Source organism: Aquibacillus albus, from assembly GCF_016908325.1.
Classification (GTDB): Bacteria; Bacillota; Bacilli; order Bacillales; family Amphibacillaceae; genus Aquibacillus_A; species Aquibacillus_A albus.
The window spans coordinates 173,015-230,685 of the sequence record NZ_JAFBDR010000001.1; the positions used below are offsets into that span (position 1 = coordinate 173,015).

A 57,671-nucleotide genomic window follows, 5' to 3' on the forward strand; every position below is an offset into this window, starting at 1 on the left:
TCTGTGGTGGCTACTAAGCCTAGTAGCTGCCATGGAATGGGGTATGAACCTGCGAAGGTAGGGAATGGTATCTCTATCCGCAGCGTAGCCTGCCTTGAGTGGTACTGAGGGGATTACGGTCATAAATGTGAAGGTAGATGGCCACTATCTTACACATTTTTCTTCCGTATGAAATCAGTGCTGCAAAAGAGGCTAAGAATCGGTTAAAGGCTGTCGAGGAAACCTCCTAGACTGTTCTGTTCAGGACATTTATCAGGAATTATAGTGCGGACTAAGTGGTAATCCAGTCCAGCATTCGGAGACGGTGCTGAGTCGGGTTTAAAGGGAAACCGCCAGAATGGTGACATTCGGTACCCGATTGGGAAAACCTACTGGACCTAAGCCGCAATTTTTACCTGGTTAATGACCATTCCTTCTTTATACATATTTTAACTTTTAAATTTTGTTGCAGAGGGAATAATGAATGAAAAGCCATTTAAAAAAATCACTTAAATTTAGTATAAGTATTGCCGTTATCACGTTAGTGTTAGCGGCTATTTTTTCAATTGTGTCGTCCTCTATATTAAGTGGCGTCATGTGGATTATTGGTTTAATTATTGTATTTATCATTGTATTCATTGGTGTTTTGTTTGATACGGTTGGGACTGCGTCTGCTGCAGCCCAAGAGCCACCATTTCATGCAATGGCGGCAGAAAAAGTTGTTGGCGCAAAACAATCCATTTTTATTGTACGAAATGCGGAACGAGTTGCCAGTTTTTGTAATGATGTGATTGGGGATATATCTGGAATAATAAGTGGAACTGCATCTGCTATTGTAGTTATACAAATTAGTAATTTATTGGGACATTCAGATGGCTCAACAGTCCATATTACAATTTCCGTCTTATTAACTAGTGTTGTTGCAGCATTAACTGTTGGTGGTAAAGCTCTTGGGAAATATTTTGCAATTCATTCATCAACTAGTATTGTACTATTTGCTGGTAAAATTATTTATTTTGCAGAAGAGAAATTAAAATTAAAGTTGTTACCAACTGATAAGAAATAAAATTAACTGAAGGTGAGGACTCCCGAAATGGATCTAACAAAGATTAAAGATCCTTCGTTTTTAAAAGAACTCTCAAACGAAGAATTAGAATCGTTAGCCTTTCATATTAGAACTTTTTTGATTGAAAAATTGTCTGTTACCGGTGGACATCTGGGGGCTAATCTTGGCGTTGTCGAGTTGACTTTGGCATTGCATAGACAATTCAATAGTCCACAAGATAAGCTTATTTTTGATGTAGGTCATCAATCGTACATTCATAAGATACTCACGGGCAGAACCGGACAGTTTGATACACTACGTCAATATAAGGGTTTATGTGGATTTCCAAAAATGAGTGAAAGTGAACATGATGTTTGGGAAGCAGGCCATAGTTCGACTTCATTATCTGCTGCAATGGGGATGACCATTGCAAGAGATTTAAAAGGTGATAGTAACTTTGTTGTCCCTATTATTGGTGATGGAGCACTAACTGGTGGGATGGCACTTGAGGCTTTAAACCATATTGGCCATGAAAACAAAAATATAATTGTCATTTTAAATGATAATGAAATGTCAATAGCTAACAATGTTGGCGCTCTCCATAATGCTTTAGGAAGAATGAGAAGTGCCGGAAAGTATAATCGAGTAAAAGATGAAATGGAATGGTTAATGAAAAAAATTCCTGCTGTAGGTGGTAAAATAGCACAAACTGCTGAACGAATTAAAGACAGTATGAAGTATTTTATAGTACCTGGAATGCTGTTTGAAGAGTTTGGTTTTACTTATTATGGTCCGGTAGATGGCCATGATTTCAATGATTTGCAGGAAAATATCCAGTACGCAAAGAAAACAGATGGACCAGTTTTAGTCCATGTCATTACTCAAAAAGGAAAAGGTTATCATCCAGCAGAATCAGATAAGAAAGATAAGTGGCACGGAGTAGGACCATATAAAATTGAATCGGGAGAAAAAATAAAGCCGGTTAACCAAGCTCCGGCTTGGAGTGAAGTTGTCAGTAATACACTGCAAAAAATCGCAAGACAAGACAATCGATTAACAGTGATTACCCCGGCGATGATTTTAGGCTCAAAATTGGACAAGTTTCAAAAGGAGTTTCCAGATCGCTTATATGATGTAGGTATAGCAGAACAACATGCAACTACTTTATCCGCTGGACTAGCAACCCAAGGGATGAAGCCGTTTTTAGCGATTTATTCTACATTTCTTCAACGGGCCTATGACCAATTGTTACATGATGTCTGTCGCCAAAATTTGAATGTTGCTTTTGGAATTGACAGGTCTGGTTTAGTTGGTGCAGATGGTGAGACGCATCAAGGTGTATTTGATATTTCATTTTTAAGGCATATGCCAAACATGACTATTATGATGCCAAAGGATGAAAATGAGTGTCAACACATGGTGAATACCGCAATTAAGTATAATGATGGTCCAATTGCTGTTAGGTTTGCAAGAGGAAATGCACTTGGTGTACCAATGGATACAGAATTGAAAACAATTCCAATCGGTACATGGGAAATATTGAAAGATGGAACAGACGCAGCAATCCTAACCTTTGGTACAACAATAGAAATGGCGATGAAGGCTCATGAGAAATATAAAGCTCAAGGTATTTCGATAAAAGTAGTCAATGCCAGATTTATTAAACCATTGGATGAATCAATGCTTCATGAAATAATGTCTTCTGATTTACCAATCCTGACATTAGAAGAATCTGTTCTTCAGGGTGGATTTGGAAGTGCCGTTTTGGAATTTGCGGAGGAAAATAATTATGCGCTTAATCATATAGAACGAATGGGTATTCCTAATCGTTTTATTGAACATGGTAATGTTAAAGAGCTATTAAATGAAGTTGGGTTAACAGAAGATTCTGTATCTAATAAGTTAAAACAAATTTTACCTAGTAAAAAACAAAGGGCATGAAATCTATGGGCAAAAAAATAAGGCTAGATGTCTTACTGGTAGATAGAGGATTGATTGAAACAAGAGAAAAAGCAAAACGAACAATAATGGCTGGTTTAGTTTTCAGTGGTCAAACAAGGTTGGACAAACCAGGACTAAAGGTTGAAGAGGATATTCCGTTACAAGTAAAAGGAAAGGCTATTCCTTATGTTGGTAGGGGCGGTCTAAAACTAGAAAAAGCTCTGAATGCATTTAACTTGGATGTAACTGGTAATATTATGGTTGATATTGGCTCATCTACTGGTGGATTCACAGATTGTGCATTACAACACGGGGTAATACGAAGCTATGCTATTGACGTTGGCTATAATCAATTGGATTGGAAACTTAGAAATGATTCAAGAGTAGTAGTAATGGAGCGAACGAATTTTCGCTATGTAACTCCTGACATGTTTCAACATGGATTGCCCAATTTTGCTACAATAGATGTTTCGTTTATTTCGTTAAAATTGATTTTACCAGTATTATCTAAATTACTTGTTCAAGGAAGTAATATAGTGGCTCTGATAAAGCCCCAATTTGAGGCAGGAAAAGAGCAGGTAGGTAAAAAAGGGGTTGTACGTGACCCTGATGTACATAAGAAAGTATTAGAAGGTATGCTAACACATGCTCAACAAGAAGGCTATAAAATAATGAATATTACTTATTCTCCAATAACAGGCGGGGACGGAAATATTGAGTTTTTAGCTTATTTAAAATGGGATTCAGATGAAAAAGAAGGAAATTTCGTGATTGATGTCGAAATTGACAAAGTAGTCAAAGAAGCACACCTTGAATTACAAAATAACAACAAGTAATTGGGCTACAAATGTAGCCTTTTTTACTTGTGAATAACGCATTAAAAAAATAATATGGGGTAGAATTGTCAATTTGAAAGAGAGGGGGATAAGATGAATAAGGGACAACGTCACATTAAGATTAGAGAACTAATAACGAATGATGATATAGAAACTCAGGATGATTTGGTCGAGCGATTGAGAAACCTTGGGTATAATGTTACACAAGCTACAGTTTCTAGAGATATTAAAGAATTACATTTAGTAAAAGTTCCAATGGTAGATGGACGATATAAATATAGTTTACCTGCTGATCAGCGCTTTAATCCCCTTGAAAAATTACGAAGGTTGATTATGGATGCCTTTGTAAGTATTGATACTGCTGGATACTTTATTGTATTAAAAACTTTACCAGGAAATGCGAATGCAGTTGGAGCTTTGATTGATAATTTAGATTGGACCGAAATCTTAGGTACTATCTGTGGTGATGATACAATATTGATCATTTGTAGATCAGAAAACGATACGGACACAATAAAAGAACGTTTGTTAAGTATGTTGTAAAATCTCCCAGAAAAAGTATGGGGTGACTAATATGTTAACGGAGCTTTCTATAAAGGATTTTGCCATTATTGATGAGCTTACTATTACATTTAATGAAGGCTTAACAGTATTAACCGGTGAAACAGGGGCTGGAAAATCAATAATTATTGATGCATTAGAGCTACTAACAGGTGGTAGAGGTTCGGTGGAATTTGTTCGATATGGAGCTGATAAGGCTGCACTTGAGGGCTTATTTATTATTGATAATAAAAATCATTCAATCTTTTCCAAAGGAGAAGAGTTTGGAATAGAGATTGATGATGGCATGATTGTACTTCAACGGACGATTACATCTGGTGGAAAAAGCATATGTAGAGTGAATGGTAAGTTAGTTACATTAGCCATTCTTAAGGAGTTTGGTAAGGTTCTAATTGATATCCATAGTCAGCACGAAACACAATCTCTGATGGATGTTGAACGTCATATTGAATTACTGGATTTATATAATATAAAAGAAATTGAACATGTGAAAGCTGATTTTTTAAAATATTATCATAAGCTGAACGCTATTAGAAAGCGTTATAGAAAATTAAGTGAAGATGAACAGGAAATGGCTCAAAGGCTTGATTTATTGGAATTTCAGCTTAATGAACTACAAGAAGCTAACCTGATCCCCAATGAAGATGTACAATTAATGGAAGAACGGGAGAAATTGGTTAATTTTGAAAAAATTTTTCATGGTTTACAAGATGCCTACGATGCTTTATACGGTGAACAAAAAGGGTTAGATTGGCTTTCCCTTGCTTTAAATGGATTAGAAACGGCAAGTGAATATGATGAGCAATTGAAGGAAAGAAAAGAAGCGTTCTCAAACCATTATTATCTTATTGAAGAACAAATGTTTGAATTGCGCAATTATCTTGATAATTTAGAGTTCGATTCTGAGCGATTAAACTTAATTGAAGCAAGATTAAATGAAATAAATCGTTTGAAAAAGAAGTATGGCTCTACAGTAGAAGAAATGATGGAATATTCTTCACATATTGAAGAAGAAATAGATCAAATTAAAAACCGAGACACACACCTACAAAAGCTAAAAAACGAAATAGAAGACATAGGGAAGGATGTATTGTTAGAAGCTAAACATTTACATGACCTTCGTAAGAAAGCTGCATTATCTCTTATTGATGATATTCATGAGGAATTGAACAGTCTTTACCTCGAAAAAGCAGCATTTGATGTTTCTATTGAAATAAACAAAAGTAGCAAAAGTGACCTTGAATTTGATGGTAAGCAAGTACAATTGTCGTCAAATGGATTCGATACTGTTAAATTTTTAATAAGTACTAACCCTGGTGAGCCATTAAAGGAAATGAACAAAGTGGCTTCTGGTGGAGAACTCTCGAGAATTATGTTAGCACTCAAGAAAATTTTTGCCAAACATCAAGGTGTAACAAGTGTAATATTTGATGAAGTTGATACTGGGGTAAGCGGAAGAGTTGCACAAGCTATTGCGGAAAAGATATATGGAATTTCTTTTGGTTCTCAAGTGTTATGTATTACTCACTTGCCTCAAGTAGCTTCCATTGCAGATACTCATCTTTTAATTGAAAAACAAGTGTCAAATAAACGTACGAAAACAACAGTCCAACCATTATCAAAAGAAGATAGAGCTGTTGAATTGGGAAGAATGATTACTGGAACCGAGCTAACTGAAACATCTAAGGAGCATGCAAGAGAGTTAATAAAACTTGCTGATAAGATAAAGAATAATAAGTAATCAAAAAACTTTACCTATATGGTAAGGTTTTTTTGTTTTTCGTATTCGTTGTTTTATATTACACAGTTGACACATAATGCGACATAACCTTTGCGTGGAATTGCTTTAATACACTTTTTTTGAATCGGGTGCAATGACCGCTTCGGCAGAATACTTCGCTTTCCGCAGCGATATTCGAAGCTATCACTCTGGCGCATTAATCTGTTGATGTGCATGTTAGCTTTTGCCAATTAGGCTTATTATAAAAACCAACAACCTTTTAAAAAACATCCTTTTATTTGAATTAGTTATTATACATGCAAAAAAAGAGACAATACAGGAAATCATACCCGTAATTTCAGAACTTTACAGGGTTTAAAAATCACCTTCTAAGGTCAAATTAGAAATACAGAAAAAAATATGGGTTAGGAACGAGGAGAGTGAAAAAATGAGTGTAAAGAGTTTGCGTAATGGAATAGGAATAATGCTCCTTGTTGCTTTCCTGTGTATTCCATTTATAACACCTATACAGACTTACCTTTCAATACCGAATCAAATAACTGCGTTTAACAATCAAGACTCGATAAGCGTTCCTACTTTAAGTAATAATTTTGAAATTAGAAATAAAAATACAGAAGAAGTTATTGAAGCAATAAATGCTTCGGAATTTAAAACTTTGGCTGAAGGTAATAGCGATATCGTTTATGAAATGGCTGGATTACCTATAAAAAAAATAAACGTTGATGTGATAAAGGATTTTAAAGTTATTCCTGGAGGACAATCAATCGGTGTTAATTTACAAACTTTAGGAGTATTAGTAGTTGGCCATCACTTAGTAAGTACTAGTGAAGGAGAAGTATCTCCTGGAGAAGAAGCGGATATACAAGTTGGAGATACATTGCTAAGTATAAATAATCAACAAATAAAAAACATGAAAGAAGTAGCACCATTAGTGAAAAAAGCTGGTGAAGCCGGAAAACCATTAACAGTAGAGGTGAAACGAGGAGACCAAACGTTTACGACAAAGCTTAAACCATATTTGGATAAGAAGGATGAAAAATACAGAATTGGTTTGTATATTAGAGACTCAGCAGCAGGTATCGGAACCATGACGTTTTATGATCCAAAATCAAAAAAATATGGAGCTTTAGGACATGTTATTTCTGATATGGACACTAGAAAGCCAATTGAAATTAATAAAGGGACAATCGTACGTTCAAATATCAGGTCAATTGAGAAAGGAAAAAACGGGACTCCTGGTGAAAAGCAAGCAGAATTTTCAGCTGATGATGCACAAATCGGAAATATAACAAAAAATAGTCCGTTTGGCGTTTTTGGCAAATTAAACAAAAAAATATCAAATGGCAAATGGGATGAGCCAATGCCAATTGCATTATCTCATCAAGTTAAAGAAGGACCAGCGAAAATTTTAACTGTCGTTGAAGGAGAGAAAGTGGAAGCATTTGATGTCGAGATTGTAAATAGTGTCCCACAAGAATATCCTGCAACCAAAGGGATGATTGTTAAAATAACGGACAAAGAGCTTTTAAACAAAACTGGAGGAATAGTTCAGGGAATGAGTGGAAGCCCAATTCTTCAAGATGGAAAAGTTATTGGGGCTGTCACACATGTTTTCGTCAATGACCCCACGTCTGGATATGGTGTTCACATCGAATGGATGTTAGATGAAGCAGGAATCGACATTTATGAAGGACAACAAGAAGCAAGTTAATAGATGGAAAAAACTCTTATCGAAAAGATAAGAGTTTTTTTAAAGTTATAGTAATTCTAATGCAATTCTAATACTGGCCTTTAGACACCAGCAATGAAGAAGGGATTATAATGTTTTTTACAGGTATATTACCAATTGTATCAAATTATGGTACAATTTAATAAAGATTTTTCGACAAAACCGATTTTGTTTTGTCGTAATTACTCGAAAAAATGCGTAAATAAGAGTAAATTAAAGCATTTGCCAAAAAAATTAAAGTTTTTTAACAAAAAGAAGGAATTTTCGAACTTGTGTCGAAAATGTTACGTGTTACAGAGGAGGATTACTTTAAGGAGGAACGAATGTGGAAAAAATCAAAATTTGTTTAGTCGATGATAATCGTGAGTTGATTAATTTGATGGAGGATTATTTTGAAGATCAGTCAGACTTGGAGGTAGTCGGTACAGCTTACAACGGAAAAGAGTGTTTAGAATTATTAGAGGATATTGAGCCAGATGTACTGATACTGGATATTATTATGCCGCATGTGGATGGATTGGCTGTTTTAGGTAAAATAAAAGAACTTGAAAGAGCCAAGTATCCAAATGTGATTATGTTAACTGCATTTGGACAAGAAGAAGTAACAAAAAAAGCTGTTGATTTAGGTGCATCTTATTTTATACTAAAACCATTCGATTTAGAAAATCTTGCAGATCAAATTAGGCAAGTACATGGGGTAACTTCCGCAGTTGGAAACAAAGTTGTTAAACAAAAAACTACTGCAGAAAATAAAAAATTTGATCTGGAAGCCAGCATTACTAACATTATTCATGAAATTGGAGTTCCAGCTCATATTAAAGGGTATATGTACTTAAGAGAAGCAATCACAATGGTTTACAATGACATTGAATTGCTAGGTTCTATAACAAAGGTTTTATACCCAGATATTGCAAAAAAATATAATACCACTGCATCACGAGTAGAACGTGCAATCAGACACGCAATTGAGGTTGCATGGAGCAGAGGAAACATGGATTCGATTTCGTCATTATTTGGTTATACAGTTAGTATTTCAAAAGCAAAACCAACAAATTCTGAGTTTATCGCAATGGTTGCCGATAGACTTCGATTAGAACATCGTGCAAGTTAAATCTCAACTTACATAAAGAGCCTGCTTTTTTAAAATAGCAGGCTCTTTTTTTTTTATGATAATAAGTAAACGCTAAAATTTTGAATAATTGCAGTTTTAAAGAGGCATTTTAACAGTAAAGGAGGCGTAAGCATTGAAAAAAATAGTATACTTAATGTTATTCTTGTTTTTGCTCATACCGTACACAGTAGTATCTGCTCAAAACACCTATACGGTACAACCTGGTGACAGTATGTGGAAAATTGCTTTGAAGTATAGAATAGGGGTAACTGAAATTATTGAAGCAAACCCACAGGTGGAAAATCCAGACTTAATCTACCCACAACAAAAACTTACGATTCCGAATATTGATGAAATCAAGCATACGGAACACCAAGTTATTCAATTAACAAATCAAGAAAGAGCAAAAAATGGTTTGCCAGCCTTAAAACCGGATTGGGAGCTTTCTCGTGTTGCGAGATACAAATCACAAGATATGCATGATAAAAGGTATTTTTCCCATACAAGTCCAACGTACGGTTCTCCATTCACAATGATGCAGGATTTTGGCATTCAATATACGAGTGCAGCTGAAAACATAGCTAGGGGACAACGGACCCCTCGTGAAGTAGTGAAGGCATGGATGAACAGTCCAGGACATCGTAGAAATATACTGAATAAAAACTATACACATATCGGTGTAGGTTATGTGAAAGATGGAAAGTATTGGACTCAGATGTTTATAAAAAAATAAAATAGAAACTCGACACTCAATATAACGAGTGTCGAGTTTTTTACATGTAACAAAGACTTTGAGTACAATCAAGGTCTTTTTATTTTGATTGTAAGTGAAATTATCCGGTCTTTTAACAAAATGAAAAGGAAAACCATCGAAATCACCAATATACGTTATTATATTATTTATTTAGGGAAGATTTCCGATAACAATTATTTAAGAAATATGTTAATATTTAGAATTGTACAGAAAACTAAAAATGGAGAGGTTAAAAAAATGAAAGTAGCAAAATTCGGAGGAAGTTCAGTAGCTAGTGCTGAACAGTTAAGAAAAGTTGCTAATATTATAACGGATGATTCAGATCGAAAGGCAATTGTAGTTTCAGCACCGGGAAAAAGAAATGAACAAGATACGAAAGTAACAGATTTATTAATTGCTTTGGGGGAGGCATATCAAAGAGGAGAATCATACGAGGAGCAATTAGAGCAAGTGGTTGCTCGTTTTAGAGATATTACAAATGAGCTTGGACTTGATGATAATGTTCTTTCAGAAATAAAAGAGGATGTAAAAGAAGTATTTGCTTCTGATTACAGTGATGCATTTAAGATTGATGCAATTAAATCAATCGGAGAAGACTCATTAGCAAAAGTACTTAGTAATTACTTAAAATCACTTGGCTTACAAGCAACCTATTTGAATCCTAAGGATGCGGGTATTTATGTAAGCGATGAACCGGGAAGTGCACAAATTCTTGAAGAAAGTTATCAATATTTGTACAAGTTAAGAGATAGAGAAGAAATTGTTGTTATTCCTGGGTTCTTTGGTTATACAAAAGATGGTAAACTTGTGACTTTCTCTCGTGGAGGTTCCGATATCACTGGTTCGATTGTAGCGGCTGGTGTACAAGCAGATTTATACGAAAACTTCACAGATGTTGATTCTGTATATTGTGTCAATCCGAATATTGTTAAAAACCCTAAAGAGATTACATCTTTAACTTATAAAGAGATGAGAGAATTGTCTTACGCTGGTTTTTCTGTTTTTCATGATGAAGCACTTATTCCAGCTTTTAAGGCCAGTATTCCTGTTTGTATTAAGAATACAAACAACCCTAATGGCTTAGGTACTATCATTGTTGCTCAAAAAGAAACAAGTGAGAATCCTGTCGTTGGAATCGCAAGTGATACTGGTTTTCTTAGTTTATATGTAAGTAAATATTTAATGAACCGTGAGCTAGGTTTTGGGCGTCGTTTGTTAAATATTTTAGAAGATGAGTGTATCTCGTTTGAACATACACCATCAGGAATTGATGACTTATCTGTTATCATTAGAGAAAGTCAGTTGACGAAGGAAAAAGAACAAATAGTGATCAACCGAATTAAGAATGAATTAGATCCGGATACAGTTTACATTGAACGAGATCTTGCTCTTATAATGATTGTTGGTGAGGGAATGGATAGTACAATTGGAATTGCTGAAAAAGCTACTTCTGCTTTTGCAAAAGCCAACGTGAACCTAGAAATGATTAACCAAGGATCTTCTGAGGTTTCTATGATGTTTGGAGTGAAAGCTTCAGGAGTTGAAGCAGCAGTGAAATCTTTATACAAAGAATTTTTTGAATAATAAAAAAGAGACTGATCGTAGGTAGTCCCGATATTCCGCAAAAAGTGTAATAAAAGTATTGATATTAACCGAAGAAAAACAGACCAATCACTATACGATTTGGTCTGTTTTTTCGTTATTTCTTCCGTATAACCGAACTACTTGGTTAATCAGTCACTTTTTGATTCCTTCATTTTCTCATCTTGATTGTTTTTAAATCGTCCCTTTGTAAGGTTTCTTTTTCGGTCCCTATGTAAAATGAAACCGCCAATAAAGCCTAACCCACCTAAAAAAAGCAGTAATCCTACTATAAATTGAATACTTAAATGGAAAAAGTAAGGATAAAATTCTGCAAATGCTGCATCTCGCATTAATTTTATTCCTAAGGTAGCCAATATTCCTGGCAAAACTAATAATAGTAAAGCAATTATTCTCATATTTATCCCTCTATTTCTTACTCAAGTCATTAACAATACGGTATTTAAATTATTTGAGAACGCATTAGTAGTATAGCAAAGCATATGATAATTGAAAACCGCTCGGACCTTGCCAAAATTTGCAGTAAAGTATAAGATGGAACTATGCAAAATAGTGCAAGGATGGTAACGTATGATACGAGTCCTAATAATTGGCGCAGAAAAAAAGTGTATTCCGATTTTGAATTTATTAATTGAAGCTGAATTATTTGAAATTGTGGCAGTTGTAGACAAGCACCAGGATGCTCCGGGGCTTGTTGTTGCGAAGCAATTTCAGTTAAAAACAGGTTGCAATTGGGAATATTGGTTAAAAGAACCTATTGATATCATCATTGATGCTACAGGGTCTGGTGATACTTACGATGCTATTTGTAAGATAAAAGAAAAAGACACAGAAATAATTACATTAAAAACAGCTATATTACTATCTGAATTAATGAAGGAACAGTTAACACGTCTTCATACACTAGAAACAGATAAATTTTACTTGAATGCAATTTTTAGTAAGACAAATGATGGTATCGTCATGGTGGACGCTCATGAAATGGTAACCTTTATGAACAGTAAGGCAGAAGAAATCATAGGTGTAAATAGAGAAGAAGCTCTTTCTAAACCAATACGGGTTATTATTGATCATTCGAGACTACCTAACGTCTTACGAACACGAAGAAAAGAAATCGATCAACAAATGACTTTAAAAAATGGCAAATCAATTTTAACTACACGGATACCAATTATTGATTCAAATAATATTCTGCTTGGAGCCGTTGCTATAATCAGAGAATTTGAAGATCTGATAAAATTAACAGAAAAAATAATGGATGTTCATTTTAGTGGAATAAAACATGTTGTTCGTGCTATTTTTAACTCTACTGATGAGGTCATTAATATTGTTGATAATGAAAATAAAGAAATAATTTCAACTCCAGCTTTAAAGAAAATTATGAAAGCTGACGAACACGTAGAAAATTCTCTGGACTTGTTTCATCGTAGAGTTTTGCAAACTAATAGAACAGAACAAGACCAAGTATTGATATCTGAAGCTTTAAACAAAGAATTCACTCTTACTGTTAATCCAATCAAGCATTTTGGAGAGGTAAAGGGTAGTATGGCCATATTACATGATGTTACTGACAGAAAAGAATTAGCTGATGAATTAAAGAAGACTAGGCAATTAATTAGGAATATTGAGGGTATGCCTACATTTGAGGATGTTGCTGGTTCCTCAAGTGTCATGACTGTAGCAATAGAACAAGCTAAAGCAGCGGCAAAGACCTCTGGTACTATTTTGTTACGAGGTGAATCAGGTACGGGGAAAGAGCTATTTGCTAAAGCTATTCATAACGAATCGAACCGAAGGCATAATAAATTTATTCGAGTCGATTGTTCGATGAAAGATGAGGCAAAGCTGGAACAATTATTGTTTGGTAAGGATAATCCGTACAATGAAGTTACAGGGTTATTAGAGCAGGCTAAACGTGGAACTATCTTTCTGGATGAGGTCAGTGAATTATCAATAAGAATGCAAAAAAGATTATTACAATTACTGGATGAAAATAAATTTGTTCGTGGCTCAACTATGGTTTCTCTTGATACTCGGATTATTACTGCTACAAAGAAAAATCTTGAAAAGGCTATTGTAGATGGAACATTAATGGAAAATTTATATTATCGTTTAAACAGGTTATCTATCTACATACCTTCACTAAGCGAAAGAATGGAGGATTTACCAGAAATTGCTCTTTTTTTAATAAATAAGTTAAATCAGTTTTATGGTAGAAATATTTCAGGAATTGATAAAGAAGCACTCACTTTTTTGAAACAACACCATTGGCCAGGAAATGTTAGTGAGTTAAACATCATTCTGAGTCATGCAATGCTATTTATTGAACCTTATGAAGATACTATAAAACGTGACCACCTTCCTAGTCTTGAAAGAAAACCGTTGACCAGAACTATAGAATGCACTCATTTATCAAATCGGACGTTACAACAATCAATGGAGTTATATGAGAAGGATATAATTCATATGGCTTTAAAGGAAAATAATTACAACAAAACAAAAACAGCAGAAGCTTTAGGGATTTCTATCCGTAATCTTTATTATAAAATGGACAAATATGGATTTTAACATGTCATATTAAATATTGTGTCATCAAAAAATAAAATAGATAACTTCTTAATAAATAGGAGGCCTCTACATGGAACTTTTCAGCTATATGGAAACCTATGATTACGAAGAGCTAGTATTTTGTCAAGATAAGCAATCAGGGTTAAAAGCGATTATAGCCATACATGATACCACTCTAGGACCTGCACTTGGAGGTACACGAATGTGGACCTATCAAACAGAAGAAGAAGCGATTACTGATGCTTTAAGACTAGCTAGAGGAATGACTTATAAAAATGCTGCTGCTGGCCTGAATTTAGGTGGGGGAAAAACAGTAATTATAGGGAATCCAAATAAAGATAAAAACGAGGCAATGTTTCGTGCATTTGGAAGGTTTATTCAAGGTTTAAATGGACGTTATATTACAGCTGAGGATGTTGGTACAACGGTTGAGGATATGGATATTATTCATGAGGAGACAGATTTTGTAACTGGTATTTCTCCTGCTTTTGGATCCTCTGGAAACCCGTCTCCAGTAACCGCATTTGGAGTTTATAAAGGAATGAAAGCCTGTGCTAAACACGTTTATGGAACGGATATTTTAGAAGGTAAAAAAATTGCTGTTCAAGGAATAGGAAGTGTTGCTTTTGCGCTTTGTGATTATCTACATAAAGAAGGCGCTAATTTAATTGTCACGGATATAAACAAAGAGGCTGTTAAACATGCGGTTGACGCCTATAATGCAAAAGCAGTTGATCCTGACGATATTTATTCCGTTGATTGTGATATCTTTTCACCATGTGCACTAGGAGCAACGATTAATAACCAAACGATTCCTCAATTAAAAGCAAAAATTATAGCAGGGGCAGCTAATAATCAATTGAAGGAATCAAAACACGGAGATGAACTTCATGAAAAAGGAATTGCATATGCACCGGATTTTGTGATTAATGCCGGTGGTGTTATAAATATTGCTGACGAGCTCAATGGATATAATAAAGACAGGGCACTAAAGCGTGTAGAAACTATTTATGATAAAATATTAAAAGTTTTTCAAATTTCAAATCAAGAGAATATACCTACCTATCAAGCTGCAGAAAAAATGGCAGAAGAACGAATTCAGATACTTAAACAGTCTAGAAGACAATTTTTACTAAGTGATAAACACATTTTGTGTAAAGAGAGAAAAAAGTGAGGTTTAACGTTTGAGTAACAATAAACGAATAGTAGTGATTAATCCAGGATTATCCTATACTAAGATTGGAATTTTTAGTGACGAATTTTGTATAATGGAACAGTCTATAGATCATAACATGGCTGAACTAACATCTGTTATGAGAGTAATGGATCAATATGAGATAAGAAAGAAAGATATTTTACATGCACTTTTTGAAATAGGTATCAATCATTCCAAAGTCGATGCGGTGTGTGGCCGAGGAGGGTTGCTCCGCCCGATTCAAGGAGGAACTTACCGAGTCAATGAATTGATGCTTCAGGATTTAAGGATGGGATATAATGGTGAACACGTTTCAAACCTCGGAGGAATTCTTGCTTATGAGATAGCAAGTGAATGGAACGTTCCTGCTTTTATCGTCGATCCTGTTGTTGTGGATGAATTAGGTGAACTTGCTCGCTTTTCTGGTCTTCCTGAAGTTCCAAGAAGAAGTATCTTTCATGCATTAAACCAAAAAGCTGTTGCAAGAAAAGCTGCAGAAAAATTAGGTAAAGCGTATAAGGATATCCGTTTAATTGTTGCCCATATTGGTGGAGGAATAACTGTTGGAGCACACGAAAAAGGTCGGGTAATTGATGTGAATAATGGTTTATATGGGGATGGTCCTTTATCACCAGAAAGAGCTGGAACTGTACCTGCTGGGGATTTAATTTCTATGTGTTTTTCAGGAGAATTTAGTCAAGATCAAATGATGAAAAAAGTTATCACCAATGGAGGTTTGAAAGCTTATTTACAAACCGATAATTTAAAAGAAGTGGAAGAAAGGATTCAACAAGGAGATGACCAAGCAAAGCTCGTTTATGAGGTGATGGCATATCAGGTATCTAAAGAGATTGGTGCCCTAAGTGCTGTGTTAGAAGGGGAAATTGATGCGATCGTTCTTACAGGAAATATAGAAACAGGGAATACGTTCGTATCAATGGTGATGAACAAAATAAAATGGATTACAGATGTTTTGATCTTTCCAGGACAAAATGATCTTGAAGCACTTGCACAAGGAACATTACGTGTACTTAGAAACGAAGAAGAACAAAAAGAATACGTAGTGGAAGAAGGAAAGGAGGAGCATGAAAAATGGCCAAGGAATATGATTTAGTTATTCTAGGTGGTGGAACTGGTGGCTATGTAGCAGCAATTAGAGCATCTCAACAGGGATTAAAGACAGCAATTGTTGAACGTGATAAGCTTGGAGGAACGTGTTTACATCGTGGTTGTATTCCGTCGAAAGCGTTACTAAGAAGTGCTGAAGTATATCAGCAATCTAAAAACGCGCAACAATTTGGCGTAACATTTCCTGATGTATCTGTGGATTTTACTAAGGTACAAAATCGTAAAAACACCATCGTAAATCAATTACATAATGGTATCAAACACTTAATAAAACAAGGAAAAATAGATGTTTATCAAGGCTATGGAAGAATTCTTGGTCCGTCCATATTCTCACCAACAGCTGGTACGGTTTCTGTTGAATTGCCTGGCGGTGAAGAAAATGAAATGATTGTACCAAAGTATGTACTCCTTGCAACAGGTTCTAAACCAAAAGCATTAAATGGAGTAGAGGTTGACGGCAACTATGTTTTAAGTTCAGATGAGGCTTTAGAAATGAACGAATTACCCAAATCGATGTTAATTGTTGGTGGGGGAGTTATCGGAATTGAGTGGGCTTCGATGCTGGCAGATTTTGATGTTGATGTTACAATAGTTGAATCGGACGAAAAAATTTTACCTTTAGAAGATGAAGAAATCTCGAAAGAAATGACAAAAATGTTAACAAAAAAAGGGGTAACCATTTATACAGGTACAAAGCTATTAACTGATTCATTGGACAAATCAACTGGTATTCAAATCGATATAGAAAATAAACAAGAAAAGCGAACATTAACTGCTGATAAGTTATTGCTTTCGATTGGAAGAAGTCCTAACACTGTGGGTATTGGATTAGAAAATACGGACATTGTTTTAAATGAACATGGATTTGTTGAGACGAACAAATACTATCAAACAAAAGAGTCTAACATATATGCAATAGGAGATATGATTGGTGGTATGCAATTAGCACATGTTGCATCAAAAGAAGGACTGGTTGCAGTTGATCATATCTTAGGTAAACATACATATCCACTTGATGCAAATATGATACCTACATGTATTTATTCAAAACCCGAAGTAGCAAGTATTGGTCTTACTGAAAAACAGGCACAACAACAAGGGTACCAATTAAAAACAAGTAAATTTTCATTTAGTGCAATTGGAAAAGCACTCATACGTGGTGAAACAGATGGATTTGTAAAGATTGTCGCAGATAAAGCTACAAACGACTTGTTAGGAGTTCATATGATAGGTCCTCAAGTAACCGAGTTAATTTCAGAAGCAGCTTTAGCCAAACTATTAGATGCTACGCCATGGGAGTGGACAGAAACGATTCATCCACACCCATCACTTTCAGAAATTTTTGGAGAGGCTGCATTAGGAATAGAGGGGAGGAAAATTCATGGTTAACGTAAATAGGAGGGAAACCGTGACTGAAAATAGACATAAGAAACTAGGTTTATCGGACGAGCAGGTATTAGAAATGTATCGAACCATGTTACTTGCTAGAAGAATTGATGAGCGAATGTGGTTGTTGAACCGGGCAGGAAAAATGGCATTCGTTGTATCAGGACAGGGACAAGAGGCTGCACAAGTTGGAGCAGCTTTCGCTTTGGACAGAGAGATGGATTATGTTGCTCCTTATTATCGCGATATGGGTGTAGTTTTAGCTTTTGGAATGTCTGCAAGAGATTTGATGCTTCAAGGGTTTGGGAAAGCAGATGATCCAAATTCAGGTGGTAGGCAAATGCCTGGTCATTTTGGACAGAAAAAAAATCGGATTATAACTGGGTCTTCCCCTGTAACCACACAAGTACCTCATGCAGTTGGCTTTGCATTGGCTGCAAAGATGGAGAAAAAGGATTTTGTTAGCTTCGTAACCTTTGGTGAAGGATCTTCGAATCAGGGTGATTTTCATGAAGGTGCAAACTTTGCAAGTGTACACAAGTTACCAGTTATATTTATGTGTGAAAATAATCATTATGCAATTTCGGTTCCATTAAGTAAACAAGTAGCTTGCGAAAAAATATCAGATCGTGCAATCGGCTATGGAATGCCTGGTGTAACCATTGACGGAAATGATCCACTTGCTGTATATGAAGCAGTAAAAGAAGCTGCTGATCGTGCTCGTCGTGGAGAAGGACCAAGCTTGATCGAAACAATATCTTATCGTTTAACTCCTCATTCAAGTGATGATGATGATCGAATATATCGGGGTAAAGAAGAAGTAGATAGTGCAAAGGAAAAAGACGGATTATATACATTTGCAAGTTATTTAAGAGAGATTAATTTATTAACGAAAGAGTTAGAAAGCAAATGGGATGAGGAAATGAAGGAAATTATTGATGATGCAACTGATTTTGCAGAAAGTGCTCCGTATGCTAGTCCAGAAACCATTTATCGTCATGTATATGCGGAGTAAGGAGGGGAATTAAATGCCAGTTATCAATTATATACAAGCCGTCACACAGGCTTTGAAAGAAGAAATGCAGAGGGATGAGAAAGTATTCGTGCTTGGAGAAGATGTAGGTGTAAAAGGTGGAGTTTTTCGAGCAACAGACGGTCTGTATGAACAATTTGGAGAAGAGAGAGTGTTAGATACACCGCTAGCGGAATCTGCTATTGCTGGAGTTGGGATTGGTGCTGCTATGTACGGAATGCGACCTGTAGCAGAAATGCAGTTTGCTGATTTTATTATGCCTGCGGTCAATCAAATCATTTCAGAAGCAGCTAAAATAAGGTATCGCTCAAACAATGATTGGTTTTGTCCAATTACGATCCGGGCACCATATGGCGGGGGAGTTCATGGAGCACTTTATCATTCACAATCAATCGAAGCAATTTTTGCAAATCAACCTGGATTAAAAATAGTAATGCCATCTACTCCATATGATGTGAAAGGATTGCTAAAATCTTCTATTCGTGATGACGACCCTGTTCTATTTCTTGAACACAAGCGTGCGTATCGTCTTATTAAAGGGGAAGTACCAGAAGAAGAATATACATTGCCTTTAGGTAAGGCTGATATAAAGAAAGAAGGTACGGATATCACGGTAATTACATATGGTTTATGCGTTCACTTTGCGCTACAAGCCGCTGAAAAATTAGAAGCTGAAGGAGTTAGTACACATATCTTAGACTTGAGAACTGTTTATCCATTAGATGAACAGGCTATCATCGAGGCTGCATCTAAAACAGGAAAGGTATTGTTAATCACGGAAGATAACAAAGAAGGCAGCATTATTGGTGAAGTAGCTGCAATAATTAGTGAAAATTGTTTATTTGAATTAGATGCTCCAATTAAGCGATTGGCGGGTCCAGATGTGCCAGCAATGTCTTATGCACCGCCGTTAGAAAAGGAATTTATGATGAATCCAGAAAAAGTAGAGCACGCCATGCGTGATCTTGCCGAATTTTAATTACAAGGAGGGGACATGCCTTGGCTGTTGAAAAGATTACAATGCCCCAATTAGGAGAAAGTGTAACCGAAGGAACGATAAGTAATTGGTTAATTAATGAAGGTGATTTCGTAAATAAATACGATCCAATAGCAGAAGTACTTACTGATAAAGTAAATGCAGAAGTACCTTGTTCATTTTCTGGTACAATAAAAGAAATTGTTGCGAATGAAGGTGAAACCATTGCTGTTGGTGATTTAATGTGTTATATCGAAGTCGAAGGTAGTCAATCGACATTATTAGAAAATGAATTAGAAAAACAAGTAGCAAATAATGCAGAGGAAGTACCAAACGATAAATCTATGAAAACAAGATATTCTCCTGCAGTTTTAAAACTTGCTCAGGAGAATGATATTAATTTAAAGCAAGTGGAAGGATCGGGTAGAGGTGGTAGAATTACTCGCAAGGATATTGAAAAAATAATTGCGAATGGTCACAAACCGAAGGAAAAGCCGATGGAACAACCAAAGACGCTTACCAACCAGATTACTTCAAATGTACCAATTGAGCAGCCAATTGCAACGAACACAGGAGACAAGGAGATTCCTGTAACTGGGATTAGAAAGTCAATTGCTCAAAATATGGTTCGCTCAAAAACAGAAATCCCTCATGCATGGATGATGATTGAAGTTGATGTAACGAATTTAGTAAAATATCGCAATGCACACAAGGATGAGTTTAAAGAGAATGAAGGCTACAATTTATCTTATTTTGCCTTTTTCTTAAACGCTGCAGCAAAAGCTTTAAAGCAATTCCCTGAATTGAATAGTTCTTGGGCTGGCGATAAAATTATTCAACGTAAAGAAATTAATTTATCCATTGCAGTTGCAAGAGGAAAAGAATTATTTGTTCCTGTTATTAAAAATGTAGATGAGAAAAGTATAAAGGGAATTTCAAAAGATATTCATAATCTGGCAATGAAAGCTAGAAATGGTGCATTAACATCTAAAGATATGGAAGGTGGAACATTTACCGTAAATAATACTGGTTCGTTTGGGTCGGTACAGTCGATGGGTGTCATTAATTATCCGCAGGCTGCCATTTTACAAGTAGAATCTATTGTGAAACGCCCAGTTATTATCGACGATATGTTTGCCGCTAGAGACATGGTTAACTTATGTTTATCACTTGACCATCGAGTATTGGATGGAGTGATTTGTGGACAGTTCATGTCACATATAAAGGAAATATTAGAAAATATATCAATAGATACTACGCCAATATATTAAAAGGTTTGGATAAGGGTTCTAAGAAAGTAGTTGCTTTCTAGAACCCTTTTTCATCATCGTTTCATATTATCGACATCGGTAGTCCATACTAAAAACGGTGATGAAAATGCCATGTCAATCAAATCAAGAATTAGATGTATTAATAAGAAAAGTAAGTCCATATACAAAGCACGGTAAAGTTGCAGATTATATACCGGCGCTTGGAAAAGCAAACCCCAGTGATTTATCAATAGCTATACATTATCCTGATGGAATGTGCATATCCGCAGGAAATATCGAAAAAAAGATTACACTTCAAAGTATTTCAAAAGTTATTAGTTTAGCACTTGTATTATTGGATAGAGGCCCGGATTACGTTTTTGACAGTGTAGGAATGGAACCAACAGGAGATCCGTTCAATTCGATTGCAAAATTGGAGTCTGTATCACCTAATAGGCCATTGAATCCGATGATTAACGCAGGTGCACTTGTTGTTACACATATGATAAAAGGTAACTCAGTTGAACAAAGACTTCAGCGGTTATTATCGTTTGTTCAAAAGTTAGCAGGAGATTCAACAATTAGCTATTGTGAAGAAGTAGCACGTTCGGAATTTGAAACAGCATATTTAAATCGTTCTTTATGTTATTTTTTAAAACAACACCAAGTCATTGATGAGAATGTTGAACAGCTGATGGATTTATATACAAAACAGTGTGCGATTCAAATGAATTGTCTGAACTTGGCTAGAATTGGACAGGTGTTTGCAATGGATGGAATCGATCTAAAATTGGGAAAACGAGTAATCCCTCATGACATCGCTCGTATTTGCAAGACATTTATGGTTACCTGTGGTATGTACAATGCTTCAGGGGAATTTGCGATTAAAATTGGGATACCAGCAAAAAGTGGAGTATCTGGAGGAATTATGGGTGCAGTTCCAGGAAAGTTTGGTATTGGAATTTTCGGGCCTTCTTTAGATGAAAAGGGGAATAGTATTGCTGGGATAAAGTTATTAGAGATGTTATCAAAAGAATACAATTTAAGCATGTTTTAAATCCATATTGTTTGATACAACTAGAAGCGGAGTGGTGTTCGACGGTGTCCAAGAGACAACTTACGATTATGAAGAAATCAAGTATAAAAGAAAGGTGAGGCTGACATATTATGCCAGCCTCACCTCGTTTTCATAGAGAAGTAGAAAAGAAAGTCCCTGAAAATGATTCTCAAATTCATTGACAATGATTCTCATTTAAAATAAACTAGAATAGAACTTTATAAAATTTTAATGCACAGATTATATGACATATTATTATTAAGGATACAAGAATTACCGTATTTTAATTATCCGTACCACTTTTGCTCCACTAGAAGTTCCTACGAGTGTTAACATCAGCAATAGGAGCTAGGTATTTATTATATCGAAGTAGCAATAAATAGTTGTGTTTGCAAGCTAAAGGAAGGAGAGATAATGGATGGATGCATTATCAACAAAATCTTTAACGTTAGGATATGGTGAGGAGAACATCATTAGTCAATTGGATTTGTCTATTCCAAAAGGTGAAATTACCGTATTCATTGGTAGTAATGGATGTGGTAAATCAACATTACTTCGTTCACTAGCGCGGCTTTTAAAGCCACAAGAAGGATCAATTGTGCTAGACGGAAATGATATCTCAAGTATGTCTACGAAAAAAGTTGCTAGAAAGCTTGCAATTTTACCACAGGCACCGGTTTCTCCGGAAGGATTAACGGTATTACAATTGGTGAAACAAGGTAGATATCCATATCAAAATTGGTTCAAGCAATGGTCTGAACAAGATGAGTCGGCCATTCATTCAGCTTTAGAAGCTACGGGTATGTTAGAATATGCAGATCGTAAAGTAGATTCGTTGTCAGGTGGTCAAAGGCAACGAGCATGGATTGCAATGACATTAGCTCAGGATACGGATATTATTCTACTTGATGAGCCAACAACTTATCTTGATATGACTCATCAAATTGATATTTTGGATTTGTTATACGACCTTAATGAAAAGGACAACCGCACGATTGTAATGGTGTTACATGATCTTAATTTAGCTTGCAGGTATGCCGACCATATTGTCGCTATTCATGATAAAAAGATATATAAACAAGGTGATCCCGACACGATTATTACTCCTGATTTAGTTAATGCGGTTTTCGGGTTGAGATGTCAGGTAACTTGTGATCCAATTTGCGGAACACCATTATGTGTCCCGTTTAGTAAAGGCCGCCATGTGAAAGGTGTTAATAATCATGTCAAAACAGTTAATATCTAGAGAGATTGATTATTTAGTGGAGCACTTTCGGATTTTAACAGAGTCTAAAGACGAGGAAACAAAATTTCCTTTAGCAAAATTGAAAGATGAATCTTTTCTAAAGGAGTATTTATGTCAATTAACGCAAGAGTTTAATACGGATAAAATTTTTGTATCAGCCTCTCAATTTATGAAGAGAATTGGCTATGTATTAGTTGTCCCTACTTTATATACGATGACTGTTCATAATAAAAACATAAACATAAAAGAAACCAATTCCTACTTAATTCCAAGGCGCCAAAACGAAATTTGGATGCCACATTTATTAGTGGATCCAAACTATATAGAAACCTGCACGATGAGTGAACGAAGAAAATGGCGAGACCAAGTGGTTAATGATTTGTTCAGACTAATTGCACAGATTATTGCAAACGTTTCAAGCGTTTCTAACGTACCAAATCCAATCTTGTGGGAAAATGTCGCTGTTTATATCTTTTGGTTGTACGAAAAAAGGTTGCAATTAGAATCAACTGTTAACGATAATGTCATTTCAGGTGATTTTGATTATATTATTCATCATGTTCCGGTTGATGTATTCGACCAATCCTACCACCCTTTATTACGTTTTTATCAATCAAAACACGTTTTATCTGATACTGGCGATCAATTAAGAATGCGTAGAACTTGTTGTTTTTATTACGAGACAAATTCGAACGGGGGTTTCTGTAAAAACTGCCCGAAGAGTAATCGGAATTGTAAAGAAATTTTATTAGAGGATAACGATTAGTTTTAAATCCTACTTTTTTGTAGGATTTTTTTATATGTAAAATCTCAGGTTAATTGGACAAGCAATTTTGCATCGTTTATGATTTATAAATAATTGTTTAATGGAAAGGAATAAATATGTATCTAACAATTAAGGAGACTTCTAAATATTTAGGGTTGAATGAACAAACGGTACAAAAATTAATCAATGATAATCGAATACGTGCTGTTGATGATGGTGAACAGTTTCTCATTAATAAGGACCAATTTACGACCCATCTAGATCAATTGGAAAAATATAAAGAGCGGATACAGGAGATTTTAAACGAACCAATTCCTGAGGACATTGATATAAAGGATGAAGACTAAACAATGATAACTAATAATAAATATGCATATACCGTTAAGAATCCAACTGAGTTACTTCCATTTTTATTAGATAAATTAAATAAAGGACGTAATGCTACAAAGTCTGTTCTAGCTCGCGGACAAGTCTCTGTAAATGGACAGACTGTAACTGCTTATAATTATCCGCTTCAACCAGGTCATACCGTTACAGTTTTAAAAAATAAAGTAGCAAAACAGCGGACATTTAACGGGCTTACCATTGTCTATGAAGATAAAGAGATTCTAGTTATTGACAAGGAATCTGGACTTTTATCAATTGCTGATGACAAGGAGAAACAATTGACAGCGTATCGTCAATTAACAGCTTACGTTCGGGAAGTAAATAAAAATCGTAATAGTCGAATATTTGTCGTTCATCGTCTTGACCGAGACACTTCAGGATTAATGATGTTTGCAAAAACAGAAAAAACAAAACGAACCCTTCAAAATGATTGGAAGCATATGGTAACGAAACGTACTTATGTGGCTTTAGTTGAGGGAAAGGTAACGAGTCCTTCTGGTAAGGTTTCTTCTTGGCTAAAAGAGAGCAGTACAAACATCATGTACTCTAGTCCAAAACCAAATGGCGGTCAGCATGCGGTTACACACTATAATAGAAAAAAATTCAATCAATCCTTTTCATTAATGGAGCTTCAGTTAGAGACTGGGAGAAAAAATCAGATTCGTGTTCATATGGCGGATATTGGTCACCCTGTTGTTGGCGATAAGAAATATGGTTCAACCATGAACCCAGTTGGTAGACTTTGTTTACATGCAAAGGTTTTAGCGTTTAAACATCCTGTTACCGGAAAAGTTTTGCGGTTTGAATCAAGTACTCCAAAGGAATTCTCCTTTAAGTTTAATTAATCGGAGACATCCTCTATACAGATAAATTGTTACGGAAGATCTTCTTAGGAAGGTCTTTTTTTATTTTTTGAAAGGCTGTTTTTAAACAATTGTTAATTAAACTTGCAAAAATGTAACAATTTGTTCAAAATCCAACTACCTACGTAAAACCGCATGATAACAGTATTTCTGCGGATTTTTGTTTTTTGAATTTATTTTACAAATTTTTCCTTACTTTTTCCGTAACAACTTTTACAAGCAGTATGTGATACCATCAACATCTGAAAAGAAGAAAATAACATTAGAGAATGGTTTAACTGTTGTCATGTTAACTACGCTTGTGAAGGTTTATACAAACCTTTTGGTTAAAGGAGATGAAAAAGTTGAAGAGCACCCGCTTTGTTGTTTTGATTATTGCCTTAATCCCAATGATATTCCTTACTGGTTGTGAGACAAACATGGTTGTCTTTGAACCGCAAGGACCAGTTGCAAGAACGATTACGGATTTAATAAATTGGTCCCTTGCATGGATGTTACTCGTCGTTGTCGTTGTTTTTTCCTTATTCGGCTACATCGTTTGGAAATACCGAGAAAGGCCTGACAATATGGACTATGAGCCACCCGAAGAACATGGTAGTACGGTTTTAGAAATTATTTGGACAGCTATTCCAATTTTAATTGTTATAGCTTTAACAATTCCAACTGTTCAAGCGCTATATGATTTAGAAGAAGTACCCGAAGGCTATGAAGACAAAGAACCTATCACGATTCATGTAACAGCAGCTGATTGGAAATGGATTTTTAGCTACCCAGAACAAGGAATCGAAACAGTTAACTATGCAAATATTCCTGAAGATACCCCAATCCATTTTAAATTGACTTCAGCTAGTACGATGCAATCATTTTGGATCCCTGCTTTGGGAGGACAGAAATATGCAATGGCTAAAATGGAAACAGAAATGTATTTAGTTGCTGATAATCCTGGATCTTATGTTGGAAAAAATTCAAACTTCAATGGCCGAGGTTATGCAGGAATGGAATTTGAAGTGCTTGCTCAAACACATGAAGATTTTAATCAGTGGATTACTGATGTAAAAGAGACAGCACCTGAATTAACTGAGGAAGAGTATGAGGAATTATTAAAACCAACACATTTGGGACGTTTAACATATGCAAATACGCATTTAGAATGGGTTGACCATGCAAATATGCACTCGAAAACATATACGAATCCAGAGTTGTACAGATATCACGGATATCAAGGAAAAACCTTTGAAGAAGAGGATAATTATAGAAATAAGGAAACCAACTTAGAACATAATGGTCATCATAGCGATGAAGATGATGAACATGAAGGACATGGAGGTGAACACGATGGGCATTAAATGGGATGAGTTTTTTATTACTGGTGATCCGTTAATTCTTGGCGCCCAAATATCTATTGCTCTAACAATGATTGGTATTGTTTTTGGACTAACATACTTAAAAAAATGGAACTGGCTTTGGACAGAATGGATTACCACCGTTGATCACAAGAGAATCGGTATAATGTATATCATTTCAGCTGTTTTAATGTTTTTCCGTGGTGGTGTAGATGGTCTGCTAATGAAGGCACAAACCTCCAGACCGGAAATGGAATTTTTAAGTTCACAACATTATAATGAAATTTTTACTACACATGGCGTCATTATGATTTTATTCATGGCAATGCCATTTCTGATTGGACTAATGAACGTTGTCGTACCACTTCAAATTGGAGCAAGGGATGTTGCCTTCCCGCAGCTAAATGCGTTAAGTTTTTGGTTATTCTTTAGTGGAGCAATGTTATTTAATATTTCATTTGTCATTGGAGGATCACCAGATGCAGGCTGGACATCTTATTTCCCTCTAGCGGGGAAAGAGTTCAGTCCTAGCATTGCCAATAACTACTATGCCATTGCTCTGCAAATTGCTGGTATTGGTACATTGATGACCGGGATTAACTTTATCGTAACGATTTTAAAAATGAGAACAAAAGGCATGACGTTGATGAGAATGCCGATGTTCACTTGGACGACTTTGATTACATCCGTTATCATTATTGCAGCATTCCCTATTTTTACAGTAGCACTTGCACTAATGACTTTTGATCGCTTGTTCGGGACACACTTTTTCACCGTCTCTGGTGGTGGAATGGATATGCTTTGGGCAAACCTATTTTGGTTATGGGGACATCCTGAAGTATACATTGTTGCACTTCCTGCATTCGGAATTTTCTCAGAAGTGATTGCAACATTCTCACGAAAATCGTTATTCGGCTATAAATCGATGGTATATGCCATTGTTGGTATCGCACTTTTAAGTATGCTTGTTTGGGTTCACCACTTTTATACAATGGGTTCAGGCCCAGCGGTTAACTCGTTCTTCTCGATTACAACGATGCTTATTGCTGTTCCGACTGGTATCAAAATGTTTAACTGGTTATTCACGATGAGAAAAGGTCGAATTAAAATGACGACAGCCATGCTATGGTCATTAGCATTTGTACCATGTTTTACGATCGGTGGGGTTACTGGTGTCATGCTTGCCATGGGGGCAGCAGACTACCAATATCACAATACGCTTTTTCTTGTAGCACACTTTCACTACGTGCTTATACCAGGGGTAGTGTTTGCTGTTTTTGCTGGTCTTTATTACTGGTGGCCAAAAATGTTTGGTCATTTGTTAAATGAAAAACTTGGTAAATGGCATTTCTGGTTGTTTGTTATCGGCTTTAACGTAACATTTATGCCAATGTTTTTTCTTGGCTTAAGTGGTGCGGCAAGACGTACCTACACATTCTCAGCAGAGTCTGGATTTGCACCTTTATTCCTATTATCTGCAATGGGTTCTATTGTTTTAGCTGCAGGCTTTGCTGTGTTCTGCTATAACATTTACTGGAGTTTACGTTATGCTGATCGCAACATATCTAGTGATCCGTGGGATGCAAGAACATTAGAATGGGCAACAGCGACACCAGTACAACATTATAACTTTGCTAAACTGCCTGAAGTAAAATCATTAGATGCGTTTTGGTTTATGAAGAAAAATAACGAAGGTTTGACATTAAAAGATAGTGAAATTGAAGAGATTCATATGCCGAGTAACTCAGGTCAACCTTTTATTATGTGTGTGTTATTTGGTATCTCTGGATTTTTCCTAGTATTTGAATGGTCCATTGCAGCTGCAGTTGCTGCTTTAGGCATTTTTGCAGGATTGATTTATCGTTCCTTTGATTATAATGATGGCTATCATATACCTGTAGATGAGGTTAGAGAGACAGAATTATCTTGGAGAAACAAGAAAGGGGAGGCGCATAAACATGTCAGCTAATGTGAATACATCTTTACCATTAGAATATCAGTCAGGGCAAAGTCGGATGAATATCCTGGGCTTCTGGATATTCCTTGGCGCAGAGATAGCATTATTCGCTACACTGTTTGGTGTTTATGCGGTGCTTTCTGGTCGTTATGCGGGTGGGCCAACACATCAAGATATTATTATGATTCGAGAAGTTATGATACAAACTATTTTGCTTTTGACTAGTAGTTTTACTTGTGGACTTGCGATTTTTGAAATGCGTCGTGGCAACAAAAATGAATTGATTATGTGGTTAGTTATAACGTTACTATTAGGAGCAGGATTTTTATATATGGAGATAAATGAGTTCATTCATTATGTCCACATAGGTGCGTCAATGCAAACAAGTGCCTTTTTATCTAGTTTATTTGTTTTACTTGGAACGCATGGTGCTCACGTTACATTTGGAATCGGTTGGGCTATCCTCGTAATTATTCAATTAATAAAAAGAGGATTAACATCAGTAACTGCACGTAAAGTATTTATTATTGGACTATATTGGCATTTTCTTGATGTGGTTTGGATCTTTATCTTCACTTTCGTGTATTTGAAAGGGTTGGTGTTATAAATGGAAAAGAGTGCAAAAGGATTTCCGACTAGTCATGTAATAGGATTTCTATTTTCATTGATATTAACTTTTGTAGCTGCTGGTGTAGCATTAAAAACTTCTTTATCATTTACAGTCATTATGTGGATTATTGGTTCATTAGCAGTTATTCAGGCAGGACTTCAGTTGTTTATGTTTATGCATATGACTGAAGGAGAAGATGGAAAGACAAATATTATTAATATTGCTTATGCTGTGTTCGTAGCAGTTGTAATTGTTTTAGGAACCATTTGGGTGTTGACTTCAGGGCACGCAGCACACTAAAAAGGGAAAGAGGCTATCCCATAAGGGTTTGACTTCCTCGTTATACTACAACAATTAGTGTATATAATTAAAATATCACTAGATGTTGTAGTTGAGGGGTCTATACCCTTTGCTTTTGGGACAGCCTCTTTTTTTATGGTTGGTAGGAATGTATACTATCTTTTGTTGTTTGACGATTTGTTTTTTCGGTTAAGCTTTGCATTAGACTCATAAATAAACTACAACCAAAAATCATAATGGATGCTGCAAATGTACCGATACCAGCCGAAAGTAGTAAGTTAGGATTGATACCGTTTGCAAAAAAGCTAGATAAAAATAATAAAAGACCAGTTAGTATTCCGATACTTGTTATTCTTTTAATATGTAACATAAATTTTACTTCTCTACTCAATTTATCCATCCCCTTTAATTAGATTTTTACACTTGTTCACAAATTTGTCAATTGTTTTTGTGACAAATTTGTGTATAAAAATCAAAGTCGGGTAGCTATAAATATGTAGAATAAAAAGAATTAGTAATTAGTAGGAGGATAAGACATGACATATTTGTTGCTTATAATTGGATTTGTATTATTAATAAAAGGGGCTGATTATTTTGTAGAAGGCTCCTCAAAAATAGCTGGTTTGCTACGTGTACCCCCTTTATTAATAGGGTTAACGATTGTAGCATTTGGCACCAGTTCTCCCGAAGCAACTGTAAGTATATTGGCAGCTGTTGAAGGTACAGCAGACCTTGCTTTAGGAAATGTTGTCGGCAGTAACATTTTTAACATTTCTTTAGTTGTTGGGATTACCGCTATGATCAATCCTTTAAAAGTAGAAAATAATACGATAAGAAAAGAAATTCCTTTTACATTATTATCCAGTGTTGCATTATTAATTCTTATTAGTGATGTATATTTACAATTTGTAAATGAAAATTTAATTTCTCGGAGCGATGGATTTATTTTTCTCCTTTTTCTTGCAGTATTTATCTTTTATATCTTTGAAGTAGCTAGGAATAGTCGAGAGGTAGAAGTTGCTGAGGAAGTAAAACTCGAAAGTGTAGGGTGGCTTAAAAATATACTCTATACAATTGGTGGTCTGCTAGCGATTATATTTGGTGGTGATCTAGTTGTAAATAGCAGTACGACTATCGCTTATAAAGTAGGAATGAGTGAAACATTAGTTGGATTGACTATTGTAGCAGTCGGTACTTCGCTGCCGGAACTCATTACATCTATTACTGCTGCCATAAAGAAACATACAGACATTGCAATAGGAAATATAGTTGGTAGCAATATATTTAATATTTTGTTTGTGCTAGGTACCTCATCAGTAATATCTCCGTTACCAGTAAATGGTAAAATATTTGTTGATATTTATTTAATGGTCCTGTTAACAGTTGTTTTATTCATTTTCTCTAGATCAAAAACAAGAATTACAAGACTTGAGGGATGTGTACTTGCCGTCGTTTATGTAGGATATTTAGTTTACATTTTTATGAGAAATTAATGAAAAAAAGCGCGTATGAAACAGAACATAACACGCTTTTTTAATTGGAAATTGTAAAATGGCTGGCTTAGGATAAATGGTGTAGGTTAGCGACGCCAGCTCCAGCTCCTAGCGACTAGTGATATTATTTTATGTCTCCATCTAGCCACTCCTTCATTCAATTCTTTATCTTTAATATGGATTACCTTTGCCTGAATTAAACTAACTTCATTGGAATTTAATTGAACGTATCTTTTCAACTCAAAGGTAATAATAAAAGAGAAAGGGTTGATAATGAATGGGTGCTATTCAGAGAAATGAATACCGATTTGAACCAGAATATAGTGTTACGTATCAAAAAGGAGCAATCCATGTTTATAAAGGAAGTGAGTTTTTAGAAGAGGTCACATTTTCCTTTGACGGTAAGTATTCGGAATTAGAAAAAATTGAAAATATTGTCGATAAATATTGTCAAAAGCACAATATTCAATAAGAGGAAGCCTACAATTTTTTACCGTGACTGATTGTAGAAATTTTTCACAAACTATATGTACAACTAAGAAAAGGAGTGTCATCATGCGTAAAAGAAGAGGACAGAAACATGCAGCACTAACTAATAATAAGACGCCAAAAGAAAGTCTGCCTGAAGGTGGAGAATTGTTTAATCGGAGTGATCATAACCGACCGAAACAAGAGCCCGGCTCAAAAGAATAAATGAAAGGAGTTCAAGTGAATGATACAAAAGAAAAAGATTAAAGATCATATGATTAATAGCCTTGGAGACGTTGATATTCGTGAACTTGAACACCAAATAACATATCCAGGACAACAAGAATTTAACCTTCGAAATGTTAGCTTTACTCCTGGTGAGAATGAATATTTAAATGGAAATGGAGAAGAAAAATTCGATGGGTAAAAACAAGAGTAATACGCAGAAAGCAAAAAAAGATTTTGATTATAAAAGGGATGATCATGGATTTTCTGAGGAGTTATCTGATGGGGGAGAGCGAGATAAAATAATAAAACAGCAATCATCAAAAAGCTGTGGAGGACTATAAAACAGATGGAGCTAGCTCCATCTGTTTTCTAATAAAATGGACATAGGAAATTATGTAGAATTAAGACGTTTCTTGCGGTTGCCCGGGAAATATAAAAAGGAGTTTGGTTTTGAGGTTAAAAAATTGAAACAATCACGTATAGTTGATACTATAAATTTACATATTGGTAAGGAATAGTATGAATAGGAGTGGATAGGAAATGGACTTTAATTTATTTATGGGTGATGTAGTAAATGCCGCACGGAAGGATATAACAGAGTCAGGCTATGAAGAATTAAAAACACCGGAAGAAGTAGATGAAGCATTAGCTCGTGAAGGAACGACGTTAGTTATGATAAATTCCACATGTGGATGTGCAGGAGGTGTGGCTCGTCCAGCAGCAGCGAGTGCCATTCACTATGATAAGCGGCCAGATCACTTGGTTACTGTTTTTGCTGGGCAAGATCGAGAAGCAACAGAAAGAGCAAGAGAATATTTTGAAGGATTTCCCCCTTCATCTCCTTCGTTTGCTTTATTAAAAGACGGGAAAATAGTAACGATGGTGGAAAGACATGATATTGAAGGATTTGGACCTGTCGATGTTGTGAATCGTTTACAAAACATATTCGACCAATATTGCGAAGAGATATAATATACATTCAATCAAAAAATCCCTTGTCTTAATTATGAGTGGCAGGGGATTTTTTCAACTTGAGATGCATTAGAAAAACTTCGTCACTAGTTAAGGAAGTTTTTCTTGAACTACAAACGTGATAAGGAGCTACCTTAACGTGAAAATAGGATACCGGACAATCAAAACAGCTATCGGAACACCTGTTGCTATTTGGATTGCACAATTAATACAATTAGATAATTTTGTTTCAGCAGGAATTATAACATTACTTTGTATCCAGCCTACTAGAAAAAGGTCCTTTTTAAGCTCTTGGCATCGATTTGGAGCTTGTTTATTAGCCATTTTGTTTTCAGTAATTATATTTGAATCAATAGGTTTTCATCCAATAGCCATCGGGATTTTACTTATTTTATTTATTCCTAGTACAGTAAAGCTTCGTCTATCACCTGGGATTGTAACTAGCTCAGTTATATTATTGCACTTATATAGTGCAGGTAACATTACGTTATCCTTAGTCATTAACGAAGTAATTCTTATTAGTATAGGAATTGGTATTGCTTTACTTTTAAATTTATATATGCCTAGCTTGGATAAAAATTTAATAGAGATGCAAAAAAAAGTCGAAAGGAATTTCAGTATTATATTAAAAGAAATTTCAATATATTTGAAAGAGGGGAGGCAGACGTGGACGGGAAAAGAAATTATTGAAACAGATCAACTGTTAAACAAAGCTGAACGGGTTGTTTTACGAGATCAAGAAAATCATGTGTTAAGGGATAGACATTCTTTTTATGACTATTTTATGATGCGAAAAAAACAATTTGAAATTGTAAGAAGAATGCTGCCATTAGTTAGTCAAATGGACGAGCTTTATGAGCAGTCATTCCGTATGGCGGATTTCTTTGATGAGCTTGCTGATTCGGTAAATCCCGGAAATACTGCAATTATTCATTTGCAAACAATTCGTGAGTTGAAGCAACAGTTCAGTAATGATGAGCTACCAAAAACTAGAAAGGAATTTGAAACAAGAGCAAATTTATTTCGTTTGTTACATGAGATTGAACAATACTTGTTGATAAAGAAAAAAATGATCCAATAATTCAGTTTTTAACCTCGATACAAGCCCTGATGAACTGGATTTGACATAAGGGAAGACAGATGGAAGAATTTACGGCTTCAATGTACCGCTATAAAAAAACAGACTGCTTGTAGTACTAAGCAGTCTGCTTTTTAATATGTTTTAAATAAACATTGCTAATCCGTAAGTGAAAGTAGATAAAATCATTAAGATTACCATTATATAAATAATTATTTTCATACGTCGTTCTCTTTTTGAAGGTTTTCTTTCAAAGGGTTGATTATTTTTAGCCGCCATTTTATACTCCTCCTTCACTTCCCTCGTTATATTGTATTTTACCTTGAATATGCTTGAAGGACAACCCTAGAAATGTCTAATTTAACGAGTTGTATATGAGAATATAAACAGTAAATAACGCAGAGGCTTTATAATAATTGACAATCGATTAACCATTCGCTAACGTACTAAATAACCGTTACTCAAGGAGGTAAAAAAGTTGGTAAATGAAGACCGGTTAGTTAAAGAATTTTTAGAACTAGTGCAAATAGATTCTGAAACAAAATTTGAAAATGAAATAGCAAAAGTATTAAAAGGAAAATTTGAAAACTTAGGGATAGAAGTAGTAGAAGATGATAGTAAGGAGAAGACTGGACATGGTTCAGGAAATTTAATTTGTACATTCAAGGGAAATAAACAAAATGCAGACCCTATTTATTTTACTTCCCATATGGACACTGTTGTACCGGGTCAAAATGTGAAGCCATCAATCAAAGACGGTTATATTGTATCAGATGGGAGCACAATACTAGGTGCAGATGATAAAGCAGGTTTAGCTGCAATGTTTGAAGCAGTACGAGTAATCAAAGAAAATGATATGGAACATGGGGATATACAATTTGTTATTACTGCTGGTGAAGAGTCAGGACTTGTAGGCGCTAAGGCGTTAGATATGGAGTTAATTAAAGCGAAGTTCGGTTATGCGATAGATAGTGATGGACAAGTTGGTGATATTATTGTTGCCGCACCTACACAAGCTAAATTACATGCAATTGTAAAAGGAAAGACAGCCCATGCAGGTGTAGCTCCAGAGAAGGGAGTATCAGCTATAACAATTGCTGCAAAGTCCATAGCTAAAATGCCATTGGGGAGAATAGATGAAGAAACTACAGCTAATATCGGTCGATTTGAAGGTGGTACACAAACAAATGTCGTTTGTGACTCTGTGGAAATCTTGGCTGAGGCAAGATCACTTGAACCAGAAAAAATGGAAAAACAAGTAATGAAAATGAAAAAAGCATTTGAAGAAGTAGCTGACCAAATGGGTGGAAGTGTAGAAATTGAAATTAAAGTCATGTATCCAGGTTACAAACAACAAGCAGATGATTATTTGGTGCAGGTTGCTCAACGTGCTGCCCAATCGATTGGAAGAACAAGCAAGCTACGTAAAAGTGGTGGAGGTAGTGACGCCAATGTAATTTCAGGACACGGCATTCCAACCGTAAATTTAGCAGTAGGGTACGAGGATATACATACGAAGAATGAGCGTATGCCGATAAATGAATTAATTAAAATGACAGAGTTGATTACAGCAATTGTTCGAGAGGTTGCCAATTAGATGTTAAAGTAATTTAATATTTCCGTCCATGGATTCATCCTTTTTCGTTCTTCATGACAGCTGTTAGATTGTGGTATAATGGTATTGGAACAAATGTTCTGAAAAGGGAGATAATGATGTCAAAGTGGTATCCAAAGAAAGGTCGTGTCATATTTCACGTTGATATGAATAGCTTCTATGCATCGGTGGAAATGGCCTATAATCCAGAACTAAAAGGAAAGCCCTTAGCGATTGCTGGTAATCCTGAAGAAAGAAGAGGGATTGTTGTCACAAGCAGTTATGAAGCAAGAGCTAAAGGTGTAAAAACTACGATGCCTTTGTGGGAAGCAAGACGGTTATGCCCTGATTTAATTGTGATGCGTCCAAACTTTAATCGTTATCGGAAAGCCTCAAAAGAAATGTTTAAAATTCTATCAGAAGTAACACCATATATTCAGCCTGTTTCTATTGATGAAGGATACATGGATATCACAGAATGTCAACAACAAGGGACACCACCAGAAATTGCTGAAAAAATACAGCAAAGAATATTGAATGAATTAGATTTGCCTTGCAGCATCGGAATAGCACCAAACAAATTTTTAGCCAAAATGGCCTCAGATATGAAAAAACCTTTAGGTATTACCATATTAAGAAAGCGTGATTTACCACAAAAGTTGTGGCCTTTGACTGTTGAATCAATGTATGGAGTTGGATCTAAAACGGCAACTAAATTAAATCAGGTCAATATTCAAACAATTGAAGATTTGGTAAGAGCCGATTTGTATACATTAAAAAGACTATTAGGTATTAATGGAGAACGATTGCAAAATCGTGCTAAAGGAATAGATCCTAGCCCGGTAGATCCGGATGCCATTTACGAATTTAAAAGTATAGGTAGTTCGGAAACTTTACCTCATGACACAACCAATGAGAGTGAAATAAAAAGACTATTGAGACAACTGGCGAGAAATGTGGCAAGACGAGTAAAACGAAAACAGGCAGTTGGTCAAACGGTTCAACTGACTATACGTTATTATAATCGTAAAACAATCACGAGAAGTTTAAAGTTGTCAGAATATATAGAGACTGAAGATGATATTTTTGCTATCAGTGTTGACTTATTTGAACAAAATTGGAACGGAGAACCAATTCGTTTATTAGGGACTACTTTACAGGATGTTATGGAGAAAAAAGATGTTGCACAACAATTAGATTTGTTTACGTATGAAAATGAAGCAAATAAGGAAAAGTTGTATATGGCAATCGATCAACTAACAGAGAAGTATGGAAAAAATCCTTTTACTAACATATCAAGCAGTGAAGAAAATGACCAGCCAAGAACAAGCTTTCAAAAGGACTTTTTAGATGATTACTTTAGATAAATGGATAAATGTTTCCTGCGGGAAAAGGAATAGCTTATTATATTTAGAAAAAGGATGTCCGACAAGTTCGGAACATCCTTCTTATGATTTTGAAGGTATTTCTTTTTCATAAAAGTCAAATGCAATATCGGTGTTAATAAATAACTGACGAGCTTCAGCAAGTAAATGTTCGTCTTGTTGATAACGGGATGAAATATGTGTTAAAATCAATTGCTTTACATCACTATGTTTTGCTAATGTTGCAGCTTGTTTGGTGGTTGAATGATAGTATTGATCTGCTAGTTGTTCTTCTTCACTGCCAAAAGTGGCTTCATGAACTAATACATCAGATTCCTTTATAAAGGAAGATAGCGTTGGTAAATATCTTGTGTCACCAAGAATAGTAATGACACGACCAGGTTTATTTGGTCCGATAAAATCTACGCTGTTTATCGTACGTCCATCTGGCAGTGTAACGGAATCGGTATCTTTTATTTGTTGATAAATTGGACCAGGTTGAATACCAGCTGCAGCTAGCTTTTCAGGCTGTAATTGTCCAGGTTTATCTTTCTCAATGACACGATAGCCAAAGCAAGTTACCCCATGTTCTAGTTTTGTAGCTAATACTCGAAATGATTCATCTTCAAAAATAACACCATCGTTCACTTCTTTATAAAATAATTCGTAAGTCAAGCTAGTTCCACTTACACGTAAACTTGCCTCTACATATTCTTTAATACCAGGAGGACCAAAAATAGTTAATGGGCTTTCACCGCTTTGGAAAGAACGACTGCTTAAAAGACCTGGCAGACCATATATGTGATCTCCATGTAAGTGTGTAATGAATATTTTATCTATTTTTCTAGGGCGTATATTCGTTCTTAAAATTTGGTGTTGGGTTGCTTCTCCACAATCAAATAACCAAACACTTCCTTTTTCCTGAAGTAACTCTAAAGCAATAGCAGAAACATTTCTTTCTTTTGATGGTACCCCTGATCCTGTTCCTAGAAATATTAACTTCATATAAATACCTCCTAACCGTTTTTCCATCCACGAATATACTGTTTAGGAGCATCTAATGAATAACCTAGCTCATCTGCCGCTGCTTTAGACCAGTATGGGTTACGTAAAAGTGCTCGTGCAACGAAAATTAAATCAGCACGGTTATTTTGTATTATTTCTTCTGCTTGAATACCTGATGTAATCAGTCCAACTGCACCGGTCGCAATAGTTACCTTTTGTTTAATTTTCTCAGCTGCAGGAACTTGGTAGCCTGGGTATGCTGATATGGTAGCTGGAACGACACCACCTGAACTACAATCAATTAAGTCGATTCCTTGTTCTTTCATTCGTTTTGCAAAATAAGTAATGTCATCTAATGAATTTCCTTCTGCGTTGTATTCATTTGTTGAAATTCGTACGAAAATTGGTCCGTCCCATTCTTCTTTTACACGATCGATAATTTCAGATAATAAACGATAGCGATTTTCCTTTGATCCTCCATATTGATCGTTTCTATGGTTGGTAAGAGGTGATAAAAACTGGTTTATTAAATATCCATGAGCACCATGTATTTCAATGATGTCAAAGCCAGCCTCTTTAGCTCTTTGCGCTCCTCTTTTAAAAGAGATGATTGTTTCTTCTATATCTTCCACAGTCATTTCTTTCGGAGTTTGGTAATTTTCATTAAACCGGATAGAACTTGGAGCATGTATCGTCTCTAGTTCTGCTTTTCTTCCAGCATGTGCAAGTTGAATACTGCTCTTTGCGCCGTGGGCATGCACACGATCCGAGATTTGTTTAAGACCTTGAATGTGATCATCGCTCCAAATGCCGAGATCTCTTGTCGATATTCTACCTTCAGGTTGTACTGCTGTTGCCTCAACCATCACTAATCCAACTTGACCAGCTGCTCTAGATTCATAATGAGTGATGTGGAAGGGCTGAACAGTGCCATTCTCTGACTCGCAGGAGTACATACACATTGGTGACATAACAATTCGATTTTTTAATGTAACTTGTTTAAAAGTAATTGGACTAAAAAGTTTGTACATCAATACAATCCCCCTACGGTTATAATCGTTGAACCGATTCCTGTATTTGCTTTGCTATATTAGGAACGTCTGTAAAAATACCATCACACTTTAAATGAAAACATCTTTTTATTTGAAGAGGTCTATTTACTGTAAAAACTGCAACATATAGGTTATGATTGTGGGCATGTTCAATTAATGAACGACTCAATAATCGATATTTTATATGTAATCCATTAGCTCCCTGATCTTTTGCATAGTCTATTAAATCTTTCATTTTTTGTGAGGTTAAAAAACCTGTTGTAATTGATTCCTCCAGATGACTAAAATGCTTAATACTCTTTGAATTAAAGCTAGAAATGACGGTTCGATCTGTGAGATTATGAGTTTTTAAATGATCGTATATAATGGTTTCAATATCCTTATAATCAATGATATTGTTTTTAATTTCTAAATTTATTTTCAGATTTTTGCCTTTGACCCAACGCAAAAACTCCTCAAGAGATGGGATGGTAGTTCCGGAAAATTTTTCTGAAAACCAAGATCCAGCATCTAAGTTTTTGATTTCTTCAAATGTGTAATCTTGAACAAACCCTGTACCATCGGTTGTACGCCTAACGTTTTCATCATGAATTAAAACGGGAATTTGATCTTTTGTTAGTTGAACATCCGTTTCAATACCGTCTGCTCCCATCTCTAAGGCCAATTCAAACGCAGGCATCGTATTTTCTGGAGCTAGTTTACTAGCACCACGATGAGCAAAAACAATTGTTTTCAAAAAACATCACCTCTTTACATCGGTATTCTAGTTGATTGTGGTACAATTCTACAAAAAAGTCAATTTGAAAGGAAGTGTTCGTTTGATGAAATGGCAATCGAAACAAGAATTAAAAGAGCTGCTATGTTCCCTTGTGAATTTTCCTAGTATTACAGGTAGCGAGTCTGAAGTAACGATATCAGAGTATTTATATTCGTTATTAACAGATTTAGAATATTTTAAAATACATCCTGACAATGTAAACCTTCATGCATTAGATGATGGAAGAAAGTTATTGACGGCATTAGTAAAGCAAGAAGCTGTCAGTGAAACAGTAATTCTATTAAGTCATTTTGATGTCGTATCGACTGATGATTATGGTAGCTTAAAAAATTATGCATTTGACCCAGAATTATTAACGGAGACACTTCTAAAGCAAATAGAAATACTACCTTCACACGTTCAAAGGGACTTACAAAATGGAGAATGGTTGTTTGGTCGAGGTACGATGGATATGAAAGCAGGTATTGCTGTCCATTTATCCATGATAGAAAAAGCTATTAAAGGTGAATTTAAAGGGAACATTTTAATGGTATCCGTTCCCGACGAAGAAGTGGAGTCATTGGGCATGCTTACAGCTCTCCCTATAGTCGAAAGGCTTCAATCGGAAAGAGAACTTAATTATATTGGATGTATAAACGGTGAACCTACGTTTAGTAAATATCCTGGTGATGATCAATATTATTTATATACTGGTTCTATAGGGAAGGTATTACCTGGGTTTTTTTGTTATGGGAAAGAAACTCATGTTGGTGAGCCATTCGCTGGATTAAATGCGAATCTCATGGTTAGTTATTTGGCACAGGAAATTGAATTAAACGAAGCATTTATTGAAAAGGTTGGAGATGAGGTGACACCACCTCCAGTTAGTTTGATGCAAAGGGATTTAAAATCATCCTATTCCGTACAAACACCTACAACCGCTGTTTCGATGTACAATGTACTTTATTTAAAGCAGTCAATCGAAGAAATACATCAAAAATTACGTATTGCAGCCAATAAAGCTAGCGATTTGATTAGAGATCACTTTCAGGAAAAAGCGAAGCGTTTTTCTACATACAATCCTGCTTTTGCTAATAGAAATATGGATGTCCATGTATTTACTTATGAAGAGCTATATACCATTGCAGTAAATCGATTTGGAGAAGAAACAATGAGGCAAAGACAAGATGATTTATATGATGAAAGCGATACTAACTTTCCATTGTTGCAACTAGAGGATCTGGCATCATTATGTAAGGATTTAGCTCCAATGATTGTGTTATTTTACAGTTTTCCCTTTTACCCTTCTGTTTCTTCCCATGCAGATTGTAAAATAAAGGATATAGTAAGTAAGGTTCAAACATATGCAAAGGACAAATTTAAGATTTCGATTGAGGAAGTTGAATATTTTCCGGGAATGTCTGACCTAAGTTATATTGGTCCAATTAGTTCAGGTAGCGATCTGAGTATTTTCAACAAAAACGTACCGACAGATGGTTTGTTTGAGCGAAACACGGATGATATCAATTCTGTTCGTGTTCCAATTATTAATATAGGTCCACTTGGCAGGGACCCACACCAATGGACCGAGCGATTAGAATTGACTTTTAGCTTTGAACGCTTACCTGAAATATTAACCTATACGATCCATTGTATGTTTGATTAATAATCTTTAAGAGGATATTCAAAAAGTAACTTTAATCACTTTAATACGAACGTAACAATTAATGATGTAGTGTTTTATGTGTACAGAATGAAGTGATTGAGCTATTATGGAAATGGTTAAGTCAGATAGCTAGGAATAGGTGAGTATGATGGCAAATATACATTCGAAAAATATAATTATAACTGGTGCTTCTTATGGTATAGGAGAATCCTTGGCAAGGATTATTGCACAAAAAGGTGGAAATCCAATCTTAATAGCTAGAACGGAAGATAAGTTGCAAAAGCTGCAGCAACAGGTAATAAAAGAATTCAACGTTCGCTGTTCGTATTACGTCGTTGATCTAACAGATATAGAGTCTTGGCAAGCATGTTTGGATCGGATTATTGCGGAATATAGTCAAATTGATGCAATTATCAACAATGCAGGTTATGGTATTTTTAAAACGGTTGAACAGACGGAATGGGAAGAAGTTGAACGAATGTTTCAACTGAATGTCTTCGCTTTAATAAAGGGGACGCATCATCTGCTTCCTCATTTTATTCAAAATAGACACGGACATGTGATTAATATTGCCTCACAAGCGGGGAAGATAGCCACACCAAAATCTGCTGTGTATGGAGCTACTAAACATGCAGTAATAGGATTCACGAATGCATTGCGGTTAGAAGTTGAAAACCAAGGAGTACTGGTGACTAGTGTGAATTTGGGTCCGATTCGAACAAACTTTTATAAAGTTGCAGATCCATCAGGTAAATACCAACAATCTATTCGGAAAATCATGCTTAACCCAGAATATGTAGCGAATAAAATCGTTGCCATTTTATTTGAACGAAAAAGAGAGGTTAATATGCCTCAATGGATGAATTTTGGAAGTAAATGCTATCAGATTTTCCCTAATATGCTGGAAAGATTGTTAAAGAATAAATTCTACAAAAAATAATCAATCAAACGAATGGTAATTTATATCTTCATTCTTTATGCTAGTACTGGAGGTGAAAATTAATGGAATTATCAATTACGGCACAAGCAAAAGAAATTATAAACCAGTGGAAGGAACCGCATCACCATTACCTTTTACTCCATTATGATACAGATGATTGTGGGTGTGGAGTTAGTGGCTTGCCTACTATAAGACTTGTTGAAAAAATAGATAATACTTATTATTCAGTTGAAAATGATGATTTTAATGTAATGATTCACCATCAACAATCCATATTCTTTGCTGATAAAATTAAATTGCATTATAAAGGGAATGGTTTTCGATTATCAAGTCCTGAGGGAATATTAAATCCGATCATTTCAGCACATGATTTAGTTAAAGGTGATGTTTCATGAGCAGAAGAAAAAAAGAGAAAGATGAATTCGGTCATTCGTTAAAAGAAAGACTTTCTGGAGATATACTTTCCCAATTATCCTCAAAAAAAGGTAGCTTAAAACGGGAAGAAGAGCAGAAAAAAGACAGAAAACGTAAAGAAAAAATAGAAGCTCGCAAAAGAAAAGAAGCAAATAAGAGCTTTGAACAATTGCTTGAGGAAAGTGAGCTTGACTGGAAAAAATTCAAATAAGGCAAGTGACATGACGGATTGTCACTTGCCTTTATTGATAATGGTATGTCCATCTATCATCGGTGTTTGTCGTATTTAATTAGTTTTGTCAGCTGTTGTAATTCAAGATATTGCTCCTTAGACAATGGTTCTGAATTCATAAAAGATAAATTATTTTCTAATTGTGAAAGTGAGCTTGCACCAAATACTGCACTAGCGACTGCTGGATGATACAAGACATAGTTTAGTGCTAATGAAGTGATTGAATTCTGACTAGATGATGACAAGTTCTTCAATTTATCTGTAATAGAAAGTAACGCTTCGTACGAATAATCTAAATAGCCTTTTTCACCTTTCTCCTTAACTTTTTGTTCACCTTCATCACTTAGCATTCCTTTCCCGACTGGCCCTCTTGCAACGACACTAATATTATTTTTATGTAATAAATCCAATATTTCCTCTTCAGGTCGACGATCTAACAGACTATATTGCATCATTACACTAACAATATTAGATCTTTTAACATATTCACGTATTACGTTTGGACGAATAGAAGAAATGCCGTAGTATCGAATAACACCTTCAGCAACTAAATCTTCAAAGGCCTCTATTGTTTCGTCAATTGGATCTTCTATGGTTCCGCCATGCAATTGATATAAATCAATATAATCTGTTTTTAATCTTCTTAAACTTTCTTTTACTTGTTCCTTAATATATGCTTTGGAAGGGTCCCAGAACCATGTTCCATCCGGTTTCAAATGGTTTCCTACTTTTGTTGCAAGTACAATCTGATCACGTTTACCTTGTATCGCTTTACCAACTATTTCTTCATTAACTCCTTGATCATATAGATCCGCAGTATCTAAATAATTAATTCCTGCTTCTAAAGCACGATCAACAATATTAGTAGCTTTTTGTTGGTTTGTACCTAAAGACATACAACCCAAAGCTAATTCTGATACATATAAATTTGACGTACCAAGCTGAGTTTTTTTCACAAATTTTACCCCTTTCAAGTGTACTTGCTATTTATTCTCTATTGTAAAAAATAATGCATGACAAACTCAACTAATGTGTATGCTAGTTTATGTTAAAATAATAGATGAGTAATTGATATTGTTTGAAGTGGGAGGGCTGAGCGTGGAAAAAAAGTTTGAAGAAAAAACAATTCGAACCAAACCTATTTTTGAAGGGAGAATTGTGAAACTTCAGGTTGATGAAGTGACGCTACCAAACGGTAAGACATCTAAAAGAGAGATTATCAAACATCCTGGTGCTGTTGCAGTGATAGCAGTAACGAACGATAATAGAATCGTTTTTGTTGAGCAATATAGAAAGCCGTTGGAAAAAAGTATCTTTGAAATTCCTGCTGGAAAATTAGAACATGGAGAAAATCCTGAATATACTGCTAAAAGAGAACTAGAAGAAGAAACAGGTTATACAACGGATCAATTAGAATTAGTAACCTCCTTTTATACTTCTCCGGGATTTGCAGATGAATTAATCTATATTTATTTTACAGATCGTTTAATTCCCTTGGATGAATCGAAAGCGTTGGATGAAGATGAATTTGTTGATGTTATAGAACTTACGCTTGATGAAGCAGAAGAATTAGTAGGCAGACAACAAATTCATGATGCAAAGACTGAATATGCGTTATTGTATTTAAAACTAAAAGGATTGAGTTAATTTGAGTTTAAGCTGCTATTATGCTGACTTACATATTCACATCGGTAGAAATATAAATAATCGTCCTGTAAAAATTACTGGCTCAAAATCTCTGACCTTAACAAATATTTTGAAAGAAGCAAGTAGGAATAAGGGGATTCAAATTGTAGGAATCGTTGATAGTCACGTCCCATCTGTTCAAGTAGAATTGGAGCAATTAATGGCAAAAGGATTGGCAACAGAACATGAGAATGGTGGAATTCAATTTGAAGAAGTGACATTGTTTCTAGGTTCTGAAATAGAAATATATGACAAAAACTGTCAGGGACCGATTCATGTGCTTTGTTTTTTTCCTAATCTAGCAATTATGAAGAATTTCACGAATTGGATCTCCAAGCATATAACGAACATTCACCTTAGCTCCCAGCGATATTATGGCAATGGTAAAGACTTACAATATAAAGTGAAAGAACTAGGGGGCTTGTTTATTCCTGCACATGTTTTCACACCTTTTAAAAGTTTGTACGGTAAAGGAGTAAAACAATCTTTATTAGAGGTTTTTGATCCTGATTTAATTGATGCAATTGAGCTTGGGCTAAGTGCAGATACAGCAATGGCTGATTGTATCAGTGAAATTCACCGATATACGTTCTTAACCAATTCAGATGCCCACTCTTTAGCAAAAATAGCTAGAGAGTATCAAACATTACGATTGGAGAATCCTACATTTTATGAGTTTGCATTAGCTTTGGCCCATATACAAGATAGAAAAGTGATCACTAACTATGGGATGAATCCACTATTAGGGAAATATAATCGAACAGTTTGTGCAGAATGTTTTCAGGTTGTAAAAGCAGAGTCCGGTTGTATTTGTGGCTCAACAAAAGTTGTAAAAGGCGTAAGAGATCGCATAAACGAACTAAAAGATACATCAGAGTCACCTGACTGCCGAGCTCCATATATATACCAAGTTCCATTAGAGTACATCCCTTCTTTAGGACCAAAAACATATAATAAATTATTGGCTCGGTTTGGGACAGAAATGAAAATCTTACATGAAGCGACAGAAAGTGAACTGAAGGAAGTTGTTAAGGATAACATCGCGAGTGCAATTGTTGGTATGAGAAAAGGAGTATTGCCTATAACTGCTGGCGGAGGAGGAAAATACGGTAAGGTATCCCCGATCAAATAGGCAGAAAAAATCGGAAATTATCTTGACTTACTCACTACAATCAGTTTTATGGTCAATAGAGTTAAAAGATATTTGGTGGTCTATTTTTTGTAAGCATCTCATAGATTCTAACTATAACAATAGTTTTACTAGGACGGGGGATGCTTATGTATAAAAATCGCAATTTAGCTTCTGAACATATCCGGAATCATGCACCTATTTATCTTTTTATGATAATTTTATTTTTTATCGGCATTATTTTTGGTGCTGTGATTGTAAATAGTATGAATTTTGTTCAAAAACAAGACTTGTTCTTTTATTTGGATCAATTTTTTGGTCAATTATTAGAAGGAACAACCGTTGATAAACAGGAAATGCTAAAAAGTACCTTTTTCTATCATGTTAATTATTTACTATTGTTATTTGTACTTGGACTATCAATTATTGGATTACCAATCATCTGGATTTTATTGTTCGTAAAAGGAGTAGTTGTAGGATTTTCAGTCGGATTTTTTGTTAATCAATTGGGGTGGAAAGGCTTGGTTTTTGCAACTGCATCCATAGCACCTCAAAACCTATTGGTTATACCGGTTTATTTGATTGCAGGCAGTTTAGCAATGATTTTCTCGCTTCACTTGCTTCGTAAGCTTGTTTCAAGAAAATTACAAAAGCCTATTCTTCCTCCATTTGTTAGATATTCGAGTTTATTTGTCTTGTTAATTACTATTATTGGTTTGGCTTCACTAATTGAAACATTTCTATCTAATCAAGCAATGCAAATTGTTATTCAATGGATATATGATTAAAATGGTTTTTAAATAATATTAATTATCATTTATAGTTTATAATGATTTTAATTGACACTCGTTTCATGTCTGCTTATAATGATATTGGGAATATGAGGGAGGTTTCAGACATGGAGCATCGAATTGATCGGATAAAAAAACAACTACATGCACAAAGTTACAAGCTCACTCCACAAAGGGAAGCAACTGTTCGAGTGTTACTTGAACGCGAAGAGGATCACTTAAGTGCAGAGGATGTTTACCTCCTCGTAAAAGAAAAGGCACCAGAGATTGGTTTAGCAACCGTTTATCGTACATTAGAATTATTATCAGAGTTAAAAATCGTTGACAAAATTAATTTTGGAGATGGTGTATCTCGTTATGATTTGCGAAAAGAAGGAGCTGCACATTTCCATCACCACTTAGTATGTACAGAATGTGGATCGGTAGAGGAAATTGTCGAGGATTTACTAGAGGATGTAGAGAAAATTGTCCAAGATGATTGGGGTTTTAAAGTGAAAGACCATCGTCTAACCTTTCATGGTATATGTAGACAGTGTCAAAGTGAAGCAGTAATATCATCATCGTAATTGCAAAGCCTTTTCAGGGAAGAAAGGCTTTTTTCCTTTTTAATAGATGAAATCTCAGTTGTGAAGGATTAACGTAAAGTGATATAATAATTTTCCTTTCAACTATGCTGAAAACATACTAAATATCAACGCAATCCTTTAACAAATCCTTATGAAAAAGAAAAATAACGAACGTATAATTCATAGACTTTTTGGCATATCTTTGTAATAAGAAAAAATTTTAGGGAGATATGCTACATGAAGTCAATATTGGGATTGGTCAAGGATACACTTAAAATTTTTATCATTTTTACTGCTTGTACTCTACTATTTTATTTTGGTCTTCGTGCAATGCATGCTGAGTATGAAGAATATCACCGTTATGATCCACCAGAAGGGAAGGCTGTGAAAGTTTTCAACGGGGAAGAGCAAGATTGGATTGACCGACTATCCATATTTTTTCGTTTAGGGGAGTAAAAATAATGAAAGACGCTTTAAGTGATTTTTTACACTATTTAAGGGTAGAAAGAGGGTTATCTGACAATACACTTAAATCTTATCATAGAGATTTAAAATCTTATTTGGAGTTTCTTCAAAAAAACAATATTAAAAGTTGGAATACTGTATTTCGTAGTCACCTATTGCAATATTTATATGAATTAAACGATAAGGGGAAGTCTTCAGCTACGATTGCAAGAACCTTATCCTCCTTACGCTTATTTCATCAATTTTTGGTAAGAGAATACCATGATGTTTCGGAAGACCCCAGCCTACATATTGAAACCCCAAAGAAGGAAAAAAGGCTCCCGAAGGTTTTATCAGCAAACGAAGTAGACAAACTCTTAAGCATAGAGGGGAATGACCCTTTATCACTAAGGAATAAAGCAATGCTGGAAATCCTTTATGCTACAGGATTACGAGTATCTGAGTTAGTATCATTAAAACTGAATGATTTACATTTAACAATGGGTTTTATTCGTTGTTTTGGAAAGGGGTCAAAGGAAAGGATTGTACCGTTAGGCGACTTAGCTAAAGAATCGGTAGAATCCTATTTATCGTTGAGCAGGAGTTCTTTATTGAAAAATAATGGTACAGATTATTTATTTTTAAATCACCATGGTAAAGCGTTGTCAAGGCAGGGGTTTTGGAAAATATTAAAATCAATTGCTCGTGACGCTGGCATAACTAAACCAATAACACCACATACATTAAGGCATTCGTTTGCTACTCACTTGCTAGAAAATGGAGCAGATTTAAGGTCTGTACAAGAAATGCTCGGACATGCAGATATTTCAACAACACAGATTTATACCCATGTAACAAAATCAAGAATAAAAGATATTTATCAATCCTATCATCCGAGAGCTTGACCCTTTTATACCTATTTACTATTTTTATTGTAGCATAAATCATGACAATGTTAGGCAAAGTATGAATAGGAGGTTGATGTAAGATGAAACCATTTAAACGAGTATTTTTAATTGTACTCGATTCAGTAGGTATCGGGGAAGCCCCGGATGCAGATAAATTTAATGATAAAGGTGCAGATACACTTGGACATATTGCAGAGCATATGGGTGGATTAAATTTGCCTAACTTAGGAAAACTTGGGATTAGTAATATAAAGCCAATAAAAGGAATTGAAAAGGCAATACAACCAATGGCGCATTTTACCAAAATGCAAGAAGCATCAAATGGGAAAGATACGATGACAGGTCACTGGGAAATAATGGGATTACATATTGAAAAGCCGTTTCGCACATTTGAAACATTTCCAGATGAACTAATAAACGAATTAGAATCAAGAACAGGTAGGAAAGTTATAGGAAATAAGCCAGCATCGGGAACTGAAATTATAAAAGAGCTCGGTGAGGAACATATGAATACTGGTGCAATAATCGTTTATACCTCTGCTGATTCCGTATTACAGATAGCTGCACATGAGGATGTTGTACCGATTGAAGAACAATATCAGATTTGTGAGATTGCTCGAGAGCTTACTTTAGATGAGAAATATATGATTGGCCGTGTTATAGCACGCCCGTTTATTGGAGAGCCAGGCTCATTTGAGAGAACCTCAAACCGCCATGATTATGCATTAAAACCATTTGGACGAACAGTTATGAATGAATTAAAGGATGAGAACATTGATGTCATCGCCTTAGGTAAAATATCTGATATTTATGATGGGGAAGGGGTAACAGAGTCGATTCGTACAGAAAACAATGAGGATGGAATGGAGAAGTTTATCCAATCAATGGATAAAGAATTCTATGGTTTAAATTTCCTGAATTTAGTAGATTTTGATGCGAAATATGGTCACCGGAGAGATCCTCTAGGCTATGGAGAAGCATTAGAGACCTTTGATCAAAGACTTCCTGAGGTTTTAGATCTGCTAGAAGATGAGGATCTTCTGATTATGACAGCAGATCATGGAAATGACCCAATTCATCATGGTACTGACCACACAAGAGAATATGTACCTTTACTTGTCTATCACAAAGGAATTAAGCAGGGAAAAGAATTACCTATAAGAAGAACATTTGCAGATATAGGTGCTACAATTGCAGACAATTTTAAAGTGAAAATGCCAGATTACGGAACAAGTTTTTTAACAGAAATTAAATAGGGGGATTCATATGAACTCAAATCACATTTTGGAGGCTGCAGCTTTTGTAGAAAAAAGTATTAGCTATCAACCAAGTTTGGGATTAATTCTCGGATCAGGTTTAGGAGTATTGGCAGAACAGATTGAAAATCCGGTCAAAATACCCTATAAGGATATTCCGTATTTTCCTGAGTCAACGGTACAGGGACATGAAGGACAGTTAGTAATTGGGGAATTAGAAGGACAACAAGTAATTACCATGCAAGGTCGATTTCATTTTTATGAAGGGTACAGCATGGAACAAGTGACTTTCCCAGTCCGAGTGATGAAACAATTAGGTGTTGAAAAGCTTATTGTCACCAATGCTGCAGGAGGTATAAATGAATCCTTTGAACCAGGAGACCTTATGATTATTAGAGATCATATTAATAATATGGGAACAAACCCGCTAATCGGCCGGAATGATGAAGACCTTGGCCCTAGATTTCCTGATATGTCGGAAGCCTATGATAGACAATTGATTGAACACGCAAAGGATTGTGCTCAAGTATTAAACTTACCAGTTCAAGAAGGTGTATATGTCGGTAATACTGGTCCTTCTTATGAAACAGGAGCTGAAATAAAAATGCTACGAACCCTTGGCGGTGATGTTGTAGGGATGTCTACTGTACCTGAAGTAATTGTTGCTAATCATACCGGATTAAGCGTACTAGGGATTACTTGTATTTCTAACATGGCTGCAGGTATTTTAGATCAACCTCTTTCTCATGATGAAGTGATTGAGACAACAACAAAGGTACGAGAAAATTTTCTTTCTTTTGTAAAACAAATAATTAGAACGTTACCTAATTTTAAGGTAAAAAGGTGATTTACATATGAGAATGGTTGATATAATAACGAAAAAAAGAAATAATGAAGAGTTGTCAGAACAGGAAATTCAATATTTTGTAGAAGGTTATACGAAAGAAACCATTCCTGATTATCAAGTATCTGCACTCCTGATGGCGATTTATTTTAATGGGATGACAGAGCTTGAAACAGCGAATTTAACTCGAGCCATGGTTGAATCTGGAGAAACAATAGATCTTAGTAAAATTCAAGGCCACAAAGTAGATAAGCATTCTACAGGTGGTGTTGGTGATAAGACAACGTTTGTTGTTGGGCCACTAGTTGCATCAGTCGGTGTACCTGTTGCAAAAATGTCCGGAAGAGGTTTAGGCCATACTGGTGGAACTCTTGATAAATTGGAGTCTATTAAAGGGTTTGATATTGAACTTTCTAAACAAGCGTTTATTCATCATGTAAATAAATATAGACTTGCAGTGGCTGGTCAATCCGGGAATTTAGCACCCGCAGACAAAAAGCTTTATGCACTTAGAGACGTAACTGCAACGGTTGATTCTATTCCTTTGATTGCAAGTTCTATAATGAGCAAGAAATTAGCTTCCGGAGCTGATAGTATCGTACTAGATGTAAAAACAGGATCTGGAGCATTTATGAAGACTCTTCAAGATTCTGAAGCATTAGCCAGTGAAATGGTTAAAATTGGTCAAAACCTAAACCGCAACACGATTGCTGTAATTAGTGATATGAACCAACCTTTAGGGTTTGAAGTTGGAAATGCGAATGAAGTGAAGGAAGCAGTGGAGGTATTGCAAGGAAAACGTGTCAATGATTTAAGAGAGCTCGCTTTGGAAATAGGGTCACATATGGCTGTCTTAGCTGAGGTATTTGAAACCTATGAAAAAGCATATCAAGTACTTGAAAATAACTTGGATAATGGGAGAGCATTTGCTATCTTTCGAGACTTTGTTAAAGCTCAGGGCGGAAGTGTGGAAATGATTGATGATCTGTCTAAATTACCAACTGCTTCACATCATATAGAAGTAAAAGCAACAGAAGAGGGTTATATTGAAGAAATTGATGCAGAGTCTATCGGTATCGCTGCAATGTTCTTAGGTGCTGGTAGAGCAACCAAAGAGGACAAAATAAATTATGGAGTAGGCATCACTTTGAAAAAGAAAATTGGAGATCAAGTAAAGATAGGTGAACCTCTAGTTGTATTACACAGTGATGATCCTTCACCAAACGATTCAATACAAAAAGTAATGCAATCCTATAAAATTTCTTCAACTATTACTGAAAAAAAACAATTAATTTATAAAGTGATTTATTAATCAAAATATATCGTGATAAAAAAAGTAAGATGTTTCTTAAAGAATTGTTCTGTTTTAAGCTGTGAGTCAACTCGTAACAAGCTTATGCCAAGGCAATAACAATACTTTAACGATACATCTTATTTTTTTTGTTATAAAAAATTCTGTTCATGGAAAAAATATGAATACTACATATATGGAGGTATTCACATGAAAAAGATTATCTTTCCTTTATTGACTATGTTATTTGTAATTTTTAATGTTGCTGAGCCGATTTTAGCAGAAGAAGAAAAAGACAGTGAACAGAATAATCAAATAAATTTAGCTGAGAATTCACAATCAGCATTATTGCTAGAAAAAGACACAGGAAAAATCTTGTTTGAAAAAAACGCACATGAACAGCTTCCACCTGCTAGTATGACAAAAATTATGACATTAGTATTAATAATGGAAGCTCTTGATGACGGAAAAATCAAACTCGACGAAAAAGTACGGATTAGCGAACATGCAGCATCGATGGGTGGATCACAAATTTTCTTAGAAGCTGGCGAAGAAATGACTGTTAAAGATTTATTAAAAGGTGTCGCAGTAGCTTCAGGTAATGATGCAAGTGTTGCTTTGGCTGAACGTATTGCTGGAAGTGAAGAGGCATTTGTAAATATGATGAATCAAAAAGTAAAGGAATTAGGATTAGAAAATACTAACTTTGAAAATACAACTGGGCTTCCTTCTGATAATCATTATAGTACTGCGTATGACATGGGCTTAATGGCGAAAGAACTTTTAAAACATGAAGAGATAACCGATTATACTAGTATTTATGACGATTATTTAAGAAAAGGTACAGAAGATGAATTTTGGTTAGTAAATACAAATAAATTAGTGAAATTTTACGATGGGGTAGATGGGCTTAAAACTGGTTACACAAGGGAAGCGAAATATTGTTTGACTGCTACAGCTTTAAAAGATGGTATGCGGACAATTGCAGTTGTTATGGGAGCAGATACAACCAAAAAAAGAAATAGTGATGTAACACAAATGCTAGATTTTGCATATTCACAATACGGTACAAAACAACTATTTGAAAGTAAACAACCAGTTTCTAAGCTAGAAATGATTAAAGCAGATAAAGATAATATTGACGTGGTTACAGAAGACTCTGTATCTGTTGTTTATAAAAAAGGGGAAGAGTTGGAAGATATAGAAACAAAGGTTACTGTCATCAAAGATGTAGAACTGCCGATGAAAAAAGGCTCTACCGTTGGGAAGCTTGAAGTAATTAAAGGTGGTAAAGTTTTATCTGAGACACCTTTAATTATTATGGAAGATGTAAAACAAGCAGGATTCTTTAAGTTATTTAAGCGTTCAATGGACGAAATGGTAAAAAGAGGATAACGCAAATAGTCACTCCAAAGAGAAAAGCGTGAAAAAATACTATTTTTTACGAATAATCACTTCTTTTGTCGACAAGAAGGATTTCGCTCCTTCAAAAGAGAAAAGATTCACTACAGAATTATGTAAGGAGGAATCAGTAGTGAGTCTTTCTGTTCAATTAACAACGAAAGAAGATGTACTTTTAGTTCGGCTCGTTGGTGAGCTTGATCACCACGCAGCAGAAAATTTAAAGCAGGAAATGCAAACAGCAATGAGGGAAAAAAATGCAAAACATGTCATTTTGAATCTAGAGAGTTTATCATTTATGGATAGTTCAGGATTGGGAGTCATTCTTGGAAGGTATAAAGAAGTGAAACAATCTGGTGGAGAAATGGTAGTGTGCTCTATTTCTCCCGCCGTAAAACGCTTATTTGATATGTCAGGGTTATTTAAGATTATACGCTTGGAAGAGAGTGAAGAGTTTGCGCTTTTAAGCTTGGGGGTGGCTTCATGAAAAATACAATGAATCTGGAGTTTTCAAGTTTAAGTTCCAATGAGTCTTTTGCTCGGGTAACTGTAGCAGCATTTGTTTCACAATTGGATCCAACTATGGATGAACTTACAGAAATCAAAACAGTTGTTTCTGAAGCGGTGACAAATTCAATTATTCATGGATATAACAATCAATTAGATCAGAAAATCCATATTTCTTGTACACTCAACGATGATGTGGTGGAGTTGGAAATCAGAGATGAAGGAATTGGTATTGACAATATTGAAGAAGCAAAACAGCCTCTTTATACATCTAAGCCAGAATTAGAAAGGTCAGGAATGGGCTTCACAATTATGGAAAATTTTATGGATAAGGTTGAAATAAATTCTGCTCCCGGTCATGGAACAACAGTGAAACTAATTAAACATTTTAAGAAGAGTAAAACCTTATGCAACTAAGGGGATGCCTATGAAAATAGAACTTAATAAAACAAAAAAGGAAGAACAACTAACAGATGCTGAGGTAAAACATTATATTTCCCTTAGTCAAGAAGGTGATTCATCTGCGAGAGACCTTTTAGTTGAAAAAAATGTTCGACTTGTATGGTCAGTTGTTCAACGTTTTATTAACCGTGGATATGATGCAGATGATTTATTTCAGATCGGGTGTATTGGTTTATTAAAGTCGATTGACAAATTTGACCTTTCCTATGATGTGCGCTTTTCTACTTATGCAGTGCCAATGATAATTGGTGAGATACAACGCTTTATTCGCGACGATGGCAGTGTAAAGGTAAGTAGATCTTTAAAAGAAGTAGGAAACAAAATTAGAAAGAAAAAAGATGAATTGACGAAGGATTTTGGAAGGGCTCCTACTGTTAATGAGTTAGCTGGTGCGTTAGAGCTCACACCGGAAGAGGTCGTCCATGCTCAGGAAGCTTCCAAGGCACCACACTCTATCCATGAGACCGTCTATGAAAATGACGGAGATCCAATTACCCTTCTGGATCAAATAGCAGACCAGGATACAAAATGGTTTGATAAAATTGCTTTAGAGGAAGCAATTAGAGAATTAGATGAGCGAGAGCGACTTATTGTTTATTTGCGATATTATAAAGACAAAACACAGTCGGAAGTAGCAGAAAGGTTAGAAATCTCACAGGTGCAAGTTTCGAGGTTAGAAAAAAGAATTTTACAATTTATAAAAGACCAAGTCGGTCTATAAATGATAGTTTATATCAGGTCTATTCCATTAACAGTGGAATAGACCTTTTTTCTTTCTATCATGCGTAACATACGATTAATGCGCAATACTTTGAAGTTTATTGACGGACGATAATAGTGGTTAACCACCGCTGTGGAAAAACACTCGCTTTCCGCGGGCAACGCCTCAGCCTCCTCGGAAGCAAAAACCGCTTCCTGCGGGGTCTTCACCTGTTGCTTTTCCCGCAGGAGTCTCGCATTTTTCCACAGCTGGATTTTTTTCTTATTTAGATAAGAAAATTGTCTAATTGCTATCCATAGTACTTTTTAATGAACTTTTTATATTTGCTTTTTTAACAAGCAATTATCGTTTATATTGAGAAATTTTCAATATCAGCGTAGGCAGAATACGTAGACTCCTGCGGGAACAGCACGTGTCCGAAGACCCCGCAAGAAGCGTTCTGTGCTTCTGAGGAGGCTGAGGCCGTGCCCGCGGAAAGCGAAGTATTCTGCCGAAGCGATTATTGCACCCGATTCAAAAAGAGTGTATTAAAGCAAATCCATTCAAGGGTTATTGCGCATTATGTGTCAATTGTGTAGTAAAAAAACGAAGATTACGAAAAGAGCCTTAAAGAATGAAGCTTTTGTTGTTCTTATAAGGACAATAATGATTTTTCTAAGGGTGAAGTGAATGAGATACATAAATCTGTTCCATACTAAAAAAACACAATGATTTCCGTAAAGGAGGAAATTTATATGGGGGGAATTATTTATTTAAGATTAAAAAAACATATAACAGTAAAGAAAAATAGTGTTATTCGATTAAAGGACATAGCTTTTTTATCTGGAAATACAAACCTCAAACAAGAAATAAATGAAACTTTTATATATAAAATCACAGACTCTGATCAAAGTGTTTCAGTAATCGACGGATTTATAGTTGTAGAACAATTAGTTAAAAAATTTCCATCGATTGAAATCCAGCAATTTGGTCCAAATCAAACCATTGTTCAAGTAGAGAGGCAAAACCGTATTCCATCATTATTTATGGTATCGATTATTTGGTTATTACTTTTTATTGGTTCAGCTATGGCCATCATGAACTTTCATTACGATGTGAGTATGAGAGGAGTACAAATAAAATTACATTATTTATTAACGGGTGAGGAAACAAATTATCCACTATGGATGCAAATACCATATTCTTTAGGGCTGGGTATAGGAATGATACTGTTTTTTAATCATTTATTTAAAAAAAGATTTAATGAAGAGCCTAGTCCACTTGAAATTGAATTATTTAAGTATCAACAAGACCTGGATAGTTATGTTTCTCATTATGAGAATTCGATGAACAACCAAAAAAATGATAATAAATAGACTTGCTGAGGTTTTTGTTGGTTTCGCTTCTGGTCTTGTTGTAGGTACTGGGTTTGTGGCTTTTCTTACGGTATTAGGTATAATTCCTCGGTTGGTCCAATTAAGTAAATCAATTAAATATGTAAACAAGTATCAAGCGGCTGTTATTTTAGGAGCTTTATTAGGAGTATATCTATCCTTTACAGATATATCAATTAGAGGATCAACGATGTTGGTGTTTTTATGGGGAGGATTTCACGGTATATTTATCGGAATGTTGGCAGCAGCATTAACCGAAGTTCTAAATGTCTTTCCTTTGTTAGCAAAAAGAATTGGAATAGAGAACCACATTATATGGTTATTAATGGCAATAGTATTTGGCAAAATATTTGGATCACTTTTTCAATGGCTTTACTTTGTACTTTAAAAATTTTGATATTCATCTTTTTCTTGTGAAAGGATAGATTTATTATGGCTGAAATGAAGAAAGTTATTATTATAACTGACGGGGATGAGTATGCGCGAAAAACTCTTGATTTTTTAGCAAATGAACTAGGGGGTACTTGTCTTTCTTATTTAGCAGATAATCCTTCTAAAGTTTCACCGGAAGAAGTAAAACAAGCAATTTTTGACGCAACGGAACAGCCCATATATGTAATGATTGATGATGCAGGTGTGTTAGGTGTAGGGTATGGAGAAAAAATACTCCTTGCATTGGCAGATGACCCACAAATTGAAATAATTGGAGCAGTTGCGGTGGCTGCACATACATGCAATATGGAGTGGTCCAGGTTTACCTTCGCCATTGATTCTAACGGGGAGTTAATACCTAATGGTGTTGATAAAGAAGGTGTTTTAATACCGGAAGTTGGAAGGATGAGTGGTGACACAGTATATTTGTTAGATCGTCTAGACCTTCCATTAGTGATTGCAATTGGTGACATTGGAAAAATGCAAGGAAAAGATGATATAAGCAAAGGGTCTCCCATTACGAGAAAAGCAATTGAAATTATTTTGGAAAGAGGTGGATTAAAATGAGAGAACAACGAGAGAAATTCCCCATCTCATCAAACATTGAAAAAAATGAAGAATATTTTAAAGAATATGTGGGTGTTGGTACATCCTTTGATATTGGCTTTCGTGAATTGAAAATTCTAAAGAAGAAAGTAGACTTATTTTATTTAACTGGATTAAATGATACTAAAGTGATTGTTGAAATATTACAAACTCTAATTGCTATTAATGATAATGAAACAAATATTGATAAAGCATTCGAAACAATTGAAAACCGATTAGTTCATCAACAAGTTGATAAAGTGACCGCGATGGACGAGGCTGTTGATCAATTGCTATCAGGGTTGATCGTATTGTTTATCGACGGTGAGAGCGAAGCCTTTGTTGTAGATGTTCGTAACTATCCTGGAAGAAGTCCGCAAGAACCAGATACGGAGAAGGTTGTACGAGGTTCAAGGGATGGATTTACAGAAAATATTATTCAAAATACAGGATTATCAAGAAGAAGAATAAGGGACGAACGCTTACGTCATGAGATGATTAAGGTAGGTGAACGTTCAAAAACGGATATCTGTATTTCGTATATTCATGATGTTGCCGATCCAGGCTTGGTTAAGCTTATAAAAGAAGAATTGGAAAATATAGAAATTGATGGTATATCAATGGCGGATAAAACGATAGAGGAATTTC

The 57,671-nt window shown here is 35.3% G+C and carries 62 protein-coding genes (1 of these 62 cut by a window edge); 55 read left to right on the top strand and 7 right to left on the bottom strand.

Annotated elements, in window-relative coordinates; translation table 11 throughout:
• The first annotated feature begins 463 nt into the window (after nt 1-463).
• The 9 genes from JOC48_RS00940 to JOC48_RS00980 all read left to right on the top strand — a co-directional run bounded on the left by JOC48_RS00940 (nt 464) and on the right by JOC48_RS00980 (nt 11,281).
• On the top strand, nt 464-1,045 hold the full coding sequence (locus tag JOC48_RS00940; protein ID WP_204497163.1) for a hypothetical protein: 582 nt from the start codon (nt 464-466) through the stop codon (nt 1,043-1,045).
• A gap of 27 nt (nt 1,046-1,072) precedes the next feature.
• Nucleotides 1,073-2,965, top strand: a complete 1,893-nt coding sequence (gene dxs / locus JOC48_RS00945) for a 1-deoxy-D-xylulose-5-phosphate synthase (protein WP_204497164.1) — start codon at nt 1,073-1,075, stop codon at nt 2,963-2,965.
• Nucleotides 2,966-2,970: 5 nt separating this feature from the next.
• Nucleotides 2,971-3,801, top strand: coding sequence for a TlyA family RNA methyltransferase (locus JOC48_RS00950; RefSeq protein WP_420829200.1), 831 nt, complete (start codon nt 2,971-2,973; stop codon nt 3,799-3,801).
• Nucleotides 3,802-3,894: 93 nt separating this feature from the next.
• Complete coding sequence (gene ahrC / locus JOC48_RS00955) at nt 3,895-4,344, top strand: transcriptional regulator AhrC/ArgR (protein ID WP_204497166.1); 450 nt, start codon at nt 3,895-3,897, stop codon at nt 4,342-4,344.
• Between the two features lie 31 nt (nt 4,345-4,375).
• A complete protein-coding gene (gene recN / locus JOC48_RS00960) occupies nt 4,376-6,103 on the top strand; it encodes a DNA repair protein RecN (RefSeq protein ID WP_204497167.1) in 1,728 nt (575 codons plus the stop codon).
• Nucleotides 6,104-6,530: 427 nt separating this feature from the next.
• Entirely contained in the window at nt 6,531-7,814 is a 1,284-nt protein-coding gene (spoIVB, locus tag JOC48_RS00965; protein ID WP_204497168.1) for a SpoIVB peptidase, read from the top strand.
• Nucleotides 7,815-8,157: 343 nt separating this feature from the next.
• Nucleotides 8,158-8,943: a sporulation transcription factor Spo0A gene (spo0A, locus tag JOC48_RS00970; RefSeq protein ID WP_204497169.1), complete on the top strand. Its 786-nt coding sequence runs from the start codon at nt 8,158-8,160 to the stop codon at nt 8,941-8,943.
• Between the two features lie 133 nt (nt 8,944-9,076).
• On the top strand, nt 9,077-9,676 hold the full coding sequence (safA, locus tag JOC48_RS00975; protein WP_204497170.1) for a SafA/ExsA family spore coat assembly protein: 600 nt from the start codon (nt 9,077-9,079) through the stop codon (nt 9,674-9,676).
• A gap of 258 nt (nt 9,677-9,934) precedes the next feature.
• On the top strand, nt 9,935-11,281 hold the full coding sequence (locus JOC48_RS00980) for an aspartate kinase (RefSeq protein ID WP_204497171.1): 1,347 nt from the start codon (nt 9,935-9,937) through the stop codon (nt 11,279-11,281).
• Between the two features lie 149 nt (nt 11,282-11,430).
• Here JOC48_RS00980 and JOC48_RS00985 read toward each other — a convergent pair whose 3' ends face one another.
• On the bottom strand, nt 11,431-11,697 hold the full coding sequence (locus JOC48_RS00985; protein ID WP_204497172.1) for a DUF2627 family protein: 267 nt from the start codon (nt 11,695-11,697) through the stop codon (nt 11,431-11,433).
• Nucleotides 11,698-11,869: 172 nt separating this feature from the next.
• Between JOC48_RS00985 and JOC48_RS00990 the strand changes: the two genes are divergently transcribed.
• The 16 genes from JOC48_RS00990 (at nt 11,870) to qoxD (ending at nt 29,364) form a co-directional block, all read left to right on the top strand.
• Nucleotides 11,870-13,867: a sigma 54-interacting transcriptional regulator gene (locus tag JOC48_RS00990; protein ID WP_204497173.1), complete on the top strand. Its 1,998-nt coding sequence runs from the start codon at nt 11,870-11,872 to the stop codon at nt 13,865-13,867.
• 70 nt (nt 13,868-13,937) lie between these two features.
• Nucleotides 13,938-15,041, top strand: coding sequence for a Leu/Phe/Val dehydrogenase (locus JOC48_RS00995; protein ID WP_204497174.1), 1,104 nt, complete (start codon nt 13,938-13,940; stop codon nt 15,039-15,041).
• Between the two features lie 10 nt (nt 15,042-15,051).
• A complete protein-coding gene (gene buk, locus JOC48_RS01000) occupies nt 15,052-16,176 on the top strand; it encodes a butyrate kinase (protein ID WP_204497175.1) in 1,125 nt (374 codons plus the stop codon).
• Nucleotides 16,155-17,579 (top strand): dihydrolipoyl dehydrogenase, encoded by a 1,425-nt coding sequence (lpdA, locus tag JOC48_RS01005; protein ID WP_204497176.1) that lies wholly within the window; start codon nt 16,155-16,157, stop codon nt 17,577-17,579. Before buk ends, lpdA begins: the two co-directional genes overlap by 22 nt.
• The gene (locus tag JOC48_RS01010) at nt 17,572-18,591 is read left to right on the top strand and encodes a thiamine pyrophosphate-dependent dehydrogenase E1 component subunit alpha (RefSeq protein WP_204497177.1); all 1,020 of its coding nucleotides are present in this window, start codon (nt 17,572-17,574) and stop codon (nt 18,589-18,591) included. The genes lpdA and JOC48_RS01010 overlap by 8 nt, the downstream gene beginning before the upstream one ends.
• A 13-nt stretch (nt 18,592-18,604) precedes the next feature.
• Entirely contained in the window at nt 18,605-19,588 is a 984-nt protein-coding gene (locus tag JOC48_RS01015; protein ID WP_204497178.1) for an alpha-ketoacid dehydrogenase subunit beta, read from the top strand.
• A 20-nt stretch (nt 19,589-19,608) separates the two neighbouring features.
• Nucleotides 19,609-20,856 (top strand): dihydrolipoamide acetyltransferase family protein, encoded by a 1,248-nt coding sequence (locus JOC48_RS01020; protein ID WP_204497179.1) that lies wholly within the window; start codon nt 19,609-19,611, stop codon nt 20,854-20,856.
• A 106-nt stretch (nt 20,857-20,962) separates the two neighbouring features.
• A complete protein-coding gene (gene glsA / locus JOC48_RS01025; RefSeq protein WP_204497394.1) occupies nt 20,963-21,892 on the top strand; it encodes a glutaminase A in 930 nt (309 codons plus the stop codon).
• A 418-nt stretch (nt 21,893-22,310) separates the two neighbouring features.
• Nucleotides 22,311-23,138, top strand: a complete 828-nt coding sequence (locus tag JOC48_RS01030; RefSeq protein ID WP_204497180.1) for an ABC transporter ATP-binding protein — start codon at nt 22,311-22,313, stop codon at nt 23,136-23,138.
• Nucleotides 23,116-23,904, top strand: a complete 789-nt coding sequence (locus tag JOC48_RS01035) for a (2Fe-2S)-binding protein (protein WP_204497395.1) — start codon at nt 23,116-23,118, stop codon at nt 23,902-23,904. Before JOC48_RS01030 ends, JOC48_RS01035 begins: the two co-directional genes overlap by 23 nt.
• 116 nt (nt 23,905-24,020) lie before the next feature.
• Nucleotides 24,021-24,251, top strand: a complete 231-nt coding sequence (locus JOC48_RS01040; protein ID WP_204497181.1) for an excisionase family DNA-binding protein — start codon at nt 24,021-24,023, stop codon at nt 24,249-24,251.
• A gap of 3 nt (nt 24,252-24,254) precedes the next feature.
• On the top strand, nt 24,255-25,136 hold the full coding sequence (locus JOC48_RS01045; protein WP_204497182.1) for an RluA family pseudouridine synthase: 882 nt from the start codon (nt 24,255-24,257) through the stop codon (nt 25,134-25,136).
• Between the two features lie 353 nt (nt 25,137-25,489).
• Nucleotides 25,490-26,500 (top strand): cytochrome aa3 quinol oxidase subunit II, encoded by a 1,011-nt coding sequence (gene qoxA, locus JOC48_RS01050; RefSeq protein ID WP_204497183.1) that lies wholly within the window; start codon nt 25,490-25,492, stop codon nt 26,498-26,500.
• Nucleotides 26,490-28,466 carry a cytochrome aa3 quinol oxidase subunit I gene (gene qoxB, locus JOC48_RS01055; RefSeq protein ID WP_204497184.1) on the top strand — a complete coding sequence of 659 codons (1,977 nt, stop codon included), beginning with the start codon at nt 26,490-26,492 and terminating at the stop codon, nt 28,464-28,466. The genes qoxA and qoxB overlap by 11 nt, the downstream gene beginning before the upstream one ends.
• Nucleotides 28,456-29,061, top strand: coding sequence for a cytochrome aa3 quinol oxidase subunit III (qoxC, locus tag JOC48_RS01060; RefSeq protein ID WP_204497185.1), 606 nt, complete (start codon nt 28,456-28,458; stop codon nt 29,059-29,061). Before qoxB ends, qoxC begins: the two co-directional genes overlap by 11 nt.
• The gene (gene qoxD, locus JOC48_RS01065) at nt 29,062-29,364 is read left to right on the top strand and encodes a cytochrome aa3 quinol oxidase subunit IV (RefSeq protein WP_204497186.1); all 303 of its coding nucleotides are present in this window, start codon (nt 29,062-29,064) and stop codon (nt 29,362-29,364) included.
• Nucleotides 29,365-29,497: 133 nt separating this feature from the next.
• On the opposite strand, the gene JOC48_RS01070 is transcribed toward qoxD, so the two are convergent.
• Nucleotides 29,498-29,755 (bottom strand): hypothetical protein, encoded by a 258-nt coding sequence (locus JOC48_RS01070; RefSeq protein ID WP_204497187.1) that lies wholly within the window; start codon nt 29,753-29,755, stop codon nt 29,498-29,500.
• Between the two features lie 145 nt (nt 29,756-29,900).
• Between JOC48_RS01070 and JOC48_RS01075 the strand changes: the two genes are divergently transcribed.
• The 7 genes from JOC48_RS01075 (at nt 29,901) to JOC48_RS01105 (ending at nt 33,606) form a co-directional block, all read left to right on the top strand.
• On the top strand, nt 29,901-30,857 hold the full coding sequence (locus tag JOC48_RS01075) for a calcium/sodium antiporter (RefSeq protein WP_204497188.1): 957 nt from the start codon (nt 29,901-29,903) through the stop codon (nt 30,855-30,857).
• Between the two features lie 277 nt (nt 30,858-31,134).
• Nucleotides 31,135-31,329, top strand: a complete 195-nt coding sequence (locus JOC48_RS01080; protein WP_204497189.1) for a YbxH family protein — start codon at nt 31,135-31,137, stop codon at nt 31,327-31,329.
• 83 nt (nt 31,330-31,412) lie between these two features.
• Nucleotides 31,413-31,550: a hypothetical protein gene (locus tag JOC48_RS01085; protein ID WP_204497190.1), complete on the top strand. Its 138-nt coding sequence runs from the start codon at nt 31,413-31,415 to the stop codon at nt 31,548-31,550.
• Nucleotides 31,551-31,569: 19 nt separating this feature from the next.
• Nucleotides 31,570-31,752, top strand: a complete 183-nt coding sequence (locus JOC48_RS01090; protein WP_204497191.1) for a hypothetical protein — start codon at nt 31,570-31,572, stop codon at nt 31,750-31,752.
• Nucleotides 31,745-31,894: a hypothetical protein gene (locus JOC48_RS01095; RefSeq protein ID WP_204497192.1), complete on the top strand. Its 150-nt coding sequence runs from the start codon at nt 31,745-31,747 to the stop codon at nt 31,892-31,894. The genes JOC48_RS01090 and JOC48_RS01095 overlap by 8 nt, the downstream gene beginning before the upstream one ends.
• A 199-nt stretch (nt 31,895-32,093) precedes the next feature.
• Nucleotides 32,094-32,525, top strand: a complete 432-nt coding sequence (locus tag JOC48_RS01100; RefSeq protein WP_204497193.1) for a BrxA/BrxB family bacilliredoxin — start codon at nt 32,094-32,096, stop codon at nt 32,523-32,525.
• Nucleotides 32,526-32,664: 139 nt separating this feature from the next.
• Nucleotides 32,665-33,606 (top strand): aromatic acid exporter family protein, encoded by a 942-nt coding sequence (locus tag JOC48_RS01105; RefSeq protein WP_204497194.1) that lies wholly within the window; start codon nt 32,665-32,667, stop codon nt 33,604-33,606.
• A 141-nt stretch (nt 33,607-33,747) separates the two neighbouring features.
• On the opposite strand, the gene prli42 is transcribed toward JOC48_RS01105, so the two are convergent.
• The gene (gene prli42, locus JOC48_RS01110; protein ID WP_204497195.1) at nt 33,748-33,882 is read right to left on the bottom strand and encodes a stressosome-associated protein Prli42; all 135 of its coding nucleotides are present in this window, start codon (nt 33,880-33,882) and stop codon (nt 33,748-33,750) included.
• Nucleotides 33,883-34,081: 199 nt separating this feature from the next.
• On the opposite strand from prli42, the gene JOC48_RS01115 reads away from it, so the two are divergent.
• Together JOC48_RS01115 and JOC48_RS01120 are read left to right on the top strand one after the other, a co-directional pair.
• The gene (locus JOC48_RS01115; RefSeq protein ID WP_204497196.1) at nt 34,082-35,200 is read left to right on the top strand and encodes a M20/M25/M40 family metallo-hydrolase; all 1,119 of its coding nucleotides are present in this window, start codon (nt 34,082-34,084) and stop codon (nt 35,198-35,200) included.
• A 116-nt stretch (nt 35,201-35,316) separates the two neighbouring features.
• Nucleotides 35,317-36,564: a DNA polymerase IV gene (locus JOC48_RS01120; RefSeq protein ID WP_204497197.1), complete on the top strand. Its 1,248-nt coding sequence runs from the start codon at nt 35,317-35,319 to the stop codon at nt 36,562-36,564.
• A gap of 81 nt (nt 36,565-36,645) precedes the next feature.
• On the opposite strand, the gene rnz is transcribed toward JOC48_RS01120, so the two are convergent.
• The 3 genes from rnz to JOC48_RS01135 are packed head-to-tail and all read right to left on the bottom strand — an operon-like array spanning nt 36,646 to nt 39,354.
• Nucleotides 36,646-37,566 (bottom strand): ribonuclease Z, encoded by a 921-nt coding sequence (rnz, locus tag JOC48_RS01125; protein WP_204497198.1) that lies wholly within the window; start codon nt 37,564-37,566, stop codon nt 36,646-36,648.
• A gap of 11 nt (nt 37,567-37,577) precedes the next feature.
• A complete protein-coding gene (gene namA, locus JOC48_RS01130) occupies nt 37,578-38,597 on the bottom strand; it encodes an NADPH dehydrogenase NamA (RefSeq protein ID WP_420829201.1) in 1,020 nt (339 codons plus the stop codon).
• A gap of 19 nt (nt 38,598-38,616) precedes the next feature.
• The gene (locus JOC48_RS01135) at nt 38,617-39,354 is read right to left on the bottom strand and encodes a glycerophosphodiester phosphodiesterase (protein ID WP_204497200.1); all 738 of its coding nucleotides are present in this window, start codon (nt 39,352-39,354) and stop codon (nt 38,617-38,619) included.
• 85 nt (nt 39,355-39,439) lie between these two features.
• On the opposite strand from JOC48_RS01135, the gene JOC48_RS01140 reads away from it, so the two are divergent.
• The 4 genes from JOC48_RS01140 (at nt 39,440) to JOC48_RS01155 (ending at nt 42,606) form a co-directional block, all read left to right on the top strand.
• Nucleotides 39,440-41,041: a M20/M25/M40 family metallo-hydrolase gene (locus JOC48_RS01140; RefSeq protein WP_204497201.1), complete on the top strand. Its 1,602-nt coding sequence runs from the start codon at nt 39,440-39,442 to the stop codon at nt 41,039-41,041.
• Between the two features lie 148 nt (nt 41,042-41,189).
• Complete coding sequence (locus JOC48_RS01145; RefSeq protein ID WP_239584105.1) at nt 41,190-41,981, top strand: SDR family NAD(P)-dependent oxidoreductase; 792 nt, start codon at nt 41,190-41,192, stop codon at nt 41,979-41,981.
• Between the two features lie 62 nt (nt 41,982-42,043).
• Nucleotides 42,044-42,376 carry an iron-sulfur cluster biosynthesis family protein gene (locus JOC48_RS01150; RefSeq protein WP_204497203.1) on the top strand — a complete coding sequence of 111 codons (333 nt, stop codon included), beginning with the start codon at nt 42,044-42,046 and terminating at the stop codon, nt 42,374-42,376.
• Entirely contained in the window at nt 42,373-42,606 is a 234-nt protein-coding gene (locus tag JOC48_RS01155) for a YqkE family protein (protein ID WP_204497204.1), read from the top strand. Before JOC48_RS01150 ends, JOC48_RS01155 begins: the two co-directional genes overlap by 4 nt.
• A 56-nt stretch (nt 42,607-42,662) precedes the next feature.
• Here JOC48_RS01155 and JOC48_RS01160 read toward each other — a convergent pair whose 3' ends face one another.
• Nucleotides 42,663-43,583: an aldo/keto reductase gene (locus tag JOC48_RS01160; RefSeq protein WP_204497205.1), complete on the bottom strand. Its 921-nt coding sequence runs from the start codon at nt 43,581-43,583 to the stop codon at nt 42,663-42,665.
• A gap of 142 nt (nt 43,584-43,725) precedes the next feature.
• Here JOC48_RS01160 and JOC48_RS01165 point away from each other — a divergent pair, with 142 nt between their 5' ends.
• The 17 genes from JOC48_RS01165 to JOC48_RS01245 form a co-directional block, all read left to right on the top strand.
• Nucleotides 43,726-44,274, top strand: coding sequence for an NUDIX domain-containing protein (locus JOC48_RS01165; RefSeq protein WP_204497206.1), 549 nt, complete (start codon nt 43,726-43,728; stop codon nt 44,272-44,274).
• Nucleotide 44,275: 1 nt separating this feature from the next.
• Nucleotides 44,276-45,445, top strand: coding sequence for an endonuclease Q family protein (locus tag JOC48_RS01170; RefSeq protein WP_204497207.1), 1,170 nt, complete (start codon nt 44,276-44,278; stop codon nt 45,443-45,445).
• A 146-nt stretch (nt 45,446-45,591) separates the two neighbouring features.
• Nucleotides 45,592-46,230, top strand: coding sequence for a stage II sporulation protein M (spoIIM, locus tag JOC48_RS01175; protein ID WP_204497208.1), 639 nt, complete (start codon nt 45,592-45,594; stop codon nt 46,228-46,230).
• A gap of 110 nt (nt 46,231-46,340) precedes the next feature.
• Nucleotides 46,341-46,799, top strand: a complete 459-nt coding sequence (gene fur, locus JOC48_RS01180; protein WP_204497209.1) for a ferric iron uptake transcriptional regulator — start codon at nt 46,341-46,343, stop codon at nt 46,797-46,799.
• Between the two features lie 237 nt (nt 46,800-47,036).
• The gene (locus JOC48_RS01185) at nt 47,037-47,255 is read left to right on the top strand and encodes a YqzK family protein (RefSeq protein ID WP_204497210.1); all 219 of its coding nucleotides are present in this window, start codon (nt 47,037-47,039) and stop codon (nt 47,253-47,255) included.
• A 5-nt stretch (nt 47,256-47,260) separates the two neighbouring features.
• Nucleotides 47,261-48,148, top strand: a complete 888-nt coding sequence (gene xerD / locus JOC48_RS01190; protein ID WP_239584106.1) for a site-specific tyrosine recombinase XerD — start codon at nt 47,261-47,263, stop codon at nt 48,146-48,148.
• Between the two features lie 83 nt (nt 48,149-48,231).
• Nucleotides 48,232-49,407, top strand: coding sequence for a phosphopentomutase (deoB, locus tag JOC48_RS01195; protein ID WP_204497211.1), 1,176 nt, complete (start codon nt 48,232-48,234; stop codon nt 49,405-49,407).
• 10 nt (nt 49,408-49,417) lie between these two features.
• On the top strand, nt 49,418-50,254 hold the full coding sequence (locus tag JOC48_RS01200) for a purine-nucleoside phosphorylase (RefSeq protein WP_204497212.1): 837 nt from the start codon (nt 49,418-49,420) through the stop codon (nt 50,252-50,254).
• A gap of 7 nt (nt 50,255-50,261) precedes the next feature.
• Nucleotides 50,262-51,563 carry a pyrimidine-nucleoside phosphorylase gene (locus tag JOC48_RS01205; RefSeq protein ID WP_204497213.1) on the top strand — a complete coding sequence of 434 codons (1,302 nt, stop codon included), beginning with the start codon at nt 50,262-50,264 and terminating at the stop codon, nt 51,561-51,563.
• A 189-nt stretch (nt 51,564-51,752) separates the two neighbouring features.
• Nucleotides 51,753-52,937, top strand: a complete 1,185-nt coding sequence (locus JOC48_RS01210) for a D-alanyl-D-alanine carboxypeptidase family protein (RefSeq protein WP_204497214.1) — start codon at nt 51,753-51,755, stop codon at nt 52,935-52,937.
• Between the two features lie 139 nt (nt 52,938-53,076).
• Complete coding sequence (gene spoIIAA, locus JOC48_RS01215; protein WP_204497215.1) at nt 53,077-53,430, top strand: anti-sigma F factor antagonist; 354 nt, start codon at nt 53,077-53,079, stop codon at nt 53,428-53,430.
• On the top strand, nt 53,427-53,867 hold the full coding sequence (gene spoIIAB / locus JOC48_RS01220) for an anti-sigma F factor (RefSeq protein ID WP_204497216.1): 441 nt from the start codon (nt 53,427-53,429) through the stop codon (nt 53,865-53,867). The genes spoIIAA and spoIIAB overlap by 4 nt, the downstream gene beginning before the upstream one ends.
• A gap of 10 nt (nt 53,868-53,877) precedes the next feature.
• Nucleotides 53,878-54,633, top strand: a complete 756-nt coding sequence (gene sigF, locus JOC48_RS01225) for an RNA polymerase sporulation sigma factor SigF (RefSeq protein ID WP_204497217.1) — start codon at nt 53,878-53,880, stop codon at nt 54,631-54,633.
• Nucleotides 54,634-55,367: 734 nt separating this feature from the next.
• Nucleotides 55,368-55,988 (top strand): stage V sporulation protein AA, encoded by a 621-nt coding sequence (locus JOC48_RS01230; protein ID WP_204497218.1) that lies wholly within the window; start codon nt 55,368-55,370, stop codon nt 55,986-55,988.
• Nucleotides 55,975-56,394, top strand: coding sequence for a stage V sporulation protein AB (locus JOC48_RS01235; RefSeq protein ID WP_204497219.1), 420 nt, complete (start codon nt 55,975-55,977; stop codon nt 56,392-56,394). The genes JOC48_RS01230 and JOC48_RS01235 overlap by 14 nt, the downstream gene beginning before the upstream one ends.
• 44 nt (nt 56,395-56,438) lie before the next feature.
• Nucleotides 56,439-57,005, top strand: coding sequence for a stage V sporulation protein SpoVABEA (gene spoVAEA / locus JOC48_RS01240; protein ID WP_204497220.1), 567 nt, complete (start codon nt 56,439-56,441; stop codon nt 57,003-57,005).
• Nucleotides 57,002-57,671, top strand: partial view of a spore germination protein gene (locus JOC48_RS01245; RefSeq protein ID WP_204497221.1) — the 5' end (the start) only. 800 nt of this gene lie beyond the right edge of the window; 670 of the gene's 1,470 nt are visible here — the first part of the coding sequence; the start codon lies at nt 57,002-57,004; its stop codon lies off the right edge, out of view. Before spoVAEA ends, JOC48_RS01245 begins: the two co-directional genes overlap by 4 nt.

Excerpts from the sequence above, each read along its gene's own strand:
- JOC48_RS00940 (WP_204497163.1), top strand. The coding sequence starts at position 464 with ATGAAAAGCCATTTAAAAAAATCACTTAAATTTAGTATAAGTATTGCC.
- dxs (WP_204497164.1), top strand. The coding sequence starts at position 1,073 with ATGGATCTAACAAAGATTAAAGATCCTTCGTTTTTAAAAGAACTCTCA.
- JOC48_RS00950 (WP_420829200.1), top strand. The coding sequence starts at position 2,971 with ATGGGCAAAAAAATAAGGCTAGATGTCTTACTGGTAGATAGAGGATTG.
- ahrC (WP_204497166.1), top strand. The coding sequence starts at position 3,895 with ATGAATAAGGGACAACGTCACATTAAGATTAGAGAACTAATAACGAAT.
- recN (WP_204497167.1), top strand. The coding sequence starts at position 4,376 with ATGTTAACGGAGCTTTCTATAAAGGATTTTGCCATTATTGATGAGCTT.
- spoIVB (WP_204497168.1), top strand. The coding sequence starts at position 6,531 with ATGAGTGTAAAGAGTTTGCGTAATGGAATAGGAATAATGCTCCTTGTT.
- JOC48_RS00980 (WP_204497171.1), top strand. The coding sequence starts at position 9,935 with ATGAAAGTAGCAAAATTCGGAGGAAGTTCAGTAGCTAGTGCTGAACAG.
- JOC48_RS00985 (WP_204497172.1), bottom strand. The coding sequence starts at position 11,697 with ATGAGAATAATTGCTTTACTATTATTAGTTTTGCCAGGAATATTGGCT.
- JOC48_RS00990 (WP_204497173.1), top strand. The coding sequence starts at position 11,870 with ATGATACGAGTCCTAATAATTGGCGCAGAAAAAAAGTGTATTCCGATT.
- JOC48_RS00995 (WP_204497174.1), top strand. The coding sequence starts at position 13,938 with ATGGAACTTTTCAGCTATATGGAAACCTATGATTACGAAGAGCTAGTA.
- lpdA (WP_204497176.1), top strand. The coding sequence starts at position 16,155 with ATGGCCAAGGAATATGATTTAGTTATTCTAGGTGGTGGAACTGGTGGC.
- JOC48_RS01010 (WP_204497177.1), top strand. The coding sequence starts at position 17,572 with ATGGTTAACGTAAATAGGAGGGAAACCGTGACTGAAAATAGACATAAG.
- JOC48_RS01015 (WP_204497178.1), top strand. The coding sequence starts at position 18,605 with ATGCCAGTTATCAATTATATACAAGCCGTCACACAGGCTTTGAAAGAA.
- glsA (WP_204497394.1), top strand. The coding sequence starts at position 20,963 with ATGCCATGTCAATCAAATCAAGAATTAGATGTATTAATAAGAAAAGTA.
- JOC48_RS01030 (WP_204497180.1), top strand. The coding sequence starts at position 22,311 with ATGGATGCATTATCAACAAAATCTTTAACGTTAGGATATGGTGAGGAG.
- JOC48_RS01035 (WP_204497395.1), top strand. The coding sequence starts at position 23,116 with ATGTCAAAACAGTTAATATCTAGAGAGATTGATTATTTAGTGGAGCAC.
- JOC48_RS01040 (WP_204497181.1), top strand. The coding sequence starts at position 24,021 with ATGTATCTAACAATTAAGGAGACTTCTAAATATTTAGGGTTGAATGAA.
- JOC48_RS01045 (WP_204497182.1), top strand. The coding sequence starts at position 24,255 with ATGATAACTAATAATAAATATGCATATACCGTTAAGAATCCAACTGAG.
- qoxA (WP_204497183.1), top strand. The coding sequence starts at position 25,490 with ATGAAAAAGTTGAAGAGCACCCGCTTTGTTGTTTTGATTATTGCCTTA.
- qoxB (WP_204497184.1), top strand. The coding sequence starts at position 26,490 with ATGGGCATTAAATGGGATGAGTTTTTTATTACTGGTGATCCGTTAATT.
- qoxC (WP_204497185.1), top strand. The coding sequence starts at position 28,456 with ATGTCAGCTAATGTGAATACATCTTTACCATTAGAATATCAGTCAGGG.
- qoxD (WP_204497186.1), top strand. The coding sequence starts at position 29,062 with ATGGAAAAGAGTGCAAAAGGATTTCCGACTAGTCATGTAATAGGATTT.
- JOC48_RS01075 (WP_204497188.1), top strand. The coding sequence starts at position 29,901 with ATGACATATTTGTTGCTTATAATTGGATTTGTATTATTAATAAAAGGG.
- JOC48_RS01080 (WP_204497189.1), top strand. The coding sequence starts at position 31,135 with ATGGGTGCTATTCAGAGAAATGAATACCGATTTGAACCAGAATATAGT.
- JOC48_RS01085 (WP_204497190.1), top strand. The coding sequence starts at position 31,413 with ATGCGTAAAAGAAGAGGACAGAAACATGCAGCACTAACTAATAATAAG.
- JOC48_RS01090 (WP_204497191.1), top strand. The coding sequence starts at position 31,570 with ATGATACAAAAGAAAAAGATTAAAGATCATATGATTAATAGCCTTGGA.
- JOC48_RS01095 (WP_204497192.1), top strand. The coding sequence starts at position 31,745 with ATGGGTAAAAACAAGAGTAATACGCAGAAAGCAAAAAAAGATTTTGAT.
- JOC48_RS01100 (WP_204497193.1), top strand. The coding sequence starts at position 32,094 with ATGGACTTTAATTTATTTATGGGTGATGTAGTAAATGCCGCACGGAAG.
- prli42 (WP_204497195.1), bottom strand. The coding sequence starts at position 33,882 with ATGGCGGCTAAAAATAATCAACCCTTTGAAAGAAAACCTTCAAAAAGA.
- JOC48_RS01120 (WP_204497197.1), top strand. The coding sequence starts at position 35,317 with ATGTCAAAGTGGTATCCAAAGAAAGGTCGTGTCATATTTCACGTTGAT.
- rnz (WP_204497198.1), bottom strand. The coding sequence starts at position 37,566 with ATGAAGTTAATATTTCTAGGAACAGGATCAGGGGTACCATCAAAAGAA.
- namA (WP_420829201.1), bottom strand. The coding sequence starts at position 38,597 with ATGTACAAACTTTTTAGTCCAATTACTTTTAAACAAGTTACATTAAAA.
- JOC48_RS01140 (WP_204497201.1), top strand. The coding sequence starts at position 39,440 with ATGAAATGGCAATCGAAACAAGAATTAAAAGAGCTGCTATGTTCCCTT.
- JOC48_RS01145 (WP_239584105.1), top strand. The coding sequence starts at position 41,190 with ATGGCAAATATACATTCGAAAAATATAATTATAACTGGTGCTTCTTAT.
- JOC48_RS01150 (WP_204497203.1), top strand. The coding sequence starts at position 42,044 with ATGGAATTATCAATTACGGCACAAGCAAAAGAAATTATAAACCAGTGG.
- JOC48_RS01155 (WP_204497204.1), top strand. The coding sequence starts at position 42,373 with ATGAGCAGAAGAAAAAAAGAGAAAGATGAATTCGGTCATTCGTTAAAA.
- spoIIM (WP_204497208.1), top strand. The coding sequence starts at position 45,592 with ATGTATAAAAATCGCAATTTAGCTTCTGAACATATCCGGAATCATGCA.
- fur (WP_204497209.1), top strand. The coding sequence starts at position 46,341 with ATGGAGCATCGAATTGATCGGATAAAAAAACAACTACATGCACAAAGT.
- JOC48_RS01185 (WP_204497210.1), top strand. The coding sequence starts at position 47,037 with ATGAAGTCAATATTGGGATTGGTCAAGGATACACTTAAAATTTTTATC.
- xerD (WP_239584106.1), top strand. The coding sequence starts at position 47,261 with ATGAAAGACGCTTTAAGTGATTTTTTACACTATTTAAGGGTAGAAAGA.
- deoB (WP_204497211.1), top strand. The coding sequence starts at position 48,232 with ATGAAACCATTTAAACGAGTATTTTTAATTGTACTCGATTCAGTAGGT.
- JOC48_RS01200 (WP_204497212.1), top strand. The coding sequence starts at position 49,418 with ATGAACTCAAATCACATTTTGGAGGCTGCAGCTTTTGTAGAAAAAAGT.
- JOC48_RS01205 (WP_204497213.1), top strand. The coding sequence starts at position 50,262 with ATGAGAATGGTTGATATAATAACGAAAAAAAGAAATAATGAAGAGTTG.
- JOC48_RS01210 (WP_204497214.1), top strand. The coding sequence starts at position 51,753 with ATGAAAAAGATTATCTTTCCTTTATTGACTATGTTATTTGTAATTTTT.
- spoIIAB (WP_204497216.1), top strand. The coding sequence starts at position 53,427 with ATGAAAAATACAATGAATCTGGAGTTTTCAAGTTTAAGTTCCAATGAG.
- sigF (WP_204497217.1), top strand. The coding sequence starts at position 53,878 with ATGAAAATAGAACTTAATAAAACAAAAAAGGAAGAACAACTAACAGAT.
- JOC48_RS01230 (WP_204497218.1), top strand. The coding sequence starts at position 55,368 with ATGGGGGGAATTATTTATTTAAGATTAAAAAAACATATAACAGTAAAG.
- JOC48_RS01235 (WP_204497219.1), top strand. The coding sequence starts at position 55,975 with ATGATAATAAATAGACTTGCTGAGGTTTTTGTTGGTTTCGCTTCTGGT.
- spoVAEA (WP_204497220.1), top strand. The coding sequence starts at position 56,439 with ATGGCTGAAATGAAGAAAGTTATTATTATAACTGACGGGGATGAGTAT.